The following is a 57671-nucleotide window of genomic DNA, read 5'->3' as shown; positions in this document are numbered from 1 at the left end:
TCGAAGGCAAGGCGCTGACCGCACCGCAAAAGAAGGATCTGCTGAACCGGCTGGCGCGGATCGAGGGCCAGCTGCGCGGCGTGCAAAAACTGATCGCGCTGGCCGATACACCATCGGACTGCGACGCGGTGGCGCAGCAGATGGCCGCAGCGCGCAAGGCGCTCGACCGCTCGTTCGTGCAGTTGCTGACCGCGTCGATCGTGACCCAGACAAGCGGCGCGGCCGACCTGCCCGAAGCGCGCGAACGGGCCGCGCACCTGGCGGCGATGCTCGACAAGTTCGCCTGAACGAAAAAGCGGCCCTTGTCAGGGCCGCCGGTTCACTCTTCGTCGTAGACTTTTGGCTGCGCCACGCCGCGCCAGCCCATCTTCCAGCCGATATTGAGCAGCAGCGTCAGGCTGATGTACACCAGGAAGAACAGCACGAAGAAGCGCGTCTGCAGTACGGCCAGCAAGGCTGCGCAGACGGCGACGATCACGATCATCAGCTTGCCGCTCGGGTGTTTGGAGCTGGGGAAGCGGATGGTCGAGACCATCAGCCCACCGACCACCACCATCAGGGCTGCCACCATGAACGCCTGTGCCATCTGGGTGACCGGATCGGGCCAGGCCACGACCACGGCCGACACGCAGGCCGCGCCGGCGGTGATCGGCATGCCGACGAAGTAGCGCGGGTCGGTGCGACCCTGGCTGATATTGAAGCGCGCCAGGCGCAGCGCGCCGCAGGTGACGAACACGAAGCAGGCCAGGCCGCCCATGCGCACCAGCGTCGGATGCACGTCGGTCAGTTGCGTAAAGCCGTAGCAGTACAGCAGCAGGCCCGGGGCGCAGCCGAAGTTCATCACGTCGGCGATCGAGTCGAGCTGCATGCCGAAGCTGGACTGGGTGTTGGTGGCGCGCGCCACGAAGCCGTCGAGCGCATCGAACACGCCGGCCAGCACCAGCAGGATCGCGGCCAGGCGGAAGTCCGCCGGGTCGCCCACGCGCGCATTGTCGACCGAGATCACGATACTGGCGAAGCCGCAGGCAATCGACAGCAACGTGACGGAACTCGGCAGGGCGAACTTGGCGCGTGCGAGGCGTTGTTGGTTAATAGGCTTCAATGGACGACTCGACAAGATAAATGATGGCTTATTCTACAGGCTGCAAAACAAGGTGGTTGCGCGTTGACGTCACCATCCGCCATGACGTCCAGATTTGCCCTAGAATATCGAATTAAGCCCGTATTGACAGGAGTTGTAAAATGAGCTATACGCTCCGTTGGCAGTTAATGATCCCAGCCCTGGCTGCCGTGCTGGGCCTGGCTGCCTGCGGCAGCAGCGATAGCGACAGCAGCACGTCCGGCCAGGTTACCGGCGGCACCGCCGTCAATCCGGATTCGTCCGTGGCACCGGACCCCACCGGCGTCGCGGCGCCAGCGCAGACCGGCAATATCGCCGTCGACGGGCGCAACTGGATCAACTACCGGCGCGGCCAGATCGGTGTCCCGCAGGTGCCCCAGAACCTCCAGATCAACAACGCCGCACTCGGACACTCCGAGTACCTGCGCGTCAATAACATCATGAGCCACGACCAGGTCGCCGGGCGCCAGGGCTTTACCGGCGCCGACCTGGGCGCGCGCCTGAGCGCGGCCGGCTATACCCTGAATCCCGAGCGCGGCTACGCCTATGGCGAAGTCATCTCGGGCAGCAGCAACGGTTCCGGCTTCTACATGGCCGAAGAACTGATCACGGCGATCTACCACCGCTTCGTGATCTTCGAGCCGATGTTCCGCGAGATCGGCACCGGCGCGGCCACGGCCAGCAGCGGCTACCGTTACTTCACTGCCGATTTCGCCAGTCGCGATGGCTACGGCCCCGGCATCGCGCGCGGCACGCTCGTCACCTGGCCGTTCAATGGCCAGACCCAGGTCGTGCCAAACTTCTTCAGCAACACCGAGCAGCCCGATCCGGTCCCCAACGCCAACGAAGTGGGTTATCCGATCAGCGTGCACACCAACCTCGACGCCAACATCACGGTCACCAGCTTCACCGTGCGCCCGCGCGGCGGCAGCGACCTGACCGTGCTGCGCATCGCGCCGCTGTCCGACAACAAGCCTGCTGCGGCCATCATCCCGCTCCAGCCACTGCGCGCGGCCACCGCCTACGATGTCAGCTTCGCCGGCACGGTCAACGGCGCGGCCGTCACGCGCACCTGGTCGTTTACCACCCGGTGACGGGCGCCCCGAGCGGCGACACCGCCGCCGTCATTGACCTGGCGGCAGCCCTGGACCGGGTCATGGGTGACCGTGCGATGTTCCTGCGCCTGCTGGCGCGCTTTGCCGGCGACTACCGCGACCTGATCGCGCGCCTGCAAACCGCCATCGATGCCGACGACGCCGTGCTCGCACAGCGCATCGCCCACACGCTCAAGGGTGCGGCCGGCATGATCGAGGCACTCCCGCTACGCCGCCTGGCGCTCGAGACCGAACTGGCGCTCAAGACTGACGGCGTCGCACCAATCGCGCTGATCGATGCGCTGGATTGTGCGCTGGCACGGGTGCTGGTGGAAGTGGATGCGCTGCTGGTGGCGCAGGATGCACCGGCTTTATCGGCGGTGTCGTCAACGGCGGCGTCGCTGGCCTCGCCAGCGCTGCCGGTCGATGCGCGCGACCTGGAGCAACTGCGGGCGATGCTCGACATCGGCGATGGCCGCGCGCCCGAGCTGGTGGCGCTGCTGCGGCCACGCCTGCTGGTCACGCTGGGCACCGAACGCATGGCGGTGCTTGAGACGGCAGTCAGGCGCTTCGATTTCGAGCATGCGTTGCTGGTGCTGGTGCATGCAGGCGCCGCAGCGGCGCCCGATTTCAACGCGTGAACTCGGCCTCTTCGTCGAAGGCGTCGGCGCAGGGCTTGCCGCAGAACCGCCGCACGCTGTCGAGCGGCTTTTCGCAATACCAGCATGAGCCCTTGGCGGGCAGGTTGGCACGGGTGGGCATGGCGCTCACGGCGGCGGTAACCGAGACGGGTGGCGCCTGCAGCGGCCGCCCACCGTCCGGAAAACTCTCATAAGTCGTTTCCAAGATCCACCCCCTGATACGGCAACCTGAAGTCAGAGAAAGATTACTTCAGTGGAACTCCATGCCCATGAGAAAGCGCAAGAGGGAGCCCGACTGGCGAACCATCACTGCAGTTCGTTGCATATCAGTGTGCTCCGAATGCAATGCGGGTGCAATCCCTGAACTGCCGTGCTGATGCAGTTTGACGCAACTGCAACATGCGGATCGGGTTGCGTTACTTCGCCGGTTCGAGCGTGACCAGGAGGCCCGTGCGGGTGGTCTGGATGCGCGTCGGGACGAACTGCACGCCGGCATAGCGCAAGTCGCTCTGGTCGAACGCATACACCGGCAGGTCGCGCGCGACGGTGTCGATCAGCGTGTTGGCCACGCGCGCCAGCCGGCGTTCGGCCTCCGGATTGCCAAGCTGCAGGCGATCGACGCGCGGCTCGGCCATCATGACGGCGGCACGGCCCGGATCGATATACAAGCGGCCCGAAAACGCGACGTTGCCGGCCCAGGCGCGTGCAAACGGGGGCGCGACCGACGCATCCACGGCGAGCGCAACCCGGTCCTGATCCGGCACCAGCGACAGTTGCGGGCGGGTGAGCTGGACGTCAAAAATGTCGAGCAGGCGCTCGTTGATCGGGAAGCGCTTGTCGAGGCTGATTTGCAGCTTGTGCAGCGGCAGCTCGACCTGGCGCGGACCGAGGACGCTGGCGCAGGATGAGAGCAGGCAGGCGCCGACAACTGCGGCGGTCAGGCGCAGCGCCGTGCGGCGCGCCGGATGGGAGACGATGAGCGTTATTCGCGTGTTCATACGCCCAAGCCTAGCATGCCCGGCGGTATTGGCGCGCGACGCGTCGCGACAACAGCGGTGGGCGATGCGCAAATGCGAGCCGTTGCGCTTTGGACAGCTACCGCTATTCGCACAGGCATTTCATACAAGTTGATGCGCTGGCGACGCGCAAGACCTCCCCAAGTTTTCGACGACACAATACCCACTCACAATTCATCGGAGGTGGATATGGCGAATCGTATGAGATGCGCAGCGCTGTGCGCTGTCCTGACAGTGATATGCAGCGCGGCGGCGCAGCCGCTTGGCACATTCACATGGCGCCTGTCGGGCGATCGGTTCGTGGCAAAAGTGATCGGGCAGCCAGGCGTGGATAAATGGCGCCAGCAGCCCGATGCCGCGTTCCAGCAGCGTTATGCAGAGGGCTATCAGGCAGGGGTTGTCGATGCAACGCAGGGGCGGCTGTGGTGCGCTCCACCCGGCATGAAGCCGCTGGAAATCGATGACCGTATTTGGGACGAGCTGCGCGGGCGCGCTGGCTCGATGCCGGGAAACGCAGCCGCCGAGCTGATAGCGCTGTATGTGGCTCGCTTCCCTTGCGCCGACGGGAGATGACATGCGAGTCCCATTTGGCGTACTGATGAAAAACTACCCGAGTAACCGCGTCGTCAGCCGCGACACGTTGTTCCAGCAGATCGGGTGGGATGACCTGATAAAAAATTCCGACTACGGCAATACCTGCGCGATCCGCGTCAGTTTGGCGCTGATCCGGTCGGGCATTACAATCCCCGGTGGTCGCATTCCCATCAGGACTGGGGCACTCAAGGGCAAGATGATCTAGCCGGGACAGGCATCGAATCACCTATTGGCAACTGCCTATTTTCCGATACAGAATCGCCCGAAAATCACCCCCAGCAAATCATCCGGCGTGAACTGCCCGGTAATGCTGGAGAGCTGATCCTGCGCCAGCCGAAGTTCTTCGGCAAACAGGTCCAGCGACTGGTCATCCTGCATCGCATGCTGGCGCGCCAGTTCCAGATGGTCGCTGGCCGCGCGCAGCGCGATCAGGTGCCGCTCGCGCGCCAGAAACAGCGACTCGCCCGTCTGCTGCCAGCCGGCGACGCGCAGCAGTTCGGCGCGCAGCAGGTCGATGCCGAGCTTTTCGTGCGCCGACAGATACAGGTGCACCGCGTCTGCGCTTTCGTCCTTTGATGGCGCGTGGCCCGACAGGTCGATCTTGTTCCAGATGCGCACCACCGGCACGTTGGCAGGGAAGGCGGCGACGATGGCTTCGTCGGCCGCGCTCGGGCCCAGGTTTGCGTCCAGCAGGTGCAGGATCACGTCGGCCTTGCCCACTTCGCCCCAGGTGCGCTCGATGCCGATGCGCTCGACCACGTCGATCTCGTCGCTGATCGCGCGGATGCCGGCTGTGTCGATGATGTTCAGCGGGATGCCCTCGATCTGGATCGTCTCGCTGACCTTGTCGCGCGTGGTGCCGGCAATCGGCGTGACAATCGCGACATCGGCCCCGGCCAGTGCGTTCAGGAGCGACGACTTGCCCACGTTCGGCTGCCCGACCAGCACCACATTCAACCCTTCGCGCAACAGCGCGCCTTGCGCCGCCTGGCGGAACACGTGCTCCAGCGCCGTGATGATGCCGGCGAGCTGGCCGCGCGCGTTCGATTTTTCGAGGAAGTCGATTTCTTCTTCCGGGAAGTCGAGCGTGGCTTCGACCAGCATGCGCAGATTGGTCGTCTGGTCCACCAGCGTGTGCACCACTTGCGAAAACGCACCGGACAGCGATTGCGACGCCGACTTGGCGGCCGCTTCGGTCGATGCGTCGATCAGGTCGGCCACCGCCTCGGCCTGGGCCAGGTCGAGCTTATCGTTCAAAAACGCGCGGCGCGTGAATTCGCCCGGTTCGGCCAGGCGCAGGTCCATGCTGCTGCCTGCTTCGAGCACGCGCCCCAGCAGCATTTGCAGCACGATCGGGCCGCCGTGGCCCTGCAGTTCCAGCACGTCTTCGCCGGTGTACGAATGCGGCCCGGGGAAGTACAGGGCCAGGCCTTCGTCGATGATGTCGCCGTTGGCGGCCTTGAACGGGATGTAGGTTGCATGGCGCGGCGCGAGCGTCACGCCAGGGAACAGCGCGGCGATCAGGGTGCCGAGTGCCTTGCCGGAGGCGCGCACGACGCCGATGCCGCCGCGGCCCGGGGCGGTGGCAATGGCGGCGATGGGTGAGGTATCGAGTTTCATGGGGCGATTGTAAGGGATGCGCGCGGCTGGGCCTATCGGCGGGCCGCGAAAAAAAAAGCCCGCGCACAAGGCGCGGGCTTTTCTCGACGACGTTGGCAGCTTACTTCGCGGCGGCCGTCTCGAACTTGCGCGTGATGACCCACTGCTGCGCGATCGACAGGATGTTGTTGACCACCCAGTACAGCACGAGGCCGGACGGGAAGAAGAAGAACACCACCGAGAACGCGATCGGCATGAACAGCATCATCTTGGCCTGCACCGGATCGGTCGGCTGCGGATTGAGCTTGGTCGTGATGAACATCGACACCGCGTAGATGACCGGCAGGATGTAGAACGGGTCAGGCTGCGTCAGATCCTGGATCCAGCCAATCCACGGCGCGCCGCGCATTTCGACCGACGCCTGCAGCACCCAGTACAGGGCGAAGAACACCGGCATCTGCACCAGGATCGGCAGGCAGCCGCCCAGCGGATTGATCTTCTCGGTCTTGTACAGCTCCATCGTGGCTTGCTGCATCTTGACCGGATCGCTCTTGAAGCGTTCGCGGATTGCCTGCATTTTTGGCGTGACCACACGCATCTTGGCCATGCTGCGATAACCTGCCGCCGACAGCGGGAAGAACGCCAGCTTGATCAGGATGGTCAGGGCGACGATGGTCCAGCCCCAGTTGCCCAGCATTGTGTACAGCTGCGTCATGACCCAGAAGATCGGCTTGGCGATCACGGTCAGCATGCCGTAGTCCTTCACCAGCTCCAGGCCCGGGGTGATGGTTTCCAGGGTCTGCTCGTCCTGCGGCCCCGAATACAGGCGCGAGTCGACCGACACGGTGGCGCCCGGCGCCACGGTACCCATCGACTGCACGGTGCCGATCGCATACAGGTTCGTGGCGATCTTCTTGGTGAAGATGTCGCGCGGCGCGCGATCGGCCGGGATGAAGGCCGAGACAAAGAAGTGCTGCGAAATCGCGACCCAGCCGTTATCGGCCTTCAGCGAGTGATCCGCACTGCCCTTTTCGATCTGCTCGAAGGTCAGCTTCTGGTACTTGTCGGTGCTCGTGTACAGCGTCGGACCGGTGTAGCTTGGCATGAACCACGAATCGGTGGCAGGCTTGGTGCCGTCATGCTGCAGCTGCAGGTACAGCGAAGGCTGGACCGGCGCGGTGCCGATATTGGTCACGTCGTGACGCACGCCGATCAGGTAGTCGCCCTTGCGGAACGTCAGCGTCTTGGTCAGGCGCACGCCGCCCTGCTCCGCATCCATCACGACCTGGACCTGGTTATTGGACCCCAGGGTAAGCTGCTGGTTAGGACGCACGGTGAACGCCGTGGTGTGGTTCGGCAGCACGCCGGTGGCGGTGGTGCCGATCAGGCCAGTCTGGCCCAGATACACGTTCGGACCGTTCACGCTGAACAGGACCTGGTTCTTGGTCTTGTCGAAGTGATCGCGGTACTTGAGCATCTCGAGGCGCTTGATCACGCCGCCGACCGGGTCGATGTCGACCTTGACGACGTCGGTGATCACGGTAACGACCGGGCTCGCCACGGCCGCCACTGGCGCGCCGCCAGGAACCGCAGGCGTACCTGGCGTGGCCGGCACACCGGGCACGGCATTGCTGCCCGCTTGCGGTGCAGCCGGCACATCGGATGGCTTTTGCTGGGCAACCTGCGCCGGACGCGCCGGCGAGAACATCGACTGTTTGCCGTTAGCCACCATCCAATTGTTCCAGAGAACAATCAGGGAAATGGCGAACACGATCCACAGGACAGTACGTTTATTGAATTCCATTGGAGTCTTCAGGAGTGGTGGCAACCGCAAGCGGCTGAATGGGATTCCTTGGCGCCTTTAGGGGGCACCGGGTCGAGGCCGCCGGCATGCCACGGATGGCAGCGGCCCACGCGGCGCGCGGCCAGCCATGAGCCGCGTGCGGCGCCGTGGACGCGCAACGCTTCGATCGCATAATTGGAACAACTGGGATAGAAACGGCAGCGCGGCCCGAGCATCGGCGAGATCAGCAGTTGATAACCGCGCAAAATGCCGACAAACACCGAGACGAGCAGCCTTTTCATGGCGCATCCACCGGCGCCGGGCGCCGCTGCTGCGACGCGAACAAGCGCGTCAGTTCCACCTTCAACGCGGCCTTCAGGGCCCGGTTCGTGGCCGGGCCATCCTTGCCGTTAACCGGCCGCGACAAGCGGACGATGCAATCGACAGGCGGCAGGCCGGTGGTGCGGAACAGTTCGCGCGTGATGCGCTTGATCGTGTTGCGCGTGACCGCGCGCGGCGCAAAGCGCTTGGCCGCAACGACGCCCAGCCGCGCATGCGGCAGTGCGTTCGGTCGCGTATAGAGCACGAAATGCGCCGTTTTTTGCGCTGGCCGCAAACGAAAAACGGATGAAAATTCATCCGTTTTAACGATGCGCCGAACGCGCGCGAAGTCGTGCGAACCTTCGCCTGTCATCACTGACCGCAACGTGCGGTGTGTGACTTAGACAGCCAGACGCTTGCGGCCTTTGGCGCGGCGAGCGTTCAGGACTTGACGGCCACCACGGGTAGCCATACGTGCGCGGAAGCCGTGCGTGCGCTTGCGACGGACGACGGAAGGTTGGTAAGTACGTTTCATGGTGGTCTCGCTTAAAGCAAAATAAGATGCAAAATCGGGTCTGACTTGAGTCAGATTCGGCGCCGATGACAATTTCGCAGATTAAGCTCGCGTCATGCCACAGGTCTCTCTTCGCCCGACTACCAGCCGCTGAAATTATCAGCCTGACACGGTGCACGGACGGGGAACCCTGAATTAGACTCTAATTCGCGCCTCAGTGTCAAGGTTGATGTTGTTTCGCACGCGGCCTTTATCGCCCTTCCCGGCCCGGCTACCGGCTGCCCCGACAGGCCGTTTCGGTGGAAAATATGTGTGTCGCCTGTGGATAACTTTGTCCGGTGCGGGTAAAATAGCGTGTTACGTATCAACAAGCGAAGTAATGGAAAATTTTTGGCAGACCTGTTCCGCGCAGCTAGAGCTCGAGCTCACGCCCCAGCAATATAGCGCGTGGATCAAACCGCTGGTCGCCCTCGACTACGAAGACGGCAAGCTGCGCGTGGCCGCACCGAATCGCTTCAAGCTCGACTGGGTCAAGACACAGTTTGCCACCCGCATCACGGAGTTGGCGGCCCAGTACTGGGAAGCGCCGGTCGAGGTGCAGTTTGTGCTCGACCCCAAAACGCACCCGTCGCGCAACACGGTCAGCGCCGGTGCGTCCGGTTCGACCGCAACCGTCGACTTCAACGCCCCGCGCCCGGCGCCCGGCGCTGAGCACCCGAGCCCGAACAGTGGCAACGGCCCGAGCCACAACCAGAACCTGAACATCGCCAACTCGCCCAAACGCGAGCAAAGCCGCATCAACACCGAGCTGACGTTCGACAGCTTCGTGACCGGTAAGGCCAACCAGCTGGCGCGCGCCGCTGCAATCCAGGTGGCGAACAACCCGGGCGTGTCGTACAACCCGCTGTTCTTCTACGGCGGCGTCGGCCTGGGTAAGACCCACCTGATCCATGCGATCGGCAACCAGGTGATGGCCGACCAGCCGAACGCGCGCATCCGCTACATCCACGCCGAGCAGTACGTGCGCGACGTCGTCACCGCCTATCAGCGCAAGGGCTTCGACGATTTCAAGCACTACTATCACTCGCTCGACATGCTCTTGATCGATGATATTCAATTCTTCGGCGGCAAAAGCCGCACGCAGGAAGAATTCTTCTATGCGTTCGAGGCGCTGATCGCCGCGAAGAAACAGATCATCATCACGTCGGATACCTATCCGAAAGAGATCACGGGCATGGACGACCGCCTGATCTCGCGTTTCGATTCCGGCCTGACGGTGGCAATCGAACCGCCCGAACTCGAAATGCGCGTCGCGATCCTGCTCAAGAAAGCGCAATCCGAAGACGTGACGCTGTCGGACGACGTCGCCTTCTTCGTGGCCAAGCACCTGCGCTCGAACGTGCGCGAGCTCGAAGGCGCGCTGCGCAAGATCCTGGCCTACTCGCGCTTCCACGGCAAGGACATCACGATCGACGTCGTGAAAGAAGCGCTGAAGGATCTGCTGTCGGTGCAGAACCGCCAGATCTCGGTGGAAAACATCCAGAAGACGGTGGCCGACTTCTTCAACATCAAGGTCGCGGACATGTATTCAAAGCGCCGGCCGGCCAACATCGCCCGCCCGCGCCAGATCGCCATGTACCTGGCCAAGGAACTCACGCAAAAGAGCTTGCCGGAAATCGGCGAACTGTTTGGCGGCCGCGACCACACGACCGTGTTGCACGCAGTGCGCAAGATCGCGGGCGATCGCCAGAAAAACCCCGAATGCAACCACGAGCTGCACGTGCTGGAACAGACCCTGAAAGGGTAATCCGGCAGCAGCCGGGCAGACGCCTTGTGTTTGCCGCAGGCAATGGCACAATATCGTTTTAGTAATAATTAACCAATCAAACGTACTGAGGATAAAATGCAACTGGTCAAATCCACCCGAGATACGCTTCTCCGGCCACTGCAGATCGTGAGTGGTATTGTCGAGCGTCGGCACACTATGCCGATTCTGGCCAATATCCTCATTCGCAAAGATGGCCAAAACGTGTCGTTCCTGTCGACCGACACCGAAGTACAGATCACCACGCACGCCAATATCGGCGCCGGCGACGAAGTTGCCGGCACGACGGTCGCGGCGCGCAAACTCCTCGACATCCTGCGCGCGCTGCCGGAATCGGGCGACGTCACGATGACGCTGCAAAACAAGCGCCTGGCTGTGCAGAGCGGCAAGTCGCGCTTCGCGCTGCAGACGCTCGCGGCCGAAGAGTTCCCGACCGTGTCGATCGCCGACACCTACAACGCATCGGTCACGCTGCCGCAAAAGACGCTCAAGCACCTGTTCAACATGGTGTACTTCTCGATGGCGCAGCAGGACATCCGCTATTACCTGAACGGCCTGCTGCTGGTGCTCGACGGCAGCAATATCATTGCCGTGGCGACCGACGGTCACCGCTTGGCTTTCTGCTCGGTGGAAACCGAACAGCAGTTCGAGCGCCAGGAAGTGATCATCCCGCGCAAGACCATCATCGAACTGCAGCGCCTGCTGGAAGAAAGCGATGAAACGGTCCGCCTGGACATCGCCGCCTCGCAAGTCAAACTGACCTTCGCCGACATCGAGCTGGTCTCGAAACTGGTTGAGGGCAAGTTCCCTGACTACACGCGCGTGATCCCGAAGGGCTACAAGAACGACTTCACGATCAGCCGCGATGAACTGCTGCGCTCGCTTCAGCGCGCCGCGATCATGACCAGCGACAAGTTCAAGGGCGTGCGCTGCATCATCGAGCCGGGCGTCATGAAGATCAGCTCGACCAATGCCGACCAGGAAGAAGCGGTCGAAGAACTTGAGATCGACTACGGTGGCGATTCGATCGACATCGGCTTTAACGTGACCTATCTGCTCGACGTGCTCAACAACCTGAAGTGCGACCAGGTCAACATCGCCCTGGGCGACTCGAACTCGTCGGCGCTGATCTCGATCCCCGAGGTCGGCGACTTCAAGTATGTCGTCATGCCGATGCGTATTTGATGCCTCGAACGGGCCGCCCCGGCGGCCCGGATGCAGCGTACCGCACGCTTCGCGTGCCGGTCTGAAATACTCAGTTTTAAAGAAAGTAGTCCATGTCCGAGAATACCCCAGCAGAAAATATCCCCGCCATCCCGGTGGATGATTATGGCGCCTCCTCGATCCAGATCCTGGAAGGCCTGGAAGCGGTGCGCAAGCGCCCGGGCATGTACATTGGCGACACGTCCGACGGCACCGGCCTGCACCACCTGGTGTTCGAAGTGCTGGACAACTCGATCGACGAATCGCTGGCCGGCCACTGCACCGAAATCCACGTCACGATCCACTCGGACAACTCGATCTCGATCACCGACAACGGCCGCGGCATCCCGGTCGGCCTGAAAATGGACGACAAGCACGAGCCGAAACGCTCGGCAGCCGAAATCGTCCTGACCGAACTGCACGCTGGCGGCAAGTTCGACCAGAACTCGTATAAAGTTTCCGGCGGCCTGCACGGTGTGGGCGTCTCGTGTGTGAATGCACTGTCAAAACTGCTGCGCGTGACGATCCGCCGCGACGGCAAAGTGCACCAGATGGAATTCGTGCGCGGCGTGCCGCAAAACCGCGAACTGGCAATGGTCAACGGCATCGAAGTCTCGCCCATCAAGGTCATTGGCGAAACCGACAAGCGCGGTACCGACGTGCACTTCTGGGCCGATGAGACCATCTTCAATCACATCGAGTTCCACTACGAGATCCTGTCCAAGCGGATCCGCGAACTGTCGTTCCTGAACAATGGCGTGAGCATCAAGCTGACCGACCAGCGCACCGGCAAGGAAGAAATCTACGCCTTCGAAGGCGGCACGCGCGGCTTTGTCGAGTACATCAACAAGACCAAGACCGTGCTGCACCCGACCGTCTTCCAGGCGACCGGCGAGCGCATGTCGGACCAGAACACGAACATCTCGGTCGACGTGTCGATGCAGTGGAACGACGCCTTCAACGAGCAGGTGCTGTGCTTTACGAACAACATCCCGCAGCGCGACGGCGGCAGCCACCTGACGGGCCTGCGCGCTGCCATGACGCGCGTGATCAACAAGTACATCGACGAGCACGACTTCGCCAAGAAGGCCAAGGTCGAAATCTCTGGCGACGACATGCGCGAAGGCCTGACCTGCGTGCTGTCAGTGAAAGTGCCGGAACCAAAATTCTCGTCGCAGACCAAAGATAAACTGGTGTCGTCCGAAGTGCGCGGCCCGGTCGAAGAGATCGTCGCCAAGACCCTGACCGACTTCCTGGCCGAAAAGCCGAACGATGCCAAGATCATCTGCGGCAAGATCGTCGAAGCTGCCCGCGCCCGCGAAGCCGCGCGCAAGGCACGCGACCTGACGCGCCGCAAAGGCATCATGGACGGTCTGGGCCTGTCGTCGAAACTGGCCGACTGCCAGGAACGCGACCCGGCGCTGGCCGAACTCTACATCGTCGAGGGTGACTCGGCAGGCGGCTCGGCCAAGCAGGGCCGCGACCGCAAGTTTCAGGCCATCCTGCCGCTGCGCGGCAAGGTGCTGAACGTGGAAAAGGCGCGCTTTGAAAAGATGCTGTCGTCGGAGCAGATCACGACCCTGATCGCCACGCTTGGCACCTCGATCGGCCCGGACGAATTCAACGTCGAGAAACTGCGCTACCACCGCATCATCATCATGACCGATGCGGACGTCGACGGCGCCCACATCCGCACCCTGCTGCTGACGCTGTTCTATCGCCAGATGCCGCAGCTGGTCGAGCGCGGCCACATCTACATCGCGCAACCGCCGCTGTACAAGGTCAAGGCCGGCCGCGACGAGCGTTATCTGAAGGATGACGTCGAAGAGGCAAGCTACATGATGACGTTCGCGCTGAACACCGCGTCGCTCATCCCGCGCGACGGCGCCGAGCCGATCGCAGGCGAAGCGCTGGGCGAACTGGCGCGCCAGTACAACCTGGCCAACACCATCATGATGCGCCTGACGCGCGTGATCGACCGGGCAGCACTGACCGCGATCTTCAGCGGCGGCGTGGCGCTGGACCTGACCACGATCGAGAACGCTGAAGCATCGGCGCAGGCGATGGAAGCCGCGATTGCCGATCCAGCCGTGAAGGTCAAGGTGCGCTCGGACGACCTGTCCGAGAAACACGCGCTGCGCATCGAACGCATCTACCACGGCAACGTGCAAGTGACGTCAATCGACGCCGACTTCGTGGCGGGCGCCGATTACGCGGTGCTGGCCAACTCGGCAGCGACGTTCCAGGGCCTGATGGGCGAAGGCGCGATCGTGCGCCGCGGCGAAGGCGAGCGCATGAAGGAATTCGCCGTACGCGACTTCCACGCAGCGATGCTGTGGCTGCGCGAAGAAGCCGAACGCGGCGTGTCGAAGCAGCGTTATAAAGGGCTGGGCGAGATGAACCCGTCGCAGCTGTGGGAAACCACGATGGATCCGACCGTGCGTCGTCTGCTGAAGGTGCAGATCGATGATGCGATCGCGGCGGATCAGATCTTTACGACGTTGATGGGGGATGACGTGGAGCCGCGGCGGAACTTTATTGAGGCGAATGCACTGCGGGCAGGCAATATCGACGTTTGATGCTGCAGAACGACCCAATGTATGAAACCTGCGTCAAGTAAGCAAAAAAAGTTAACTAACGAAGTTAGCTAAAATTCAACAATTTGCGGCCTTCGGCAAAGGATTTAAAAATATTGTTTGTACGGGTCAATCCTACATTGTCCGTTGATACTGGCAAAAAAATGAAAAGCTAACCCAATTAGGTTAGCTTTTTTTTTGCAGGCATTTACCATCATTCTTTTTTGCTCACTCGGTTAAGCCGGCGAATCAACAGAAAGCGATACCAATATCCAAAAATTTCTCAACTGAAATTTTTGATAGTAGGATAAACTTAGATAAATTGAGTGGGCGTTTATCTTATAAAACACCGCGACTGGACTATCAAGACCAGGCATATTTCGCCCCGCAAACGAAACAATGCGAGGCGGAGATTTATGGTTAAAAAGGGATAAGAAATGACAGATGGCAGCCTGCAAGGCAAAGCGGCCCTCGGAGTGACGCCAGCCAGCGTTTGGGTACGCTTTTTGCGCAGCTATGGTCCAACGCCGCAAAATCTGACGATGTTCGACGAATATGTGTCAGGCGCGCTCCGTAGAGCCAATGTCCAGCCGATTCGCTTGTCGACGCCGCTTCTGGAAGACATGATCAAACACATTGAGTCCAAAGCGCCTGGCTCAATGCTGATTGCCGGCACCGCGGGTGATGGTAAGACTTACCACTGTCGAGCTCTATGGACGCGTCTGGGTGGTGATCCCGATGCATGGGCCGCCAAAGGAAATGTCAAAGAACTGCGGCTAGCCGATGGCCGCCTTGCCGTTTTCATCAAAGACCTTTCCGAATTCAACGGTCACGATAGCGACCATCCACTCCAGCGCCTTGAAAATTCGGTGCTCGGCGGCGATGACTCCGAGATCGTGATCCTTGCGGCTAACCATGGTCAAGTGCTCGATCGTCTGCGCGACCTTGGCAAACGTCATGACGGCAGACATCCACTCCGCACGCCGTTGCAAGAGTGCTTTCTGCAAGCCGGTCCGGCCCCGGATCGACTGGCGGTGTTCGACCTGAGCCGCACGACCACCCGCAAGACCTTGGAAGAGGTCGCTAAGGAAGTCGCAGGGCACCCGCAGTGGGACAACTGCTCCCACTGCTTTCTGAATACCAGCGGGAAGGTCTGCCCGATCGACGAGAACCGCCGCCGGTTGTTCGGCGAGGCCGATGGCGGGCAGCTCGCCGGCCGTTTAGGCGATCTAGTTGAGATTGCGCGCCTAAACGGCTTGCATTTACCGGTGCGTGATCTGCTCGCCCTTTGCTCGAACATTATCCTTGGGTATTCTGACGCTAAGGGCGCGAAGGAGAACCTCATGACCTGCGCCGACGTGGCAAAGATCCAAGAGGCGGGCAACGTCAGCAAGGCTAGCATCTACGCCAACGCCTTCGGCGCCAATTTGCCCAAACGCAGGGCTGCTGACCGCCCCGTCTTTAAAGCTATGGCAGGCTTCGGGGTCGGCGAAGAGACCACCAACGGGGCCGATGGCCTGCTGGTCTACGGCAAGGACGATTCAAGACTGCAAGCCGACTTCGCGCGCCTGGTTGCCAGTGATCCCATCTACGGAGCCACGGCAAATTACCTGGCGGCCCAAAACGACTACCTGGAAGGCCATGAGGGAGCCCGACTGGATACTGGTGCGGACGAGTTCCTGAAGATGCTTGAGGACCAGCGCCGCAGGCTTTACTTCACGCTACCCAAAGATGAGCCCGGCTACTCGCACTGGGCCATGACAGTCTTCCGATACGCAGGCGACTACCTTGAACTCATCGATACGCTGGAGAAGAAGACCACCCAGATCAGCGAAGGCGTTCGCGGCCGAATCGCGAGGGGACTGAATCGCGTTTTGACAGGGCTTCTCTTGGAGAACGCCGACCGGATCTTCATTGCGAGCTCAGGCGGATTCACACAAAGTCGCGTTAGCGTACTTTGCGACTACGACACCTCAGCACGCCGGCAAGCCGGCATGGGAATGGCCATCAGACTTAATGCGACGACAGGACGTCCCTTTTTGGAGATATTGCTCGCCCCAGGGGCTGCAAACGGAGTGATCTTCGATCTCACACCCATTCGCTACGAGTTCCTTGCTCGCGTCGCGGAAGGTGCACTTCCGGCAAGCTTCTCCAACGAATGCCTTGAAGACCTTCTGGCCTTTAAAGCCAAGCTCCTGCGCAAGGCAGAGACAGTCCGCAAGGGCGCTGTCGCCGACGACGACGAGGTCGGAGGGGATGACTCTGCCATGACTCTTAACTTCATCGACATCGAACCTGGCGGACGTGGCATGACTCGCCCTGTGACTGTAAGGGTTTCGGGATGAGCGAAATCATTAAGCGCCCTAAGATCGAGCGAGTGGACTTCTGCATCGACGAGAACATTTGGGGACATCGACTCTACGACGAGCAACTGCCGCATTTGACGGTTCTTGAATTTCTTGGCGTGTTGGGCTCTAACCTAGATAAGCCGTTGCGGCCGCACGAGGGTCTTGGAGGCGCTGTCAGGTTCAAGCCGCAGCGCCAAATGCGACTGCGTGGACTGCTATTCAACAACCCCTACGTCGAGTCCATCGCGGGGAGCAAGCTCTCCGACGAGGAAAAATGGCGCCAATGGCTCGACAAGTTCGAGCAAGAGAAGACTGGCAATGAAGACGGGGCCAGCGATGTTGCCTACCTGCGTCAATCTTTCAGTAGCTTCAGCGATTTCGCAAAGGCGATCGAGCTGCTCCGTTCATCTTCATTCGAGTCCCGTAGCAACAAGCGCTGGAGCTCGAAGTTTGTCTTCCCCTTTGGGCCTGACGCACTTTACGAAGATCTAGAGATCGATTCAAAGGGCAACATGAGCAATGATCGGCGATTTTTCGCCCGATCAGGAGAATTGCTATATCTGATGCTCACCCGTGCAAAGCGCGGTGCCGAACTCGGTGACTTGTTGACCAATCGAATGTTTGACCGCTCGGCACCGATGAATAGGCTGGCCCGAGCTCTCCAAGGCGCGCCCCAATTTCCCGACAATCCTCGCATGTCTGGTTATCTACCGGAGGCGTCCAGTCCTCGCTTCGACCAAATCTGCGAAGACTGGTTGGCGATTCTATCGAGAGACATGCCGGTCTATGACGCGCTTGAGCATCTAATCACCCTTACCGGCCTCAACATGCTGCTCTACTTCCTTGAGCGAGCCAAAAAAACCGCCGGCAACGACGAGCCTGTCGAGTTTGTCTGTGAGATCGTTTCCAAGGACGGGCGAAAAGTCCGAGCTCTTTCCGGCGATAGCTATTTGGTTAATCAAGGACTTCCCGAAAAGGCGATTCGAGCTCACGTTCAATCGATCCGAAGCGAACAGGCCTGGATCGATGCGGACGCCAATGAGTTCCCCGATGCCGAGCGCGTAAAACTTCTGTACGAAGCCTTCCAGTGGCCGCCCGTGGGTGGTGAGGAGGAAGACGACTACTGCGGTCGAAGCCCTGACGAGTTGGTCTCTAAGCTCGTTGAGCTAGCCTTGCCCCGGCATGGCCAACATGTGGGCAAGATCCATGCATCATGGTCGCGCGCAATCGGCCTAAGCTCTCGTCGGCTTTCGCGGCGGCATCGGTATGCGCCAAATGACCGCTTACTTAAATCCATTGTTATCGCTATTGTCGGCGTCCGAATGCAACTCGACGAATTTTTGATCGAAGCTCAGCGCCGCTATGGCCTGGTAATAGGCGATGCCGAGGGTGCTCGCCTAGTGGAAGCTAAGTCCATCGACCAAGGAGAACTTAGTGAGAACCGGGACAAACTGGAAGCACGGCTTGTTGCCCTGGGTTTAGTACGTCGACTCTCAGACTCGTGCTCATTTGTTGAAAACCCGTTCTTCTCTGAAGTGGAGTCTGCATGCTGACCGACCGCATTATCGGGCGCGTCGGCGCCGAAATCTTAGCCAAGCGCCTCGCCAACCCAGCCCAAGCGGGCGACTCCGTCGCGCTCTTTCGGCTAGACAAGCTCTCGGCTAGCCAGATCGCCGCCGTGGCCCGCTCGGTCATGGGCAAGTCGGAGCTAATCGCACGGATGGATCTGATGATCCCCGAGGCCTTGGTGGAGGGTCAGGGCCTACCGCCAGAGATTTTGATCCAACAAAACGCGGGTTACGTGCGCAACAACGCAGAGACCGAGAAGGAGGCAATTCTCACCGCCAGCGGCAGTGAGCAGAATCTTTCGGATACGCTCACGCACGTCACACCCATCGGCGCCAAGGAAATGAGGTTCGATCCGCAACCCTGGGTTACTGCCACATTGCACACTGGCGGACTCTCGCTGGTTGCTGACGACAGGGAGATATTCCAGGCTGCGCTCGGCGGTCTGTTGAACGCATCCGAGCTATCTCTAGTGCAGCTTGGTGACTTATGCGCTGAGATCGTCGAAGCTATCTCCATCAGAGGCCTACCTATTCGCGATGCAGTCGGGTATGCCTTGCCAAGAGCCGGGCTTCCCAGGGATAGCGGGTATTTTTCCAATGCGAAGACCTTCGGGACTACGCGCGGGCCTTGGCAAAAGGCATTTGCCAAGCTCATCGCACAACGAGCGCCGCTGCTTAAAAAACTCCGCCAAAACGGCCATCCACTGGATCCTGACGAATTGCTTGAGCGCATTGAGGCCAACGCCGTGGAAATTGCTGAAGGTGCACGCCAGGCCTTAGAAGCCTTTGCGTCGGCTCCGGTGGGGGACCAAGAAGCTGCCGCCTCTCTAGCTCAGTTCGAGTGGGAATCCGAGGGAGTTTACCTCGCATTCGACAAGCCTAAGGAAAAACAGCAAGGCTTGGCGGAAACGACTCTGCGCTTCTTCGACCATGATTGTGACGAAGACAATGCGTTGGAGCCTAAGGACCGCAAGCTCCTGGAGGACTTGAAGTCGCGTGAGCGGCGGGCTGATTTCACGCCCGAGGATGAAGAATTCTTCGCGACCCATCGCCGGTTCTTAGAGCTCGATTCCAAGTTATTGTCGAGGTGGGAGAAGGCGCTGTTCGGAAAGCCGATCGAGTGCAACGATTTCTTTGATGGATTCGTTCGAGTGGTTAACAACCTACACGCTGGACTTGAAGACTCCAAAGGCGAACGCATTCTTCGCTTCACCGTAAACAAAGGGCGGACCGAATGGCGCGAACGGTTCAACCACGACGCGGGCAGCTTCTTCTCCGCGATGTATCGCGGCATCCGAGACCTGATGGGTGCCAAAGTGCAGTGGAAGGTCACCCGTATGACAACCGCAGACCTTCCGGACCCACTTTTTGATTTCGAGCGCTACATCGGAAAGGAGCGCGAGATTGCCACGAGCCGTAGCAAAAAGCTCAAGGTAAATTCGTCGCTCGCACGCTTCGCGCTGCAGATCAAGTTCGATGTCGAACTTTTGCAGATCGAGGGTGATGCAGAGACTCGAATTAACAAGACGCAACTGCTTTGGAGCTTCAGGCCTGCCGCCATCGGTCTGTCCATGGTCGCAGACATGCGCCGCCTATTGGAAAAGGGAGCGGTCGGCTGTACTGAGGTTCCGCGTCGGCTAGTAAGCAAAAAAGGCGGGGTTCAAAACCTGTCGCTTCTTGACACAGGTAGCCTAGAGGCTACTTATTCCACAGACGCCGGCTCCCTTGTCCCTGCCGCCAACAAGCTCCGCAGTTTCCGCCAGGAAATCAAAAGCCGGATCAAAGAGCTGGCTGACGACGGCCGCTTAACGCCCCCTCAACGCGAAGAGGTCAGAACGGCGTGGGATAAGTTCGAAGAGGACTATGTCAAGGCCATGGGGGACTTTGTCAACACAGGCCTTCATGGAGAAGCGGTGATGCGCCAGGCGGAATCTTTTGCCATGCTATTGGATACGTTGATGGCCCATGCGCGCGGTGACCTTTGCCGGTCGCGTTTAGTGTCTGAGGTTTTATCAGTGGGTACGACTCGCGTGGCTGGAGACACCCTCGCGCTGATCATCCCGCCATGGCACCCAGAGCGCATGAAGGCGCTAGCCGTGAAGTCTCGGCGAGTGGCAGGCTTCGCCACTCATTTGCTGTCGAGCGAAAGCATTTTTTATGGGGATCGCGAGATCTTCATGCGCGAGTTTTCTGATGAAATCGCCCATCCCTTCTACCCAGAGATAGCAGTCCTAAACAAGGGTGGATCTCCCAAGCTGGTCAGCGAGAGCAGTACGGTCAACGGCTATAGCCTTTTGGAGGCCCCGATTCGGGGTACCGAAGATGCCATGACTGACGTGGATCCGGCCGCTGCGGCTAAGCAGGTGCGGGAACTGTTGGAGCGTTACGTCGGCCTGCAGCCGCATGAGGCCGCAAACCTCAGTGTTGTGCTTTACAATGCCGACGCGGCCGAGCTGCCGCTGTCGACAGTGCGCGAGCTCTCCTCTATTCATGAGGACGGCAAGTTCCAGTGTAGCGTCTCCGTTCGCCATGCCGACCAGGCGAAACTTCGTAGCGTCTATGGAGAATTGGTAAATAAGACCGGTGATGATCCTGACCTGCCAGTGGTCAGCGAGACTAGCGACAACTTCATCTCAAAACTGCGCATTGCGGTCATCCCAATCTCTTCGACTCCAAGTGAGAGTGCACAGGGTTTCAAAGCCTTCGACGTGGCTTTCCTGCATGACGTAGTCGCCCGCTCAGCAAAAGAGGAATGGCTGCCAGTCCCTTGGACAAATGACCGACCGAGCCTAGAGCACGCACCTTCGCGTTGTTCCTACCGCAGCGTTTCAGGCGAGGATGAACTCAAGTCCACAACGTTTTTGACCTGTCCTTGGCAAACGGCCTCAGGATGGTCCTACGTCACGGCTGTGTCCGCAGTCTGCAATCAGAAGGACGCGATGCCTAATATGCGATCGTTGCCAGCGCGCCGCATTTCCCTGCAAAGCCAAGATCTGGCCGCTTTAATCAACGACGCGCATGACTTGGCCGAATGGGTCGCCACCTACGACGAGCTGCTGGATAAGCGCCAGCTTCAGCACAACAACATCACGGTGGTCAGGTATCGCCGTGGATCCACCAACGGCCGCAATATGATCGTGAGCTCGACCTCACAGCTCAGGCTGCTTAGCGTACTTGTTCGGCGTCGTCTTGATGAACTGAAACTCCAGCTCACCCTGGATGAGGTCAATGAAGTGGCTGAGAAAGCCAAACGTGATGCGCTGGCAGTCTCCGGCGACATCGTTTTACGGGCGGCCAAGCGCGGCGTTTCGGCGGGTGAAATGATCGGTCTGGTCCTTAGCCGCTATCTACTCGTCGAGGAGTTTAAGGTCCTTGCTGGCAGCGGGCAGGTCTTGACGGCCTACTTCCTTCTCGACGACTACGCAAGCTGGCTTTCCCAACCTGAGAGTCGCATCGCGGACATTTTGGCACTCAATGTCGAGGAGAAAGAAGATGGAATCCGCATAGTCATCGCGATCGTCGAATCGAAGTATGTGAGCGCAGATGGAATTGCCGCGGCTCGGCGAAGCTCAAAGGATCAGCTTTTGACTACACTGGGTCTTTTTCGCGAAGCCCTCTTTGGAGATCCTGGTCGGCTCGACCGAGATATATGGCTGGCACGCTTGGCAGACATGCTCATCGATGCAGACATTCCTCCGGGAATGACAGGTCTGATGGAGCGCGCTCGTTCTAAGCTTCGAGAAGGGGATGTCGAGATTTCCCTTCGCGGCTATTCGCAGGTCTATGTTCACACCTCGGACGCTGGCTCGGTGTCTGCCTCCGAGCAAGAGCTTCTCCTGGATGAGAGTGGGGTCAAGGCTTGGCAAGAGGTTTTTGATCGCGCTGATCTCAAGAAACTGGTTGAAGCATACGCTAGAGGAACAGGCAGCATCAACGCCCGCGCGGCTCTAGGTGCGCACGAAACCTGGTCCGACCATAGCTTCAAGAAGCCAGCTCCTCGCGTGCCTTGGCTCGCGGCTATGGGCCAGCTCGCCAATGGCGGAAATGAGATTGTGGGGAAAATCGCGGAGAGCGAAGGAATCCAAGCCGTAGACGATGTCCTCTCTCAAGCGCCAGAATCGTCAGCTCCTGTGCAAAGCTCGGCCCAAGCCAACACCGCGTCGCCAGCTTCAGCCTGGATTCCGACGCCAGCAGCGGATAGCCTCGGGGTGGCACTTGCCGAGCTTGTCGCGTCCAAATTCGCCGGCGGCTCGCAAGCCGATGCTGAGCGAGAAGAATGGGCGCAGGACACAACTAAGAAGCTCAAGGCCGCACTTAACAGCTATGGGCTGCAGGCCGCAATCCTCGGAACGCGGCTGACCCCCAATGGCTGCCTTGTTCGCATGGCAGGCTCAGACCGGCTACGTGTCGAGGAAATCGAGAGTAAGCGTACGCAGCTTTTAACCACACATGCAATCAATCTCGTAACAGTTCAGCCAAAGCCTGGCGAGATCGTGGTGACGGTCGCTGGCGCTAAGCGGCAAGCCGTGTCGCTCTGGGAACTGTGGTCACGCCGCGAGCTAAACCGCAATATCGCAGGGATCAACACATCCTTTCTCTTGGGTTTGCAGGAAATTAACGGCGCACTGCTGTATCTGAACCTCGGCGCGGAATTCGGCGGCCTCTCATCACACGAGCCGCATTCGCTGGTCGCCGGCGCCACGGGCAGCGGCAAGTCGGTGCTGATCCAGGCGCTGCTTCTAGACATCGCAGCAACCAACTCTAAGGATCTGGCACAGATCATCTTGATCGACCCCAAGATGGGAGTCGACTATGCCCCGTTAGCCGACTTGCCACACATGCGGGATGAGATCGTCACTACTAAGGAGAAGGCAAGCGAAGTGCTCGCAGCACTTGTACAGGAGATGGAGGACCGCTATAGAGCATTCGCTAAGGCGCGTGCACGTGATCTGCCGACCTATAACTCCAAGGTCTCGGCAGCGGAACGTTTGCCCATGGTTTTCTTGATCCACGACGAATTCGCAGACTGGATGCTTGACGACAAATACAAGGGCGCGGTGGGGACAGCAGTGCAGCGTCTAGGTGTGAAGGCCCGTGCGGCAGGCATCCACTTGATCTTCGCGGCCCAGCGCCCCGACAAAGACGTAATGCCGATGCAGCTTCGAGAGAACTTGGGCAACCGTCTGATCTTGAAGGTCTCTAGCGAGGCGACTTCCAAAATCGCGCTGGATCGGCCTGGCGCCGAGCTGCTACTTGGCCGAGGACATCTAGCCGCCAAATTAAACGGCGAGCAGGGCCTAGTCTTCGCGCAAGCCTCCTTCCTGTCCGACCAGGACATCGAAGCGGCCGTGGCCGCCATTCGAGCAGATAACTCAAACCAGTAATTCGGAGATCTTTATGGCGCAGCCATTCAAACACGATGCGGCCAGCCTGCTCGACTTTTTTTCACAGAGCGGGCGCGGCTTCTATATCCCCTACTACCAGCGCAACTACTCGTGGGACGAAGAGAACGCTACGAAGCTAATCGAGGACATTTTCTCCAGTATCAAGCGCACACTTACCAAGCCAGAGAACAGCATCTTCCTTGGCACGGTCATCCTGCATGACGAGAAGAACGTGCAGACTGGCGTACACGCGGACACGCCAAATCTCTTGACCAAGGTCGCAAATGTGGTTGATGGTCAGCAGCGAATTACCTCCATCGCGATGCTGGCCTGTGTGATAGCGGAACAGATCTCCCAGACAGTGCCGAAGCTCAACGCCTTGGCGGGCTCAGCGGCTGAGTTCAATACGTTGGCGACCGAGTTGACCGATGAGCTGCCCAACATCCGAAAGTTCTTCTCGGTTGAGATCACAAAGACCGGCGCTCAGCCCGCGCTGAAGCCCAAGATCATCCGGGCAGGAGATGTGTCGGCGAACCCTGTGTCCGATCAGTGGACGCTAAGCGGCCCTATCGACAACTTCTATCGTTCCAATACGTCGAGCTTTTTGTCGAAGTTCATCGCCGGCATTTCTATCGATGCAATCCCGACCGACGAGCGAGTGGGATCAGTATTAAGGGCGTTCCAGGAAAAGATCAGCGAAGAGGTTCAGGCGGCCGACGTGGCCCTTGCCATCGGCTTGTTGTCGGCAAACGGCGTTGTCGATGGAAGCCTGTTCAGTTTCATGGCCTATCCACCCACCTGGCCGAATATTGGCGCCCTGGACCCGGACGAGCAATCCGTATATTACGGCGGGATGCTGCTGCTAGCAGTATGTGCCTTTTTGAAGAATTCGTGCCACCTCGTGGTCATCGAATGCTTAGATTTGGGCCTGGCTTTCGACATGTTCCAGTCGCTGAACGCCACAGGCACGCCTCTAACCGCTTTCGAGGTATTCAAGCCGCAGGTAGTGAAAGCATGGGGCGTTGGCTACTCAACGGCAATCAAGCCGCAGGTCGACCGCATCGAGAGAGTGTTTGAGACTGAGAGCAATTCATCGGACAAGGAGGAGCTGACGGACAAAGTAATCGTGTCCTCAGCGTTGGTATTCAATGGGATGGAGCGCAGTCGAAGGTTTAGCGAGGAACGCGACTGGCTGACAGACACGCTCGAGGGTTCGTTGACCGCTGGCGCACCGACCCAGAAGTCAATCGACTTTGTCACCACGATCGCAGACCAGGCCGAGTATTTCCTGACCTTCGTTAAGCCTCGGAGGTCGCCGAAAAATTCGAACAAGTTCGGCCTCTGCGAAAGATTAATGCTTTTGGGGCTGTCACAGCAGCAAGCTGACCGCGCCGGACTGTGCGTCTTCTATCTCAAAGACGCAGGCCATCAATTCGCGCATGCTGTGCTGAGCGTGTTCTATTCTAAGCTGCTCCGCTCGCAATCGAGCGCAGCGAACCAAGTTACCGCGGCGGCCGACTTCGTCGCTGTATGCGAGGCGACTGCGGCTTTCTTTACGCTTTACATGGGCGCGCAGCAGGCGCGTTTTCCTGACTCAGACTATCGAGCGCTTTTCCAGGCAACCACCGGGAATATCTCTTTTGCCAATGGGGCGGCCAACCAATCCGTGTCTTTCGTCAAGGCGGCATTCCGCCAGGCTCTGGAGAACCAGAAGATCTACAACGCTTCCAACGCGGTCTTGGCTCGGCAAATCTGGGCGGACCTTGCCAAAGAAAATGCCTGGTATTCACGCAAGGCAGTTTGCCGATTCGCCCTGCTTATTGCGGCCAATGACGCCGCGCCGGATCTTACTGCTGGCAAAGAAGGCTTTTTCACCGACGGCATGGCTAACTCGGCCGATCTTCTGAACTGCCGCGTATGGCACATGACGAGCTACGAGGTGATCGAACATGTCGCCACACGCGATCAGCCATCGACGATTAAGTTCCCGGCTCACTTCGACGGCACTATCTACCCAGGAAATTATTCGATCGTCGATAAGCTCGGCAACCTGACCCTGCTCTCCACAGCGGTGAACTCTTCAATCTACTCAGAATGGCCAGATAAGGTTTTCTACTACTGGAACCTGACCATGCCCGGGTCAACAGCGGCTGGCCCAAGTGGAACCGCTCTAGCCGCTACGCTGGGCATCGGCAGTGTTCCGCCCTCACTTTCAACATTGGTCGCCGCATCGAGCTATCAGTCGCATTTGGCGCCACTTGCATTCCGTGGGCAAGGAGGTCAACGCTGGGATGAGGCGTTCATCGCACAGCGATCCGAACACCTGTGCCAACGGGTCTTCGACAGGCTCGACGCCTGGCTGCGATAGCTATTTTGGATCAAGCGCGTTCCAGCCAGCTTAATGGCAAGCCGCGCTTGATCCGGGGCGGAGTGATGACTTAATTGACTTCTTCATCATCATCGTCGTAGCAGTAATGGTCTTGGTGAAATGAGAAATCACTATGCTGATGCAGATTTAAGATGTATTCAAGAGTACATCTCTCCTTGAAGCGGTCAAATTCTTTGCCCCAACCCATCATAGAGGTATAGTCCTCGGATTCAAAGCCAGGGCTAAACCAACGGAAGATAAACTGCGTGTATAGTGCCGCCACTCGGCAAGCATGCCTGAGCATAAGGATCAATTCTTCACTGTCCTCGTAGCCTCCATAGTCTGCAGGTGGCCCCAAGGGAAATGTTCCGTGCGCCACATGGTTTCGAAGGATGCGTACAAGTTGAAGCGCGAACGTAGGGAGTGTTTCTTCGCCAGCCTTTATCCCGCTTACTGTTGCTTTGTGCTTAGCCTGAGGTAACCTGACTTTTTCGGACACTTCCATTTGATAAAATTGTCAGAGGGAGTGAGAGCATGAAATTAACCACATACACACCGGAATTCCGAGCAGAAGCGGTCAAGCTGGTCCTTGCCCAGGGCCTTACACTGGAGGAGGCAGCGAAGCGAATTAGCATCCCCAAAGGGACTTTGGCGAACTGGGTTAGCGCAGCCAAGAAAGGCAGCGACCCGACGGCGGCGCCAGGCAGTCGCAGCGTGTCGGAGCTGGAAGCCGAAGTAGCTAAGCTGCGCAGAGAACTGGCCGTCGAGCGCATGGAAAAGGAAGTGCTAAAAAAGGCCACCGCGTACTTTGCAAGGGAGTCGCTGCCCGGTACGCGTTCATGAAATCGGTGCGACTCGATTACCCGCTTGGCTTGTTGTGCCGTGTCTTCGACGTTTCGCGTAGTGGATTCTATGCAGCGCTGGACCGTCCGCCATCGCAACGCGCGCAAGACGACGAGCGATTGAAGATCGCGATCAAGGCAGTACATGTGCAGACCCGGGAGACCTAAGGGCCACTGCGCCTGCTTCCAGAACTGGTCTCTCAAGGCTTTGATACGGCAGGCTTCGGCAAGAACTCGGTCTGCGCTGCAAACAAAAGCGCAAGTTCAAGGCGACGACGAATTCGCGCCATGGTTTTCCTGTCGCCGACAATCTGTTGAACCAGACCTTCGTGCCGACGCGGCCGAACGAAGTCTGGGTCACCGACATCACCTACGTGATGACGGACGAAGGATGGCTCTATCTCGCTGGCGTGAAGGACGTTTTTACCTGCGAGCTGGTGGGATATGCAATGGGATCGCGCATGACGCAGGATCTGACGGCGCAGGCCTTGTGGCGCGCTGTGCGCAGAAAGCGTCCGGCTCCTGGCTTGATTCACCACTCTGACCGCGGGACGCAATACTGCGCTGACGATTACCGGAAACTGGTCGCGCAGTTCGGCATGCAAGCTTCCATGTCGCGCAAAGGGAACTGCTACGACAACGCTCCCATGGAGAGCTTCTGGGGTAGCTTGAAGAATGAGATGATTCATCATCAACGCTACGCCACAAGGGCTAACGCGGAAGCAGCGATCAAGGAGTACATCGAGATTTTCTATAACCGCCAACGGCGACATTCGCGCCTTGGCTACGTATCGCCAGCGCTATTCGCCAAAAATTTCAGCAAAGCGAAGATGGCTGCTTGAAACGGATGTGTCCACTATTGACAATACACCTCAGCCTTATATCGATTGAATAGGCTGATGAAGTTGCCGCAGTGGTGTTCAAATTCTTGTGGGGCGGCCTGCCCCCCCATTCGTTCAAAAACGTCGTCGAGAAGCACGACGGCACGCATGTTACTGGCCCGCTTGATATCCTTCTTGGCCACGCCCTTGGCGGCAGCTAACGGAGCGTAGAGGTGATCGACGAAGCGAAAAGCCTCTTCGAGGCCATTGCAGACGAACATGAAGCGCGTGAGCGCGGTAGCATGATTTGTATAGTGTTCCGAATGCGCGTCGATGTTGTCAGCCACTGTGCCGCAGTAGAGGCTTGCTTCGGAGGATTCGAACTTCCAGGTATTGATTTCGACCTTTTCGAGTTGAGCGGCTAATTTGAACCAATCTCCAATAGTTTCGGTTCGGATGGTCGCGATGCCATGCTCACTTTCGTAGGTCGAGGTGTTCCCAAGGTAGCTCGCGGCGAGGCTTGCCTCGATTAAATGCTCGGACATTCTCCGAGTCTGGGAGCAAATTGGACAGGGGTGAGGAGAGATTGTTTTCGGATAATCTTTGCTCATTTACCCATCGCTTTCTAGGCTACTTGTGGCACACGATGCAAGAGCCATTCCCCTCATCGACCCCATAGATGTCATCGATATCGTCCGGACAAGCCTTTACAGGCCGCAGCGGATTAATGGGAATTGCCTTGCGCATGCGGTTACGACGAATCTCATATTCGGCCTGAATCGCAGCTACGCGCTCAGGCTGTTCCATATCGCTGAGCGACTCGCCCTTTGACCAGGTGAAAGGCGAGCCATGATCTAAGGCATCCTTTTCGAGAGCTTTGGCAGCCTCATAGGACTCGGGATGCTGCTCGCGCAGTCTTACCCACTCAATCTTCTGTTGAAAGAAACAGAAAGTACATCCGCTACGCGATCTCCACTCATAATACTTTGGATATCCGACACCAGAGTTTTCAAGTATATCGATTACGCCGACCTTGTCGATGCCATCCTCTCGGAAGGGCAACTTGACGAAAAGATTATCGGCTTTGGCCGAGTAGCCCTCGCGGTATTCTTCATCGGCGCGGATAGCAACATAGGACGTAACCTTATCGCCTGCCGCAAGCATGGGCCTCACCCAGCTTTCGAAGGGAGCTAGCTTCAGCTGCCGTGTGCACCAACGCGTGTTGGGGCTGGGCAGGAAGTGATTGTATTGGCGCAGCCAGAAGGTGAAGTCTCGGTCAGGGTTGAGCCTTAGAATAGGTTTGCCAAGCCGGCCTTCGAGCTTCCCGAGGAATTCGTAGACCTCTGGGAGCTCTTCGCCAGTGTCTGTGAAAAAGTATTCGATCTCAAGTTCGGGATGATGCTCGCGCATGTACACAGCCAGCGCCGCGCTATCCTTGCCGCCAGAAATCCCTAAAACGTGCCTCTCAGCCATTGGCCTCCTCCGTGTCAATTGAAGCCAACATCATCCCGACCTTAGCCAAGATTGCTAGCAATACGTCCGTCTCCAGCCCTTCTCTATACAGCATCGAGACGACCTCGTCGGCCTTTGAGTCCACCGTTTGGCGATGACGGTCCGATATCGTGAACGAGCGTGAGATCATCTTGGTGTCCGAGCCAGCGCCAATAACTACAGCAATAGCCTCGCTGTGAGCCTGCCGGCCTTGCACTGCCGCAAAGGCCTCAGCCTCGCGGAAACGTCGCGCGAATTTGGCGAGCTCCAAGATCGCCGCGTCGATATGGCGATCCACCCAGTCGCGCGGAGGCCTCTCAGCCGCCATGCTCAGTAGACTTTCGAGCGAGGTCCGCGAGCCATCGAAGTTGGCAAGACGTGTAGCGAAACCATCCATTTGTAGGTCGCCCGAAATGCCGGAGACCGAGCGGGCGCGCGCTCGAAGTGCATCGAGGTCGTCGCTGCTCGCGTCGAGCGCGGAAAGCATCTTGGCTTCGACTTCGGCGAGCATCTTACCGTAGGCACCGGCGAGCTCTTGCAATGGCGCGCGCAGTGCCTGCACGTAGGACTTGCCGTCGGCAACGCCCAAGAGCGAGATTAGGTCGACGAACAGGACCTTGTGCGGATCGTTGGCTTTAAGGAGCATATCGCGCATGTCTCTGGCTACCTGCCCTAGCCGCGAGGTACGTCGGGCCCATTCGGGCAAATTGAATACCATCGCCACCAAGCCGCGCGCTGCCTCAAGCGGGTCTGCCGCGCCAGCGCTTTCGCCAATCTCAGCCAATAGCTCGGAGATCCCTTCGAGGATATGGTTTTTGTCTTCGTCGATGGCTACCCAACGCAGCGAGAAGCGGCTGGGGTCTTGCAGGCACTCATCAATGTCAAAATCGGTGAGTCGCGGCATGAACATTCCGTCCTTATAGACGGCGATGTTCGTTTTATGGGCGAGCAGGAAGGCTGTGAGAATTACAGGATGAATACCCCGCTTCATGCCGAAAGGCGGCGCACTCCACAACGCATAAATTTCATGCGCGCCTACGCGAGCATTGGCATCGGAGAAGAGGACGCGGGTAGCATCCCATAGCGGCGCGAAGCCCTTAGCAAAACCATCACTAGGCGGCATACAACGCCATGCGCCGGAAGCGTCTTGGCGATGAAGCTCCGTGCTCTTGAGCAGCGTTTCATAGAGACCGCGCTCGGCTGGAAATCCCTCGAAGCCCAAGGCCTCTTGACCTTCGGCATTGATCATCGCGTGCAACAGTTCACGGCGGGCCTTCACGCTGTTGCTCGACACACTGTCGCGGTTGACCAGTTCGCTCCATACCGGAGGCGAATGCTTGAATAGGTCGTCGGCCAGCATGGATGCCTCGGGGGAGAGCTTCTCTCCTGGCTCTACGATCTGATGCGCGCCCTTATGCCACTTTGCCCTCGACACCGCGGCTTGTAATTGATCCTCAAGATCGGCCCGCGTTGCCGCCAACCGCGCGTAGACCTCGCGCCGGGCGACGGCGTCACCAGAAAGCTCATGCCGCTCCTTGACTTGTTCTAACGCCACCAGCTCAGCAGATAGCTCCGCGATGCGGACATGGTTGGTGGGGATGCCTACCATCACTGGCCATGGACGAAGCTTTGAGCAGTCCGCCGCTCGAAGGCTTGCTTCGCGCTGGCTCATACCCTTAGTCGGGAGAGCAAGAATAAACGCCCCGAATTCGCCCTTCTTAGGTTGAAAGTTAGCGGCGACTTTCTCGGCCTGGTCGCTGCTGCAAAGCGAGAGCTCCATCCAGCGCATTGCTCCTGTCTCGTGATAGTGGCGTTTGGCCACTACTGGATGCAGGCCCATAAGCTGTGCAAGCCAGGCGTAGTCGATACCAGGCGAAGTAGCCATGGCTTGGGCAATCGCTGCATCAATGTCGAAGTCGCTGCCCTCAAACACCGACCAAGCGCCGGTGTAGCTCTTGAATAGCACGACCTTGAGCGAGCTGAGCTTTTCCAGCGCAGCGTCGAGTTCATCGCGGGATTTGTCGTAGAAAAGTGCGCCGATTACGGCGGAGTCGGCAACAAGGCCGGAGCCACTGCGGAACAAATCAATAACTGCGATGTTCTTGATCAGTGACACAAGCAACGCGTCGCCCGTTTTAGCCTCGGCCCGCTCGACCGCTTCGACGGCTTGCGACCAGCGATGCCCGTCAGGAGAAGCAAGGATCGCCGGCTCCAAGTTTGATCGCAGGTAGTCCCAGTAGTCACTAGGACGATACCAGGTCGCATCGCTTTTGAGAGTCGAGTTCAAATAGGACCGGAAGCCATACGGTTCTACTGAGGATAGGAAGCCGAACGTGCTACGCTCGTTTTGTCCAAACTGTCGCTTAGAAATCGGGCCCAGCAGTGCTGCCATGGCCGGGTGCAGTGGCCAGCAGGCTTCCAGTGCCTGCGCAAAGTCCTTTCCCACTGCGGGCCGGCGCGAACGGATCGCCTCAGAAATGGTCATGGACGCGTCGCGCATCCAGTGCGGGATTTCCTTGGCCTCGATCGCTCGGCCAATCAGCTCGACAACTTCATCGCTCGCGGCTACGAAAGGAAGGTCGACGTAGCGGCCTTGGATCTTTGCCCAGTCGTCACGGGTATCGATGCCCAAGCGGGCCGAATATTGTGCGAAGGACTGATGCAGCACACCAACGACAACTAGACATCCTTCTGAACGAGCGGCCGCCTCGGCAAGCTCTTGGAAAAAGTAAACATCATCACCGGAACCCAAGGCCGAAGCCTCCAAGAATTTCCCCATCTCGTCGATGATGACTAGCACGCCGTCATGCGGTCGATTTTTGGCTTCTTCAAGCAACTCGGCGATCAACGACTGGGCGTTCGGCCTACTGCGGCCATCAACGGTCTTACCCTGCGCGCGGCGTAGCGCGGCATGAATCTCTGTCACGACGCTACTACGCCGGCCAACCGTCGGGACGAGCAACCAGCCATTGCGAACCGGGAATGCCTTGTCAAAAGACGGCTTTGAGTCGAGATGCAAAGCGTCACGTGCTTTCGCTCGAAGATCCTTATTTGAATGCAAGACGCTCGCCAACGCGACTGCCAACGAGCTCTTACCTCCGCCAAACGGGCCCGTCCAAGTGAAGCATCGTTGATTGGTACTAGAGAGCTGCGTACACATGCCATCGACTACGGAAGCCGCAGTCGCGTGGCAGATGTAACCAGCGAGTGCGTCGGCGCGGCCGATGTCGGCGTCGACACGGATAGAACGCTGGTATTGGCGTGAAATCTGGACACTATCCGAAAGCGCCTCATGCTTAGTGTCAGTCATAGGCGCGCCTGATCATGTTTTTTACGTCTTCCTTAGACAAGTCTTTGCGATGAATTTGGCGCAGGCCCGCCGAATCGGTCCATTCAACCTTGCGTCCGGTGAAGTCTGAGAGAGTAATTAATCGTTGGGCGATCGACTCCTCATCGAGCTTGAAGACCCGTCCTGGCGAGCCCTCTGCGTAAGCGACGGTTTCAAAGGCGAGCGAACTTTGTCCCTCGGCCTCCCGATTCCAGAAGTCGATTAAGGCATAAGCGAAGATGCCGTTATGCAACGACGCCTTCGGCCCGCGTCGAAAAGCGTATTGCCCCTTATGAACCTCCTGCAACAGCCCTAACTCGCCCAAAAGCGGCTCTGCAAAGTCCTCAGGGGAGCCTCCCGCAACACGCGGCGCGTAACTGCGAAGGCACGTCTCCAAATCTCGCGAGATCGTGGAGGCAGACAGCCTATGCTTAGGATCAAGTTCACGAGCGTAGATGGCTAGAGGTTCTTCTAGTTCTTGGCGGGTGAAGGTTGGAGCAGTCACATGGTTGAACAACCAATGCCAAGTAGTCGAGCGAATGCAGCGGCCTGCGAGCTGCCAATGCGCAAGCCAAGCCGTTGATGGACTCTCAGCATAGGGATCGAGCCCACCGTCACTTAGAATCTCGTTAGCAAGACCTCGAATGCGGAAACCGTCGACGTCCTCATACATCACGCCGCAAGCCAGAGCCCAATGGCGAATTGATGCCACCATGTTCTTGCCTACACCAAAGTCCGCAATGGACTTCTCTTGAGAAAATGTCGATTTGCGGATCAACCCGCCGTCAGTGGCTTGATCGAATAGCTTCTTAAGCCACATTTGACGCAGAGGAAACGTTTCATGGCCTGAGAAGTGGGCAGATCTACCTCGGCTAAGTTTAGATATAGCATTCATTGTTACAGTTTAACCCGAACTGGTGGAATCCACCAGTTAGACCCCTAGGATTTTACTGTAAAAATCCACAGTGTTTTATATCTGCCAACATACCTTCTCATCAGCTCGCCAACGGAGACAATGTTTTTTTGCGAAGCATCCACTTATTCAGAACTTATTCAAAACTACGCTAACAAAAGCTAAAGATGTAAATTGCATTTTTGCAACTTCCACATCCTGCGTCGAGCCAGGCTTTGTCGACAAAGCCGATCATTTCAGTATGATTTTTATAACTGCATTCCCCGACGTCACATACAGCAGCCCTTTACCGTCCGTAACAATGCCGCGAACATCGCCCAGACTCCCGGGCAAATCCCCAACACGCAACGTCGTCGCCCGCGTCGTCCCGGCCACCGTCGTCACCACCCCAGCCGGCGTAATCTTGCGCACGAGGTTATTTACCGCATCAGCAGCATACAGATTGCCCTGCGGATCCACCGTCAACGCTACGACCTGTTCGAAACGCGCTGCATTGCCGGTACCGTTCACCGCACCGCGTGCATTCTGCGCACCAGCAATCGTGAACAGATTGTCCGACCCAAAATTGGCCGTCGGATTCCAGCGACTGATCTCGCGCTCGAGATCGAACAGGTACACGACGTTGCTGCTGTCCACCGCCACCCCGCGCGGTGCCAGTGTGCGCGTTCCGAACAGGTCGCCAACCGTGTTCTGCCCTTCCAGAATCCCCGTCCCGCCCGTGCCGATGGCAAACCGACGCGTGCCGTAGTTGTTAGTGACGTAGAGATTGTTGTTGGCATCGACGGCGATCGCGCCCGGTGTAACGTCAGGCCGACTCGTCGTCGCGACGTTGCTGCCAACCGGGATCGTGGTCACCGTCGCGACCTGGCCACCCGTTGTGATGCTGCGGATATTCACATCATCCGCGACATACACCGTCCCGCCGCTCCCCACTGTCAATGCGACCGGATTGACGAAGCGCGCATTGGCGGCAGCACCGTTAACAAGCCGGCTCTGCCCGGCACCGCCCGCCAGCGTGGTCACCACACCGTCCGGCGTGATCTTGCGGATGACGTAGTTGCCGCGATCTGCCACGTACACATTGCCGCTGCTGTCGATCGCCAGCCCGTAAGGATTATTGAAGCGCGCCGCCGTACCGGTGCCGTCCATCGTCCCGTCGGCAGTGGGGTCGCCCGCGAACACCGACAGCGCCACTGTCTGCACGGGTGGTGGAGTGTCATCGTTCTTGTCATTGTCCTTCGGGATGCCGTCACCACAACCGGCCAGCAGCGCCATCAAACCAAGTGCGCCAAACAGATTTAGGCGCGAACGGGACATATCGGTAACAGGGCGGCGCATCGGCAAAACCTCCAGAAAGTATCGCCGTCGATGCTATCACGTGCCATCGTGCAAGCAGGTATTCTGGTCCATGGCGCCGGCATAAACTGCATCCCTAAAACCCCAGAACCCACTCACCCCGCAGCAGATAACTCGCCCGAATTCCCGTACTTTCTTTTCCACACACGCCAATTGTCCGCTTGACATACGGCGCCGAGTTCCTTAAAGTCGAAATTATGTCTTTCACCCTGCATCTGTCAAACACTCTCCCAGCCGCTGGCGCGCTATCGCTAGCTGCACTGCTACTACGCGCCTGATCGTTCGGCCGTACGTCCGGCACACGCCGGTCCCAACTGCAGCAGGAAGTCGCCCAGATGTCTACCACGCCAATTTTCGCTTCATCGTTTTTCCTCACCGGGTCCATCCTGGCGGCGAGCGCTTGCGTCCCATCCGAAGCGCTGAACCTACCGACCGGTTGCCGGGCCTCGCGTTTCGTGGCCCGCCCGGCAGCCTCCGCCACCCTCAGGCGCATCCGCGCCGCCCAGTGACCAAACCAATCAGGAGCACCCGATCATGCTGACCAATCCCGCCGCAAAGTACCGTCCCTTCCCTGCCATCGACCTGGCAGACCGCCAGTGGCCAAGCCGCACCATCACCACGCCGCCAATCTGGATGAGCACCGACCTGCGCGACGGTAACCAGGCATTGATCGAGCCGATGAGCCCAGAGAAAAAGCTGCGTTTCTTCAAGATGCTGGTCAAGATCGGCATCAAGGAGATCGAGGTGGGCTTCCCGTCCGCCTCGCAGACCGACTTCGATTTCGTGCGCATGCTGGTCGACGACAAGCACATCCCGGACGACGTCACGATCATCGTGCTGACCCAGTCGCGCGATGAGCTGATTCGGCGCACTGTCGAATCGGCCGTCGGCGCCAAGCGCGCGATCGTCCACGTCTACAACTCGGTCGCGCCGGTGTTTCGCCGTGTGGTCTTCAATATGGAGCGCGACGAGATCGTGCAGATCGCCGTCAAGGGCACGCAGCTGATCAAGGACCTGACGTCCCAGTATCCGCAGACCCAGTGGGGTCTGGAGTATTCGCCAGAATCGTTCTCGACGACCGAGCTGGATTTCTCGAAGCAGATCACCGATGCAGTCAGCGCCGTCTGGCAGCCGACGCCGGCCAACAAGATGATCGTCAACCTGCCGTCGACCGTCGAAGCAGCCACGCCGAACGTCTACGCCGACCAGATCGAGTGGATGTGCCGCAACCTGAACAACCGCGAATCGCTCGTCATCAGCGTCCACCCGCACAACGACCGCGGCACCGCCGTTGCCGCCGCCGAACTGGCCGTAATGGCCGGTGCGGACCGCGTCGAGGGCTGCCTGTTCGGCAATGGCGAGCGCACCGGTAACGTCGACCTGGTCACGCTGGCGATGAACTTGTACACGCAGGGCGTGCATCCGGGCCTGGACTTCTCGGATATCGATGCGGTGCGCCAGCTGGTGGAAGACTGCAACCAGCTGCCGGTGCACCCGCGCCATCCGTATGCGGGCGACCTGGTCTTCACGGCGTTCTCGGGTTCGCACCAGGATGCGATCAAGAAGGGTTTTGCCAAGCAGCAGGCCGACGCGATCTGGGAAGTGCCTTACCTGCCGATCGATCCGGCCGATCTGGGTCGCAGCTACGATGCGGTCATCCGCGTCAACAGCCAGTCCGGCAAGGGCGGCATGGCGTATTTGCTCGAGCAGGAATACGGCCTGCAACTGCCGCGCCGTCTGCAGATCGAGTTCTCGCGCGTCGTGCAGCGCCAGGCCGACGAGAGCGGCCGCGAAATCAACCCGGCCGATTTGCACGCGCTGTTCGCGCGCGAGTACCTGGACCAGCAAGAGCCATATCACTACCTCGCGCACCGCATGACCGAAGACAGCGCGCATGACGTGCAGCTCGAAGTCGACGTGGCGCGCCACCATGCGCCGCAGGTGTTCTCGGGCCGTGGCAACGGGCCAATCGATGCGTTCGTCACGGCGCTGGGTCTCGAGATTCGCCTGATGGATTACCACGAGCATGCGATCGGCTCGGGCGCCGATGCCCGTGCGGCGTGCTACGTCGAGCTGCGGGTGGGCGATGGCCCGACGTTGTTCGGTGTCGGCATCGACAGCAATATCGTGACGGCGTCGTTCAAGTCGGTGCTGTCGGCGGTGAACCGCCATGTGGTGAGCGCCGAGCCGAATTCGGACGCTCTGGCGGCATAACAACATCGCGTGGACGGGGCCACCCCGTCCACATCACCGCCCGCTCTTCCGATCCACGATCTGCAACGACGCGCGCTCGCTCATCACCAGCACGAGTTTCAACCGCGCGCGCGTCATCCCCACGAACAGCTTGCGCAGCACCTGCTCGTCGAGCGCCGCGAAATCGATCTCGGTAAAAATCAGCGCCGGCGCCGACTGCCCCTTGAAGCGATACACCGATTCGGCCAGCAGCCCGCCTTCGCGAAACACCGGCGTGCCGAACAAGTCATACGTCCCCGTGAATGAGCGCAGCGAGTGCGCATCGCTCAAGCGATCGAGCTGCAAAATCGCCGACTTTTCGCGGCCGCGAAACGCGCAGATCGCGATGTCCTGGCGCCCGAAGCCGGCCGCCAGGCACGATGTCACGGCGCGCCGCGTCTGCGCCAGCATCGCTTCGACATCGCCTTCGGGATAGGTCAGCTTCTCGATATCGGCACCCATGAACGGGCTGCCCGCCTCCACCGGCTGGTGCGATGCGCCGATGGCCGTGAGCATGTCGACGATCTGGCGCGGGCTGCGGTAGTTGGTGTGCGAGTGCAGCGTCACCCAGCCCGGCAGCGGCACCATCCCGCGACCGTACAGGTTCTGGTCGGGGTCTTCCATCCAGATCGCGCGCCCGCCCTCTTTCAGCATGCGCAGCACGATGTCGCGCCACGCCACCGAAAAATCCTGGCCCTCGTCGACGATGACGACGTCGAACTGCCAGGTCTCGGGCAAGGTGGCGTCGGCCATCGACGCTTCGATCTTGTCCCAGACGTCGGTCGCCGCGTAATCGGGCGTGATGTCCTGCGCGCGCAGCCAGGCGTCCGACAGCATGTGGAAGGTCGCCACCCGCCCACCGGCCGGCACCAGCCGTTCGATGTGGTCGGCCAGCGGCCGGTTAAAGCACACGTACAGCGGGCGCAGGCCCGCGTCGATGGCGGCGCTGTATTCGGCCAGCGCCAGCTGCGTCTTGCCGCTGCCGGCGGTGCCGATCACGTGCAGCCGGAATGGCGAGAAGTCGAGCCGCCGCGCCCACGTGGCCAGGCCGCCCGAGAGTTTCGTGACCATCGCCTCCGCATTGCCGATCATGGCGCTCGGATCGGGCCGCAAGTTGAGCGAGTCGCCCAGGAAGCGCGTGACCTTGTCGAAGTCGTCGGTGCGCTCGGTGATGGGCAGCGCCTCGCGGATCACACGCGCCAGCCTGGGTTTGTTCGACGCGTCGATGATGTGGTCGGCATCGATGCCGGCCAGCGGCTGGTCGCGCACGATGTAGTCGGGGCAGTACAGCAGGTAGTCGATCGACAGCGTGCCCTGGAAACGCTTGGCCAGGCCCTCGATGGTGGCCAGGATCTGCGTGCGGACCTTGCGCGGCTTGCCCTGGTAGCTTTTGACCAGGCCTTCCGGCGTCTCGTTCAAAAAGCCGGCGACCTGCTCGATGACCAGGATGCGGCCGTTCGGCGCGAGCACGATGAAGTCGACGTCACCATACACAGAGTAACCCTGCTCGACGTTCGTCCAGTGCACGCCGTGGTAGATCACGTAGGGCGTGTCGGCCAGGCGCTGCTCCAGGTAAGCGAGCGTCTCGATTTCGCGGGCGGCGGCGCCCGTGACGGACAGCTCGCGCCAGCCGCTTGGTTGGATATGGGCCATGATGTCCGCTAACGTTAATAAGATAGAAACTATTGTAAGACTGTTTGCATGATCGTCACACACCGTTGTCCATAGCACGCACTGGCCGCATCGAAAGCCACCGAATGGTTGCCTGAGTGAAAAATCTATTGTGGCCGCACGGCAATCCAGTGCACACTTTCGTTCATCCCGTTTGATGCAGGTTTCTTTGTGTATTTCACTTCCGCGTTCTCGCCCATCCTGCGCACGGCGCTGGTCCTGTTCGGTCTGCTGCTCGCCGCCAGCGCCGCCCAGGCCGGCACGACGTACCGCTTCGGCGGCGCGACGATACCGGGCTGCTCGCTGTCGGGCAAGGTCTACACCTGCCCTAGCAGTGCGGGAATCGCCTGGGACGACAAGATCATCATCGACACCGGCTACACCGTCAGCGTGCGGTCCGATTTCACGTTCGGCTTCAACCAGGGCCTGACGATGTCGGGCACCGCCCGCCTGACCAGTACGGGCAATCTGAGCATCGCTGATCTTCCGCCCAGCAACCTGAATGTGACCGGTGGTTCCTTCAGTTCTGCCAAGACGTTCACTGCAGGCAATCAGGTGCAGACCTTCAAGGCCGACATCAGCGCGGCGTCGCTGGTGCTGGGTAGCGGGTCGACCTTGCAGATCACCGGTACGCTGGTCTCCACCGGCGCGGTCACCATCGGGTCGAACACGACGATCACCGGCCCCGTCACCGGCACCACCATCACGATTGGCACGCCGGTAAAGATCACGGGCGACGTCACGGCGTCCACGAGCCTGGTGCTGGGTTCGGGCGGCACGATCGACGGCAATGTCGACACTGGCCAATTGACGCTGCAGGCCGCGGACGCGCTCATCACCGGCAACGCAGCGGTCGACTTTGCGACGCTGATGTGGAACGGTCGCGTGGCCAAGAAGATCATCTGCAAAAAAGGCACGCGCGCCGGCGAGTGCGACTGCGTGGACAACCAGAGCGGCAATCCCGTCAACAGCGCGAGAGGGCCGACCTGCGAGGCGGCCAAGCCGGCGGCGAGCACCTTGCAATACCTGTTGATCACGCACGACGGCAGCGCCGGTACCTGCACCAGCGAACGCGTGACCGTGACCGCCTGCGCCAACGCGGGCTGCAACGCGCCGCACTTTAGCGGGGGCGCCAGCGCCACGCTGCAACCGGGCGACGCCCCCGTCGCCATCGGTTCGACCGGCACCACGACGGCCACTGTGACGAGCATCGCGACCGGCCCCACCAAGCTCGCGCTGACCGGTACCTCGGCCCCGGTGCAGTGCTACAACAGCGCGACCAGAACGTCGAGCTGCGACATGAACTTCACCGGCGACGTCAACTTCGAGATCACGGTGCCTGACCATAAAGCCGGCAACGACATCGTTGCAACAATTCAGGCCCGCAAACCGAATGCGGCTGCCACCGAATGCGTCCCTGCACTCAACAGCGTGGATAAGAACGTCGAGTACAGCTGCAACTACGTGCTGCCGACCTCGGGCACGCTCAAGATGAGCCTGAACACCCAGTCGTTCTCCTGCAATGCGGCCGACACCACAACGCTGTTGACCAGCTTCGACCAGAACGGCATCGGCAAACTGACACTGGCCTATCCCGACGCCGGCAAGGTCGCGCTCAACGCAAAGCTCGACAAGATCACGGGCAAGAAAGAGTTCATCGTGGCGCCGGACCATTTCAAGTTTGAGTACCCCACATCGCTACGCGCCGGCGCAGACTTCAACGTCAAACTCGTGGCCGAGAATTCCAAGTTCGGCATCACGCCGAATTTCCATGCGGCCGGCCTGAACGCCGACACGGTGCTGGGAAAGAACGCGACGCTAACGACGCTCGGCCCCGATTGCATCGGCGGCGGCTTGCCCGGCATCCTGCCGCCGGTGTCGGTCGAATTCACGCAAGGCACGGCAACGGCCACGATGAATTTCAACGAGGCGGGCTACCTCGACCTGGTCGCCGCCCGAAATGATTTTCTTGGCAGCGCCATCGACACCAGCAGCACGACCGGCGGTCTGGTCAACGGCGCGTGCACGGCGAAGGTCGGCCCGTTCGTGCCCTGGGCCTTCCAGGTCGAGTTGAACGACGCGGCGCGCAAGGAAGCCAATTTTTACTATGCGGGCGAGCCGATCATGCTCAGGCTCACGGCCATCAACCGCAAGGGCGAGCCAACGAAAAATTATCCGAAGGGGTTCGGCGCCGGTCAGACCATCAAATTCAGCGCGCTGCAGGAGAACGGCACGGCCTTCACCACCGCCCCCGGCACCCTGGGCGGCACGTATGCAGCCAATGGCTTTTCGTCCGGCGTGACGCCGTTGACGGACGGCCCCATCCCGCAGCCCGCGTATGCCTTCACGAACGCCCAGCAGGCGCCACTGCAGATCCGCCTGCGCGCCGACAATGGCCAAACCGATACCACGCTGTTCATCACGTCCGCCACCGCGCCCGTAGGGACAGGCCTGCCCGGGACGGAACAGGCGCGCCCGTGGATCCGCACCGGTCGCATGCGCATCGGGAGCCGCTTCGGCCGCACCGGTACGAGCCCGATCGAGATGCCGGTGACGGTGGAGTACTGGAGCGGCCGGAGCTGGGTGCTGAACGATCAGGACGGCTTTACGGTGATTCCAGCGGCTGCCTTTGCGCAAACAGCATCGACGGGTACCACGCCGCCTGCCATCCAACAGCCGGTCAAACTCACGAGAGGTGCAGGCGTGCTGCCACTCACAAGCAGCCAGCCCGGGTCGATCGAGGTTGCCATCAACCTCGGCAAAACGACGGTTGATACGTCGTGCCTGGGGACCAAGCCGGCAAGCAAAGGCGCTGGTCTGGCCTGGATGCGCGCGCTCGTCACCTGTGATAAGCAAGCGGCAAGACAGGGAGATCCGTCCGCGCGCGCCACCTTCGGCATCTTCCCGGCCGAAAGCCGCCGCATCATCCACGTGCGCGAGGTGTTCAATTGAGGCGCCAGGGCGGCTTCACGATGGTCGAGCTGATCATGGTGATGGTGATGGTCGGCGTGCTGGCCGCGATCGGCATTCCCAAGCTGATGGGCGGGAACACCACCGGTGCGCTGGTCTTCGGCGATCAGGTGGCCAGTGCGCTGCGCCATGCGCAAACGTCGGCGGTGTCGCATCGGCGCGTCGTATGCCTGGCAACCACCGCGCGCACGCTGGTCATGCGCATCCGTACCGCACCTGCGGCCGCCACCGCCCCCTGTACGACCGCGTTCGGCCCGCTGTTGCAACGCGCCGACAACGACACCTATGACAGCAGCGATGCAACGGTCACCACGACCGGCGCCCCTGCCAACCTGTACTTCCAGCCCGATGGCACGATCACCGGCACGCCCGCCGGCGCGCCGCTTGGCCAAGTCACCATCGCCATCGAACTCGCTGGCAAGACCCAGCGCAGGATCGTATTCGAAGGGAGCACCGGCTATGTCGAATAAGCGCCGCATGGCCGGCGTCACGCTGGTCGAACTGGTGGTGGCCATGGTCATCGTCGGTGTCGCGCTGGCGGGACTGGTGACCGTGTATAACCGCGCCAGCATCACCAGCACCGATCCCCTGATCACGCAGCAAATGCTGGCGATCGGCGAGACCATGATGGAAGAGGTGATGCTCAAGCCCTACGCCGGCAATGAGGTACGTGAGCCGTTGCGTGCGCAGTTCGACGAACTCGATGATTACACCAAGTACGCGAAACAGGCCGTGACCGACGTCGACGGCAATGCCATTGCCGGCCTCGACCGCTACCGGGTCGAGGTGACGGTGGGCCCTGCGCCGCAAACGCTGCCCGGCGTGAAGACGGCGGATGTGAAGAGCATCGTCGTCACCGTCTGGAACGGCAACCAGAACCTGGTCCTGACCGGGTGGAGAACCAAGCCACTATGAAACACATTTCTCCAAGGGCCGAACGCGGGTTCTCGCTTGTCGAGCTGATCGTCGTCATCGTCCTGATCGGGATCGTCGGCGGGATTTTCGCCATGCAGGTGCTGCCGGCGATCCGCGCCTATCTGGTGGTGGGCCAGCGCGCGGCGTTGACGGGCCAGGCCGATACGGCGCTGCGCCGGATCGTGGCCGACGTGCGCCGCGCCGTGCCCAACTCGCTGCGGGTCGCTGGCAATCAATGCCTTGAGCTGGTGCCGAGCAGCGATGGCGGGCGTTATCGCAGCGACCAGGATTACAGCACGGCTACCCCTGCAGGCGCATTTCTCGATGACGGCCCTGGCCTGAAGACCGTGTTTGACGTGTTGACACAGCCGGTCAGACTGCCCACTAGTGGCGATAGGATCGTGATCGGCAACCAGAATCCAAACGATGTACATGGCGGCGACAATGTCGGCACTGTGAATAGCGCTGCCGTATCGACCACGCCTGGCATCGCTGCTTACAGCATCGCGCTCGCCCCCCCGGGGCTGCGCGCCCCGGACGGCTACACGGGCGCCCGCTTCATGGTCGTGCCGCGCAACGAGCAGACGGTTGCCTATGTCTGCAATATCAACGCAGGCACGCTGCGCCGCATTACCTATCCGTCCCTGTCGCCGGCGCCGCGCTGCGCTGCGGGAGGCAGCACGGCGCTGGTCGCCAGCGGCGTCACGGCCTGCAACTTCGTCTTTACCGCCAATCAGGGCGCCACGCAGCAAAGTGGTTTCGTCCAGCTCCAGCTGACCTTGACCGGCAAGGGCGAATCCGTGCCGCTCACGCTCGGCGCGCACGTGGACAACACGCCATGAAGCGTTTTCACACCAACGCGCACAGGCAAGCCGGTTTCGCCTATATCGCGGCGATCGTGCTGCTGGTGGTGGTGGCCGGGATGGCAGCCGGGCTGCTGCGCCTGACCGGTACCCAGCAAAGCACGGTGAACCAGGCGCTGCTCGGCGCCAAGGCCGGCTTGGCCGCGCGCGCCGGCATCGAATGGGGTTTCGTAAGCTGCCTGTCCACGTCGGGCACGACCGATCTGGGCCAGTTCAAGACCGACACCGGATTCAACGTCAGCGTGAACTGCCAGTTCACGAACTACCAGGAAGGCGAACGTGCATCCGGCCAGACGAGCATCTCGCAAACCAAGCGCATCGTGCAGATCACCGCTATCGCCTGCAACGGCAGCACCGCGCGCTGTCCCGATGCTGGCAGCGTCGCCAGCGCCGACTACGTGGAACGCGCGCGCACGGCCACCGTGTGCATGGTCGTCGAGCCGGGCGGTACATTCAGCTCCTGCGAAACCTGATCCCGCGTGGCGCCGGAGGATCGTGCAATCTTCCCGGACCATCGCACGCCCCGCCGGTGGTCTAATGGCACGTTGCCCACCACCCCGAGAAATTGACCATGCAAGCAATCCGCGACCTCGCCACCCAGATTGCGCAGCACGTTCCCGGCGACGGCATGCACGAAAGCCAGGTCCCCGGCATGTGGCTGATCGGCAGCGGCCAGACCACCGAACCGCTGCGTGTCGTGCATACGCCGGCGGTGTGCATCATCGCGCAGGGCGCCAAGCTGGTGTCGCTGGGTGACACTGACTATCGTTACGACACGGCCAAGTTCCTGGTGGTGTCGGTCGACCTGCCGGTGACCGGTTGCGTGACGCTGGCGACCGAGGCCGAACCCTATCTGTGCCTGCGGATCGACCTCGACGCGCAGTTGCTCGCCGCGCTCGACCTGGAACTGCCGGCGCGACCGGCTGCGCGCGGCACGCCGCCGGCGCGCGGGCTGTTCCTGAGCGAGACCACGCCTGCACTGCTCGAGGTCGCCAACCGCCTGGTGCGCCTGCTCGATGCGCCACACGACATCGCAGTGCTGGCGCCGCTGCTGCTGAAGGAATTCCACTATCGCCTGCTCACCGGCGAGCATGCCGATACCGTGCGCTACTGCGCGCGCGGCGACGGCCGCATGGCGCAGGTGACGCGGGCGATCTGCTGGATCAAGAATCACTACAACCGGCCACTGAGCGTGGAGCGTCTGGCCGGCGAAGTGGGCATGAGCTCATCGACGCTGCACGAGCACTTCAAGACCGTGACGTCGATGAGTCCGCTGCAGTACCAGAAGCAGCTGCGCCTGCAAGAGGCGCGGCGCCTGATGCTGGCCGGATCGACCGACGCCGCAAGCGCGGGCCATGCAGTCGGCTACGAGAGCAGCTCGCAGTTTTCGCGCGAGTACGCACGCTTTTTCGGCCTGTCGCCGGGGCGCGATGCGACGCGGCTGCGCCAGTCGCTGCTGGCGGGCGGCGTGCAGGCGATGCGCTGACGGCGAGGTGCCGGCGCTGCGGTCTCTATAATCGTCGCATGACTCCTATTCCATTGACCCGCGCATGAGCTATCGCCTGGCGATCTTCGACTTCGACGGCACGCTGGCCGACTCGTGGCCCTTTTTCATGAGCGTGTTCAACGAGATCGCCGACCAACACGGTTTCCGGCGCGTCGATGCGGCGCAGGCCGAGCAGCTGCGTCACTACGGTCCGCGCGACATCATGCGCCATGTCGGCATGCCGGCCTGGAAGCTGCCGATCGCATCGCGCTCGTTCATCGACCGCATGCGCGGCGCCACCGGCCGCATCGCGCTGTTCGACGGCATCGCCCACACGCTGCGCGAGCTCGACCGCAACGGCGTGCGGCTGGCGGTGGTGTCGTCCAATGCCGAAGACAATGTGCGCGACGTACTGGGGCCGGAACTGGCAAGCCTGATGGGGCAGTACGAATGCGGCATGTCGATCTTCGGCAAGGCGGCGCGCATCCGCAAGGTCGTGCGCCGTGCCACGGTGCCGGCGATCCAGGCACTGTATGTCGGCGACCAGACCACCGATGGCGACGCCGCGCGCCGGGCCGGGATTGCGTTCGGGGCGGTCGGCTGGGGCTATGCGTCGATTGAAGCGCTGCGCCGGGTGGCGCCGGAGCGCGAGTTTGGGACGCCGGCGGATCTGCTGTCGCTTGCAGCGTAGGTGTGCCCGCCACGCAATTGCCCACGCGCATAGGCCAGTTGCTATACTCGGCAGCAACTGCATCAATGAACAACGGACTTGCCCATGCGCCTTCCACTCATCTTCCTGGCTCCGCTGCTGCTGAGCGGCTGCTTCATCGAGACGTCGACGTACGTGATCGACCTGAATACCGATCATGCGATCACGCTGAAGGTGGAGAAGGACAATTTCTGGACGAAGGAAGCCACGCTGCGCGTCGTCATGTCGCGCCTGCCGGATTGCCAGCGCCAGTACGAGCTGGGCTCGGTGTGGCTGGCCGACCTGCAGGTTGAACTGTTCGGCAACGGCAACAACGTCTACACGCTGCGCGCGGATGACCAGGCATGGCAGATCGACACCACCACGTGCAGTGAGCTGAAGGCGCCCGATGCGGATGCGGTCACCGGCCTGCCGCTGGGCATCTTCACGCTGGACAGCGACAACAAGCTCAACTTCGAAAAGCCGGAAGCCGCCAGCGAATAATGCTCAGTAGCGCTGGATCAGCGTGCGCAATCGGGCAAGCTCGATGTCACGACCTGATTTTTCGAGCACGCTTTCGAGCAGCGACTGGCCGTTCTCGCGTTGCATGGTCCACTGCGTGAAATACTCGTGCACCGTGCGCCAGGGCGGAAAATCAGGCGGCATGGCGCGCCAGGTGGCGCCGGTGTGCAAAAAATACAACACTGCGCAAAACACGTCGTACAAATCGTGCTTGCGCGGTCGCGTCTTGCGGCGCGCCGCTTCAAGCATGGCGCGCACGCCCTCGAAGTGTTCGCGGGGGATATCGCTGGGGTAGACAGTTCGGTCCATGGGTGACCTCCAAAACAGCTTGGAGGCCCGGATCTGGAACAGGTTCCCTTGCTGTATTTACAGTCTACCCAAATTAATTGAACCTTACTAGTCTCGCGCCATTGCCAGGAACTCGGTGCGCAGCGCCAGGTTTGGTTGCAGCTCGCCCAGCAGGGTCGACGTGATGGTTTCTTCGCCGATGGCGCGGATGCCACGGCTTTCCATGCACAGGTGACGGCACTTGATGACCACGCCGACCGCTTTGGGTTCCAGCACTTCCATCAGCGCATTGGCAATCTGCATTGTCATGCGTTCCTGCACCTGCAGGCGCTTGGAAAAGATATCGACCAGGCGGGTCAGCTTCGACAGGCCGACGATTTTGCCGTTCGGCAGGTAGCCGACAGTGGCCTTGCCGAAGAACGGCGCCAGGTGGTGCTCGCAATGGCTGTAGACGGGAATGCCACGCACGACGATCAGCTCGTTGTATTCTTCGGCACCATCTTCGAATACCTTGAGCACTTCCACCGGGCTCTGCTCGTAGCCCGACGTCCAGTGCTTCCAGGCCTTGGTCACGCGCGCAGGCGTTTCGATCAGGCCGGGACGGTCTGGATTTTCGCCCAGCGTTATCAGCAGACGACGCCAGTCGTGTTCGGTAAAAGCTTCTTTGTCAGACATGGTGCACCCTAAAATAATGATTGCCGCCAGTATATAGAAAACGTCTGTACCCGGTCGGAGCTGCCCTATTCTTGCGTTAGATCATCCCCTGCATCCGACATATCTCATAACGTTGAGCACAGTCATCATTCGGGGAGAGCGTCATGTTCGGCAGCACGGTCATGGAAGTCGTCATCGGCATGGCATTCTGCTACGGCTCCCTGGCGCTGACGGTCACCACCTTGCAGGAGGCATTGTCGGCTGCGTTCGGCCTGCGCGCCGGCATGCTGCGCGACTGCATCCAGCGCATGCTGCGCGACCCGCAGTTCACCGGCACGGCGCGGGCGGTCTACGCGCACCTTTTGATCGGCACGCATGGCGACCTCACCGACCCGCATGCCCCGCGCCAACCCGCTCCATCCTACATCGAACCGGCCAACTTCGCGCTTGCCCTGATCGACGCCATCCGCGGGGGCAGCGCAGCGCTCGACAATGCCATCGCCGCCGTGCCCGATCCGCAATTGCGGCGCACGCTAAGCACGCTGTACGTGCAAAGCGGCGGCGACGTGCAGCGCTTCCAGGCGGCGCTGGGTGGCTGGTTCGACAGCACGATGGCACGCCTGTCGGGCGCCTACAAGCGGCGCCAGCTGCTGGTCTCGTTCCTGCTGGCGCTGCTGCTGGCCATCCTGCTCAATATCGACAGCATCCACCTGTTCCAGACGCTGTGGCGGCATCCGGCCCTGGCCGCCGGCATCGGCGCCGTACCTGCCGCGCTCGATGCGAACCTAGTGAACGAGCTGGCGACGCTGCCGATTGGCTGGGGCAGCTTTCCGCCGGTGCTGGACGCCGCATTTGCGCTGCAGGTCGCCGGCTGGCTGATCACTGCCAGCACGACGCTGTTCGGCGCGCCGTTCTGGTTCGACATCCTGCAGAACACGATCAACCTGCGCAGCACCGGCGCCAAGCCGGCCCCGGTGCTGGTCGGGCACGCCATGGCGCACCACGCCGGTCCGGCAGTGCCCGTGGCGCCGGAATCCGACCTTGCAATCGGTGCCGCCCCTGCCCGCGTGCCGGTGGCGCCGTAGCGCCGCGCCAGGCGTCAGGTGCCGGGCGGCCGGTGCGCGTCGATCAGCACGCTCGAGATCGACATCTGCGGCACCCGTTCCGGCCACTCGTCATCCGGGCCGAACCAGCGCGCCTCGGCGATTTCGGCCGTGTCCACGCGGATCTCGCCGTCGAGATAATCGGCTGTGAAGGCCAGCATCAGCGAATGCGGGAACGGCCACGACTGGCTGGCGAAATAGCGCGGGTTGTGCACGCGCAGCCCGACTTCTTCGAACACTTCGCGCGTGATGCATTCTTCGATCGACTCGCCCGCTTCCAGAAAGCCTGCCAGTGGCACGAAGCGCTGCGTTGCATGCAGCACGTGCTTGGCCAGCAGCACATGGTCGCCCTTGCGAATCAACACCATCATGGCCGGCGAAATGCGCGGATAGGCCATGTGGCCGCACTGGGTACACTTGAAGCAGCGCTCGCCGGTGGCCAGCACCGTGCCGCTGCCGCACACGCCGCAGAAGCGGTGGGTGCGCGCCCATTCCGCGACCTGGGCGGCGCGGCCGGCCAGGCCCACCAGGGACTCGTCCATCACGCCAAACAGCGCGCGCAAGCCACGCCAGACATAGCCGGCCGGTAGTGCTGGTTCGGCATCGAGCCAGCCGGTCTGGCAATACCGGCCATCGAGCAGGCCGAGCGGCTGAAGATATTCGCGCAGGACGCCGATCTGTTCGAGGACGGCGGCATCGGGCAGCGCTGGCCCGTCTTCACGCACCAGCAATTGTCCCTTGTGAAACAGGAAGTTCAATGGGGCGGCATCGGGGTGCGGCGCAAACAGTGGGGTGAAGGAAGCAGGCGTATGCAGCATGGTGAATGGACGGTCAATGAGATCGTCAAATGATACCGCCTTTCATCATTCGGGATTCGGTGCGACTGCCCGCCTTTCCCCCTCCGGACAGCCCTACGCGCCACCATGAAGCGGCGTTGCCCGTACAAGAAGGCGCCTCGTCGTGAACCAGTCTTGAACCGATGGCGTCCGTCGAGATTGGGGTCGAAGATGTGTCGTCAGATCATGTTGCAGATTCTCACGCTTGGTACCGTCTCTTGGGCACTTGGCTATTCTCTAAGTCATTAATTTCTTAGAGAAAATCGACGTGAGACCAGTATCTGGAAAGCGTTGTTTTCTGGACGAAAACCAACCAATTTCCAGACAGAAACATCGCTTTTCGTCCAGAATAGGTAGCTATCTACCTAATTCGTACTGTCATGGACAAACTGTCATCGCTGGTCGGTCGCCATTCATTCAATGCCCGTCTTTTCTACAATGGCGCGTTTTGCGATACCAATCAATTCACCGAAAACGGTGTCTCTGGCCAGCTGCACGTGGTGCGCGAAGGACCAGTCGATTTCATCCATGAAGATGGCGAGGTCATCACGGTAACCGAACCGTCGCTGCTGTTTTATCCGCGCGGCACCAGCCACCGTATGCAGGTGCATCCCGGTCACACTGCCAACCTGCTGTGCGCTCATATCCAGTTTCAGGACGAGATGAGCAATCCGCTGTCTCGCGTGCTGCCCAATTGCCTCGTCATGCTGCTGAGCGAAATTGCCGGACTGCGCTCGACGCTCGACCTGCTGTTCAGCGAAGCCAGCCAGGCCGAGCCGGGCCGCGACGTGATCCTGGATCGCCTGTGCGATGTCTTGCTGATTCAGGTGATCCGGCGCGAATTCGACAGCGGGCGCTTGTCGCTGGGCCTGCTGGCCGGCCTGTCGGATCGCCAGTTGTCGCTGGCACTGACCGCCATCCATGAGCGCCCGCACGAGCCATGGAGCCTGCAATCGCTGGCCAAGGTGGCCTGCATGTCACGCGCCGCGTTCACCGAACGCTTCCGCGACGTGATGGGCATGCCGCCGGGCGAATACCTGACGCGCTGGCGCATGGGCGTCGGCAGCCGCCTGCTACGCCAGGGCATGCCGGTCAAGCAGGTCAGCAGCCGCGCCGGCTATACCAGCCCGTCCACGTTCACGCGCGCCTTCACGACCATGATGGGCGCGTCCCCGCGCGAGTGGCTCAAGCAAGCAACGGTGTGAGTCAGAAACGACAATGCAGACGGGCCTTGCGGCGACGTCTGCATTGATGTTTGCAGCTCAGGCAGGCGGCCATTCAGGGCCGCACATCCATCACTTCAGCATGCGGGTACGGCACGCCACCATCGCGATGACAATCGACAGGGCGCCGATATAGGCAATGGCTGCCTGCATGCCAATAAAGTGGGCAACGGCGCCGATGGCTGGCGGCCCCATCAGGCTGCCGCTGTAAGCCATGCTGGCCACTGCGGCCAGGGCCGCCGGGCCTTGCGCGCCGGCCGCGCTGAACACGAACGGAAACACCAGCGCCAGGCCGACACCCGCGACAGCAAAACCGATCAGCGCCACATAGGCGTTCGGGGCCAGCACCGCGAAGAACAGGCCGGCGGCCGCAACCATGGCGCCGGTGCTCACCAGGCGCTTGGCGCCATGGCGCTCTTTCAGTTTGTCGCCGAACATGCGCGAGATCAGCATCATCACCGAGAAGGCTGACAGCGACAGCGGCGCAAGGCCATCCGATGCACCAAAGTGTTCTTTGAGGAACATGCCGCTCCAGTCAGCGATGCTGCCTTCGGCCATCGAACCGAAGAAGCCCAGCAGGCCCAGCAGCACGAGCGGACCGCGTGGCAGGGCAAACGATTTCTTTTCGACCTGGACGCCGACTTCATCCACTTCCAGCGCGCTATAGGCCATCCACAACACCACGGCCAGCGGACCGGCCAGCATCAGGAAGTGGGTGGCTGGTGCAATCTTGAGGCTGGCCATCAGGCTGCCCAGCGTGGCGCCGACCAGGCCGCCGGCGCAGCACAGGCCGTGCAGACGCGACATTTCCGACTTGCCACTGAGTTTTTCGCGGCGCGCTGCGGCCGAATTCATTGCCACATCGAAGATGCTGGCGGTCACGCCCAGCATCAGCACCGACATCATCAGGCGTGGCACGGTCGGCGCCATGCCGATCGACACCAGCACGCTCAGCAGCGCCAGGCCAGCGAGCAGGATCGTCTTGCGGGCGCCGAAGCGGCCCATCATGAACGATGACACCGGATACGACAGCACGGCGCCCACCCCACCACAGACCAGCACCATCGACAATGCAGCATGCGACACATTGACGCCGGCGGCCAGCGCGGGGATACGGCCAGCCCACGACCCCATGATCAGGCCGAACAGTGCGAAGACGAGTGGCAGGGAATATTGCTGGGCGTGAGCAAGGACAAACGACGAACGGCGCGACGCGGAAACAGGGGTGTGCATGAAAGCGGTAAATTGTTAAATTATTGAGGTGTCAAAGGATTGCCAAATTGCTCTTCAGAGGCCAGCCGCGCGTGAAATATTTACTTCAGGCATCTGATGGAGCGCAATTCTAAACACCTTTTTTCGCTATGGTTTTCTGAACGAAAAAATATGTGTAACCGTTGTATTGCGTTCACACATAAATCACAAAATATTAACTCCCGCATATCGCCACGTAGCGATTACTCATCAATAGGCGTACGAAAATCCTTTAAATCAACGAAAATATAACGATTTATTGCGTCTGTTGCACTGCCGAGCTGATTACTATTCGCAAACGGCCATTTGCTGCAGCGCACTAAAATAGAGCAGATTCGGATGCCGACAAGGTAGCCCGACTACCTGACAAGGGAAGAAGATTTCGTAGAAAAAATTTCGCTCAGGAAATTAATGTGGCGAGACCAGACCATCAACCGAAGCCCGCCTCAATTGTTAAATTTTGACTGAAAAACGGCACCGGTTTTTAGTGCAGCCACACGAAAAAGGGCTGCCCTGAGGCAGCCCTTTTGGTCATCGGCACGATCCTGATTCACCACAGTTGGCACAGCCGGGGTCAGGTCTGACATTCAGACACGACCTCAGCCTTAACCACTTCCACTAGTGCCTGGCCCAGCATGAGCATGGCCCGGTGCCAGCTAGTTCCGACTATCCGACTGTCGAGATCGTGTCCAAATGTCAGACCTGACCCTCGCTTTTGATCGGCACGGTCCTGGTTTCTCAGGCAGCGTGTCTTAGACCAGTTGCAGCGTCACGTCGATGTTGCCGCGGGTCGCGTTCGAATACGGGCACACGATGTGCGCGCGGTCGATCAGCGTTTGCGCTTCATCGGCCGGCACGCCTGGCAGGCTGATCTTGAGCAGGACTTCGATGCCGAAACCGGTCGGGATCGGGCCGATGCCGACCGTGCCTTCCACCGCGACGTCCGGCGAAATCCTCAGCTTGTCGCGGTTGGCGACGAATTTCATCGCGCCCAGGAAGCAGGCCGAATAACCGGCAGCGAAGAGCTGCTCAGGGTTCGTGCCAGCCAGACCGTTGCCGCCGAGTTCTTTCGGGGTGGTCAGCTTCACATCCAGTGCGCTGTCCGACGACACGGCGCGGCCTTCGCGGCCACCCGTTGCGGTGGCGTTGGCGCGGTAGAGAACGTTTTCGATTGCCATGGTAAGACTCCTTGAAAGGGTGACGGATGTCCGCCGGTATATTTAGCACTATTAAATAGCGCGCTATTTGAATGATTTGCCACCTTGGCCCGCCGACCCGCTTACCCCTTGTGGGACACGTTCGGCGCTGCCATGAACAGCATGTTACATAGCTCGCTACTTAATCGCAAGCTATTTTTATTGCAGGCATTGCGCGGGCATGCCGACAACACTGCGACTACACCAACCGCACCGACTCCCGCACTACCAGACTCAGGCCAGGCACATCGGCTGCCGGTTGCTGATGCCCCAGCATGGCCAGCATGCGCCGCCCGATGCCGGTCCCGACTTCATACAGCGGCTGGCGCACGGTGGTCAGTGGCGGCGTCGTGTACATCGAGCTCTCCAGATCGTCGAACCCGACCAGCGAGATGTCTTCGGGCACCCGGATATTGCGGCGATACAGCGCAAGGCGCGCGCCATAGGCCGTCAAGTCGTTGGCCGCAAAGATTGCGCTGAAGCGGACATTGGCCACCAGCAGACTGTTGAGCGCCAGCAGGCCGCTGGACTCGCTGAAGTCCCCCGTCACGACCAGCCTCGCGTCGCCCGCGATGCCGTGCTTGGCCAGCGTGTCGTTGTAGCCCGCCAGGCGCTCGCGCGCATCGCGGTGATCGGGCGGGCCGGCGATATGGGCAATGCGACGGTGACCCTGGCTGATCAGGTATTCCACGGCTTCGCAAGCGCCGCCGTAGTTATCGAGGCAAAACGCCTGCGTGCGCTCGCCCTGCACCTCGCGTCCGAACGCCACGATCGGCACGCGGCGCGAAAAGTCGAGGATTTGCTTGTCGCTCATATTGCCGGTCAGGATCGCCACGCCATCGACGCGGCGCCCGATCAACAGCTCGACCCGCTCGGCTTCTTCATCGGCATGCCAGTGGCCACTCATGATCAAGAGCGCATAGCCGGATGCCTTGACGGCATCTTCGATGCCCACCATGGCGCGGTTGAAGTAACCGCTCTCGAGCGACTGGGTCAGCACGCCGATGGTGTTGGTGCTGCCCATCTTGAGGCTTTGCGCGAGGCGGTTGGGCTTGTAGTTGAGCTCATCGATGACGCGTTCGATCGTGCGCCGCTTGTCGTCCGACACCTTGGCGGTGCCGTTCAGGAAACGCGAAACGGTGGCCGGCGAGACGCCTGCCCTGCTGGCGACCTGGTACAGCGTGGTGATACCGCTATCGATGTTTTTCATGAAGCGTTCTGGACAGGTCCGGGGCATTTTGTTGCTTGAAGTATATCACGCAGCTTTCACCTAAAACGGCGGCTGAACCATGCTTATGAAACGCTTTCATAAACAATCCGTCGTTGACCTGCAACAAACCCAATACTCCCTATCATAAATAGCAATTGACATTTTTTTACCGGTGAAATTACTATGAAACCGTTTTCAAGATTGATGAAACCGATTTCTTATCAATCCTTACGTTAGCACGCAGCATCCATAAAACTATATCGGAGACAAGCATGACAACCATGACGCCCCAACTGGCAGGGGTCCGGACGCCCTCGTCCGCCCCTATCCGCCTGGCCATCCTGACGTTGCTCGCCAGCATCGGCACGGCCCACGCACAATCGGCTGCCGATCCGGCCTCGCCTGCCGCCGCTACCCCGGCAGCCGTGGTCGACAACGGCCGCATCGCCGAAGTGGTCGTGACCGCCACCAAGCGCTCGACCTCGCTGCAACGCACCCCGATCGCGGTCACCGCGCTGACCGCCGCCACGCTGGCCGACAACCATGTGCAGACGCTGCTCGACGTGGTTGCGCTGGTCCCGGGCTTCCAGGCCACGGCCCAGGGTGACCATGGCGTGACCACGATGACGCTGCGTGGCATCGGCAACGACAGCGCCAAGACCGAATACGCCGATCCTGAAGTCGCGTCGTTCGTCGACAACGTCTATTCGCCGCGCGCCGAGGGCGCCACCGCCCTGCTGTTCGACGTCGAAGGCATCGAAGTACTGCGCGGCCCGCAAGGCACGCTGTGGGGCCGCAACTCCACCGTCGGCGCCGTCAATATCCAGACCGTCAAGCCAGAACTGAACAGCCGCTCGGGCTACGTTGAAGGCGGCATCGGCGACTACAACCGCATTGGCACGCGCGGCGCGGTCAATGTGCCGCTGTCCGAAACCGCGGCCCTGCGCTTTGCCGTCGTGCACGAGCGTCATGATGGCTACGTCGATTACCAGCAATTTCCGAACCCGTCGGTCGCGCAGCAGCGCGCCGCCTACCTGGCCGCCGGCGGCGCCGCTGCCGGCTTCCGCCCGATCAATCCGAACAACTACGTCTCTGGCGGCGACAAGTACAGCGCCCAGGACCAGACTGCAGCGCGCCTGTCGCTGCTGTGGCAACTTGCACCGAACCTGCGCTGGAACATCGCCTACGAAAAATTCATCGACCGCGGCACCCCAAGCGCCAACCTGATGCAGACGCCGCGGCCGGGCCAGGACCACTGGTCGACCCTGTCGGACTCGTCGCCATGGGTCAACCGTGACAGCGACAATGTGCGCAGCCGCCTGAGCTGGGACATCAGCCCCGACCTCGCGCTGCAATACGTGGCCGGCTGGTCCAAGTACAGCGGCGACATGCGCTTTGACCAGGATGGCGGCACGATCGTTCCGACCTCGATCATCTCGGGCGGCAAGTTCCAGGAACACACCACGGTCGACTCCAACTACCGCAGCTACAGCCACGAAGTGCTGCTGCAATCGGTCGGCGCACGCGTCATCGACTGGCAGGTCGGCGCCTACTACGGCAAGGAAAAGAACAATATCCGCTTCGACATCGGCGGCATGAACGGCACCGAAGACGGCACCGTGGCATGGCAGGGTTCGTTCATCCAGCCGGACCAGACCGTGGAAAACTCGGCCGTCTTCGGCCAGGCCACCTGGAACATCACTGACGCCTGGCACCTGACCGGCGGCGTGCGCTATACCCACGACAAGCGCGTCCACATTGGCGGTCGCGGCTACACCTGGGCGTACGACGCCAGCGCGCCACAACTGCCGCTCAATCCGCAGATCGATCCGCGCGATCCGGTCAACGGCTACCAGTCCGGCGTGCCGAACGATGGCCGCTACAGCGACAACAAGGCCACCGGCCTGGTGCGCGTGAACTACGACATCGACCGCAGCAATATGGTGTACGCGAGCGTGTCGACCGGCTACAAGGCGGGCGGCGTGCAGGATCGCGGCTTGCCTTACCAGCCAGAGACGCTGACCAACTTCGAGATCGGCTCGAAGAGCACCTTCATGGATGGCGCGCTGCGCATCAACAACGCGCTGTTCTACATGGACTTCAAGGACTTCCAGTTCAACTCGCCGGTCAGCTTCGCCGACGGCAGCCGCGGCCTGGCCATCGAAAACGCCGACGGCGCCGAAGTCATGGGTCTGGAAACCGAGATCGCCGCCCGCATCGGGAAAGACGGCCGCCTGTCGATCGCGCTGGCCGTGCTCGACACCAAGCTCGGTCGCCTGGTCGCCGGCTCGAACGACTATTCGCTGCCGCCGTGCACGGTCGACACCCGCATCGAGACCTGCCTGGACGTGACTGGCAACAAGCTGCCGCACGCACCGAAGTTCTCGACCACGGTCCAGTACCAGCACACGTTCCGCCTGGCCGATGGCGCCACCCTGGTGCCGCGCATCACGGCGCGCTACGAGGATGAAGTCAGCCTGAGCGTGTTCGACCTGGGTCCGGAAGACCGCCAGAAAGCCTACGCCAGCGCCGACCTCGGCCTGCGCTACGCCAAGGACAAATGGTGGGTCGATGCCTTCGTGCGTAACGTCGGCGACAAGAAGATCAAGACCAGCGCCTTCAACGGCTTCGGCCCATGGCTGGCGCAGTACAAGCCACCACGTACGATTGGCGTGAATACCGGCTTTGATTTCTAAAAGCTGAAGCATGGCAAGCGCGCCCCGTCGGGCGCGCTGCTTTTTTTGTTTGACCTGAATCCGTCCTTCGCAGCGATCCGAGAGTTCCATGACCAACAGCCCCGACTTCGACTTCCGCAACAACTTTCCTTCCGACTTCACCTGGGGCGTGGCCACCAGTTCCTTCCAGATCGAGGGCGCCGCCGCCGTCGATGGCAAGGGGCCGTCGATCTGGGACACCTTCTGCCTGGACCAGAACAATATCAAGGACGGCAGCGACGGCGTCATCTCCTGCGACCACTATCACCGCTACCAGGAAGACGTCGGCATCATGGCCTCGATCGGCGTGGACGCCTACCGCTTCTCGTTCGCCTGGGCGCGCGTGCAGCCGGATGGCAAGGGCGCCTGGAACGAAGCGGGCTTCGATTTCTACGATCGCCTGCTGACCGAACTTGAAAGCAAAGGCATCCGCGCACACGCGACCCTGTACCACTGGGACCTGCCGCAAGGCCTGCAGGACGACGGCGGCTGGCTCAATCGCGAGACCGCCTACCGCTTCGCCGACTATGCGCGCGAAATCGCGCGCCGCTTCGGCAACCGGTTGGAGGCGATCGCCACCCATAACGAGCCGTGGTGCACGGCCAACCTGGGTTACGGCAATGCGCAGTTCGCGCCCGGCGTGGCCGATCTGAAGCAATCGATCCAGGTCTCGCACCACCTGCTGCTGTCGCACGGCCTGGCCATGAGCGCAATGCGCGCCGTTGGCAGCAGCGCGCAGCTGGGCATCGTGCTGAACCAGTGGACGGCCGATGCGGCCACCGATGCGCAGGCCGACCGCGACATGGCGCAATTCGAATACGCGCGCTCGGTGCAGTGGTTCATGGACCCGATCTTCAAGGGCCGCTACCCGGAACTGGCGCTGCGCGGCCATGGCGAAAACGCCCCCGTCGTCGCCGACGGCGACCTGGCCATCATCCACCAGAAGATCGACTTCCTCGGCTCGAACTATTACTTCCGCTCGTGGTGCAGCGCCAGCACACCGCCCGTACCGGCGCCGGCGCGCCACGGCGTGACCGACATGGGCTGGGAAATCTTCCCCGACGGCCTGTCCGAACTGCTGCTCAAACTGAAAGCCGAGTATCCCGACCTGCCGCCGGTGTACATTACCGAAAACGGCATGGCC

The 57671-nt window shown here is 60.6% G+C and carries 45 protein-coding genes and 2 pseudogenes (2 of these 47 cut by a window edge); 26 read left to right on the top strand and 21 right to left on the bottom strand.

The features are described 5' to 3' along the window. Positions 1 to 287, top strand: the 3' portion of a protein-coding gene (locus RCH14_RS10215; protein ID WP_343026007.1) for a metal-sensing transcriptional repressor. Its footprint begins 25 nt before the window's first position; the window shows 287 of its 312 coding nt (coding positions 26-312); its start codon lies beyond the left edge, outside the window; the stop codon is at positions 285 to 287. A gap of 32 nt (positions 288 to 319) precedes the next feature. Here RCH14_RS10215 and pssA read toward each other — a convergent pair whose 3' ends face one another. Next, entirely contained in the window at positions 320 to 1102 is a 783-nt protein-coding gene (gene pssA / locus RCH14_RS10210) for a CDP-diacylglycerol--serine O-phosphatidyltransferase (protein WP_343026006.1), read from the bottom strand. A gap of 140 nt (positions 1103 to 1242) precedes the next feature. On the opposite strand from pssA, the gene RCH14_RS10205 reads away from it, so the two are divergent. Together RCH14_RS10205 and RCH14_RS10200 are read left to right on the top strand one after the other, a co-directional pair. Then, positions 1243 to 2214: a CAP domain-containing protein gene (locus RCH14_RS10205; RefSeq protein ID WP_343026005.1), complete on the top strand. Its 972-nt coding sequence runs from the start codon at positions 1243 to 1245 to the stop codon at positions 2212 to 2214. After that, a complete protein-coding gene (locus RCH14_RS10200; protein ID WP_343026004.1) occupies positions 2211 to 2855 on the top strand; it encodes an Hpt domain-containing protein in 645 nt (214 codons plus the stop codon). The genes RCH14_RS10205 and RCH14_RS10200 overlap by 4 nt, the downstream gene beginning before the upstream one ends. Here RCH14_RS10200 and RCH14_RS10195 read toward each other — a convergent pair. Next, positions 2845 to 3060 (bottom strand): hypothetical protein, encoded by a 216-nt coding sequence (locus RCH14_RS10195; RefSeq protein WP_343026003.1) that lies wholly within the window; start codon positions 3058 to 3060, stop codon positions 2845 to 2847. The two genes, RCH14_RS10200 and RCH14_RS10195, sit on opposite strands and share 11 nt — an antisense overlap. A 211-nt stretch (positions 3061 to 3271) precedes the next feature. Then, positions 3272 to 3853: a DUF1439 domain-containing protein gene (locus RCH14_RS10190; protein ID WP_343026002.1), complete on the bottom strand. Its 582-nt coding sequence runs from the start codon at positions 3851 to 3853 to the stop codon at positions 3272 to 3274. A gap of 318 nt (positions 3854 to 4171) precedes the next feature. Here RCH14_RS10190 and RCH14_RS10185 point away from each other — a divergent pair, with 318 nt between their 5' ends. Together RCH14_RS10185 and RCH14_RS10180 are read left to right on the top strand one after the other, a co-directional pair. Then, positions 4172 to 4444, top strand: a complete 273-nt coding sequence (locus tag RCH14_RS10185) for a Rap1a/Tai family immunity protein (RefSeq protein ID WP_343026001.1) — start codon at positions 4172 to 4174, stop codon at positions 4442 to 4444. Between the two features lies 1 nt (position 4445). Then, positions 4446 to 4670, top strand: coding sequence for a hypothetical protein (locus tag RCH14_RS10180; RefSeq protein WP_343026000.1), 225 nt, complete (start codon positions 4446 to 4448; stop codon positions 4668 to 4670). Between the two features lie 35 nt (positions 4671 to 4705). On the opposite strand, the gene mnmE is transcribed toward RCH14_RS10180, so the two are convergent. From mnmE to rpmH, 5 genes are all read right to left on the bottom strand, one after another. Beyond that, positions 4706 to 6085, bottom strand: coding sequence for a tRNA uridine-5-carboxymethylaminomethyl(34) synthesis GTPase MnmE (mnmE, locus tag RCH14_RS10175; RefSeq protein ID WP_343025999.1), 1380 nt, complete (start codon positions 6083 to 6085; stop codon positions 4706 to 4708). A gap of 100 nt (positions 6086 to 6185) precedes the next feature. Then, positions 6186 to 7868, bottom strand: a complete 1683-nt coding sequence (gene yidC, locus RCH14_RS10170) for a membrane protein insertase YidC (protein WP_343025998.1) — start codon at positions 7866 to 7868, stop codon at positions 6186 to 6188. Between the two features lie 8 nt (positions 7869 to 7876). Beyond that, on the bottom strand, positions 7877 to 8149 hold the full coding sequence (yidD, locus tag RCH14_RS10165) for a membrane protein insertion efficiency factor YidD (protein ID WP_343025997.1): 273 nt from the start codon (positions 8147 to 8149) through the stop codon (positions 7877 to 7879). Then, positions 8146 to 8541, bottom strand: a complete 396-nt coding sequence (gene rnpA / locus RCH14_RS10160; RefSeq protein WP_343025996.1) for a ribonuclease P protein component — start codon at positions 8539 to 8541, stop codon at positions 8146 to 8148. Before rnpA ends, yidD begins: the two co-directional genes overlap by 4 nt. Positions 8542 to 8568: 27 nt before the next feature. Beyond that, positions 8569 to 8703, bottom strand: coding sequence for a 50S ribosomal protein L34 (gene rpmH / locus RCH14_RS10155; protein ID WP_040378179.1), 135 nt, complete (start codon positions 8701 to 8703; stop codon positions 8569 to 8571). A 358-nt stretch (positions 8704 to 9061) separates the two neighbouring features. Between rpmH and dnaA the strand changes: the two genes are divergently transcribed. From dnaA to RCH14_RS10120, 7 genes are all read left to right on the top strand, one after another. Continuing rightward, positions 9062 to 10489: a chromosomal replication initiator protein DnaA gene (gene dnaA, locus RCH14_RS10150; RefSeq protein WP_183555234.1), complete on the top strand. Its 1428-nt coding sequence runs from the start codon at positions 9062 to 9064 to the stop codon at positions 10487 to 10489. A gap of 96 nt (positions 10490 to 10585) precedes the next feature. Further along, complete coding sequence (dnaN, locus tag RCH14_RS10145) at positions 10586 to 11692, top strand: DNA polymerase III subunit beta (RefSeq protein WP_183555233.1); 1107 nt, start codon at positions 10586 to 10588, stop codon at positions 11690 to 11692. A 92-nt stretch (positions 11693 to 11784) separates the two neighbouring features. Then, complete coding sequence (gyrB, locus tag RCH14_RS10140) at positions 11785 to 14289, top strand: DNA topoisomerase (ATP-hydrolyzing) subunit B (RefSeq protein ID WP_343025995.1); 2505 nt, start codon at positions 11785 to 11787, stop codon at positions 14287 to 14289. Between the two features lie 434 nt (positions 14290 to 14723). Beyond that, the gene (locus RCH14_RS10135; RefSeq protein ID WP_343025994.1) at positions 14724 to 16631 is read left to right on the top strand and encodes a hypothetical protein; all 1908 of its coding nucleotides are present in this window, start codon (positions 14724 to 14726) and stop codon (positions 16629 to 16631) included. After that, positions 16628 to 18187, top strand: a complete 1560-nt coding sequence (locus RCH14_RS10130) for a hypothetical protein (protein ID WP_343025993.1) — start codon at positions 16628 to 16630, stop codon at positions 18185 to 18187. The genes RCH14_RS10135 and RCH14_RS10130 overlap by 4 nt, the downstream gene beginning before the upstream one ends. Beyond that, positions 18181 to 23586, top strand: coding sequence for an FtsK/SpoIIIE domain-containing protein (locus RCH14_RS10125; protein ID WP_343025992.1), 5406 nt, complete (start codon positions 18181 to 18183; stop codon positions 23584 to 23586). The genes RCH14_RS10130 and RCH14_RS10125 overlap by 7 nt, the downstream gene beginning before the upstream one ends. A 13-nt stretch (positions 23587 to 23599) precedes the next feature. Continuing rightward, positions 23600 to 25954 carry a DUF262 domain-containing protein gene (locus tag RCH14_RS10120; protein WP_343025991.1) on the top strand — a complete coding sequence of 785 codons (2355 nt, stop codon included), beginning with the start codon at positions 23600 to 23602 and terminating at the stop codon, positions 25952 to 25954. Positions 25955 to 26024: 70 nt separating this feature from the next. On the opposite strand, the gene RCH14_RS10115 is transcribed toward RCH14_RS10120, so the two are convergent. After that, positions 26025 to 26459 (bottom strand): hypothetical protein, encoded by a 435-nt coding sequence (locus RCH14_RS10115; RefSeq protein WP_343025990.1) that lies wholly within the window; start codon positions 26457 to 26459, stop codon positions 26025 to 26027. Positions 26460 to 26488: 29 nt separating this feature from the next. On the opposite strand from RCH14_RS10115, the pseudogene RCH14_RS10110 reads away from it, so the two are divergent. Then, positions 26489 to 27638 (top strand): annotated as a pseudogene (locus tag RCH14_RS10110) (IS3 family transposase). Positions 27639 to 27652: 14 nt separating this feature from the next. Here the strand turns inward: RCH14_RS10110 and RCH14_RS10105 are convergent. The 5 genes from RCH14_RS10105 to RCH14_RS10085 all read right to left on the bottom strand — a co-directional run bounded on the left by RCH14_RS10105 (position 27653) and on the right by RCH14_RS10085 (position 34687). After that, positions 27653 to 28162 carry a hypothetical protein gene (locus tag RCH14_RS10105; RefSeq protein WP_343025989.1) on the bottom strand — a complete coding sequence of 170 codons (510 nt, stop codon included), beginning with the start codon at positions 28160 to 28162 and terminating at the stop codon, positions 27653 to 27655. A gap of 85 nt (positions 28163 to 28247) precedes the next feature. Then, positions 28248 to 29090 (bottom strand): phosphoadenosine phosphosulfate reductase family protein, encoded by an 843-nt coding sequence (locus RCH14_RS10100; protein ID WP_343025988.1) that lies wholly within the window; start codon positions 29088 to 29090, stop codon positions 28248 to 28250. Next, a complete protein-coding gene (locus tag RCH14_RS10095) occupies positions 29083 to 32418 on the bottom strand; it encodes an ATP-binding protein (RefSeq protein ID WP_343025987.1) in 3336 nt (1111 codons plus the stop codon). Before RCH14_RS10095 ends, RCH14_RS10100 begins: the two co-directional genes overlap by 8 nt. Next, positions 32411 to 33256, bottom strand: a complete 846-nt coding sequence (locus RCH14_RS10090) for a DUF4007 family protein (RefSeq protein WP_343025986.1) — start codon at positions 33254 to 33256, stop codon at positions 32411 to 32413. The genes RCH14_RS10095 and RCH14_RS10090 overlap by 8 nt, the downstream gene beginning before the upstream one ends. 324 nt (positions 33257 to 33580) lie before the next feature. Then, entirely contained in the window at positions 33581 to 34687 is a 1107-nt protein-coding gene (locus tag RCH14_RS10085) for a hypothetical protein (protein WP_343025985.1), read from the bottom strand. A 549-nt stretch (positions 34688 to 35236) separates the two neighbouring features. On the opposite strand from RCH14_RS10085, the gene leuA reads away from it, so the two are divergent. Next, positions 35237 to 36919 carry a 2-isopropylmalate synthase gene (gene leuA / locus RCH14_RS10080; RefSeq protein ID WP_343026032.1) on the top strand — a complete coding sequence of 561 codons (1683 nt, stop codon included), beginning with the start codon at positions 35237 to 35239 and terminating at the stop codon, positions 36917 to 36919. 33 nt (positions 36920 to 36952) lie between these two features. On the opposite strand, the gene RCH14_RS10075 is transcribed toward leuA, so the two are convergent. Further along, entirely contained in the window at positions 36953 to 38590 is a 1638-nt protein-coding gene (locus RCH14_RS10075; RefSeq protein WP_343025984.1) for an ATP-binding domain-containing protein, read from the bottom strand. A 189-nt stretch (positions 38591 to 38779) separates the two neighbouring features. On the opposite strand from RCH14_RS10075, the gene RCH14_RS10070 reads away from it, so the two are divergent. The 8 genes from RCH14_RS10070 (at position 38780) to RCH14_RS10035 (ending at position 46034) form a co-directional block, all read left to right on the top strand. Next, entirely contained in the window at positions 38780 to 41560 is a 2781-nt protein-coding gene (locus RCH14_RS10070; RefSeq protein ID WP_343025983.1) for a polymer-forming cytoskeletal protein, read from the top strand. After that, on the top strand, positions 41557 to 42048 hold the full coding sequence (locus RCH14_RS10065) for a GspH/FimT family pseudopilin (RefSeq protein WP_343025982.1): 492 nt from the start codon (positions 41557 to 41559) through the stop codon (positions 42046 to 42048). Before RCH14_RS10070 ends, RCH14_RS10065 begins: the two co-directional genes overlap by 4 nt. Beyond that, positions 42038 to 42493 (top strand): prepilin-type N-terminal cleavage/methylation domain-containing protein, encoded by a 456-nt coding sequence (locus RCH14_RS10060; RefSeq protein ID WP_343025981.1) that lies wholly within the window; start codon positions 42038 to 42040, stop codon positions 42491 to 42493. Before RCH14_RS10065 ends, RCH14_RS10060 begins: the two co-directional genes overlap by 11 nt. Beyond that, positions 42490 to 43335 (top strand): prepilin-type N-terminal cleavage/methylation domain-containing protein, encoded by an 846-nt coding sequence (locus tag RCH14_RS10055; protein WP_343025980.1) that lies wholly within the window; start codon positions 42490 to 42492, stop codon positions 43333 to 43335. Before RCH14_RS10060 ends, RCH14_RS10055 begins: the two co-directional genes overlap by 4 nt. Continuing rightward, positions 43332 to 43829 (top strand): MSHA biogenesis protein MshP, encoded by a 498-nt coding sequence (locus RCH14_RS10050; protein ID WP_343025979.1) that lies wholly within the window; start codon positions 43332 to 43334, stop codon positions 43827 to 43829. Before RCH14_RS10055 ends, RCH14_RS10050 begins: the two co-directional genes overlap by 4 nt. Positions 43830 to 43927: 98 nt before the next feature. Then, on the top strand, positions 43928 to 44842 hold the full coding sequence (locus RCH14_RS10045; protein ID WP_343025978.1) for an AraC family transcriptional regulator: 915 nt from the start codon (positions 43928 to 43930) through the stop codon (positions 44840 to 44842). Between the two features lie 64 nt (positions 44843 to 44906). Then, positions 44907 to 45533: an HAD hydrolase-like protein gene (locus RCH14_RS10040; protein WP_343025977.1), complete on the top strand. Its 627-nt coding sequence runs from the start codon at positions 44907 to 44909 to the stop codon at positions 45531 to 45533. A gap of 84 nt (positions 45534 to 45617) precedes the next feature. Further along, positions 45618 to 46034: a hypothetical protein gene (locus tag RCH14_RS10035; RefSeq protein WP_343025976.1), complete on the top strand. Its 417-nt coding sequence runs from the start codon at positions 45618 to 45620 to the stop codon at positions 46032 to 46034. A 51-nt stretch (positions 46035 to 46085) separates the two neighbouring features. Here RCH14_RS10035 and RCH14_RS10030 read toward each other — a convergent pair. Then, positions 46086 to 46361: pseudogene (locus RCH14_RS10030) on the bottom strand (transposase); the annotation flags it as partial. An 87-nt stretch (positions 46362 to 46448) separates the two neighbouring features. After that, positions 46449 to 47015, bottom strand: coding sequence for a GTP cyclohydrolase I FolE (folE, locus tag RCH14_RS10025; protein WP_343025975.1), 567 nt, complete (start codon positions 47013 to 47015; stop codon positions 46449 to 46451). Between the two features lie 143 nt (positions 47016 to 47158). Between folE and RCH14_RS10020 the strand changes: the two genes are divergently transcribed. Continuing rightward, positions 47159 to 48079: a hypothetical protein gene (locus tag RCH14_RS10020; protein ID WP_343025974.1), complete on the top strand. Its 921-nt coding sequence runs from the start codon at positions 47159 to 47161 to the stop codon at positions 48077 to 48079. 14 nt (positions 48080 to 48093) lie between these two features. On the opposite strand, the gene nudC is transcribed toward RCH14_RS10020, so the two are convergent. Beyond that, the gene (gene nudC / locus RCH14_RS10015) at positions 48094 to 48915 is read right to left on the bottom strand and encodes an NAD(+) diphosphatase (RefSeq protein WP_343025973.1); all 822 of its coding nucleotides are present in this window, start codon (positions 48913 to 48915) and stop codon (positions 48094 to 48096) included. A 398-nt stretch (positions 48916 to 49313) separates the two neighbouring features. On the opposite strand from nudC, the gene RCH14_RS10010 reads away from it, so the two are divergent. Beyond that, on the top strand, positions 49314 to 50138 hold the full coding sequence (locus RCH14_RS10010) for an AraC family transcriptional regulator (RefSeq protein WP_343025972.1): 825 nt from the start codon (positions 49314 to 49316) through the stop codon (positions 50136 to 50138). 90 nt (positions 50139 to 50228) lie between these two features. On the opposite strand, the gene RCH14_RS10005 is transcribed toward RCH14_RS10010, so the two are convergent. From RCH14_RS10005 to RCH14_RS09995, 3 genes are all read right to left on the bottom strand, one after another. Next, a complete protein-coding gene (locus tag RCH14_RS10005; RefSeq protein ID WP_343025971.1) occupies positions 50229 to 51389 on the bottom strand; it encodes an MFS transporter in 1161 nt (386 codons plus the stop codon). A gap of 770 nt (positions 51390 to 52159) precedes the next feature. After that, positions 52160 to 52585 carry an organic hydroperoxide resistance protein gene (locus RCH14_RS10000; RefSeq protein WP_343025970.1) on the bottom strand — a complete coding sequence of 142 codons (426 nt, stop codon included), beginning with the start codon at positions 52583 to 52585 and terminating at the stop codon, positions 52160 to 52162. A gap of 217 nt (positions 52586 to 52802) precedes the next feature. Continuing rightward, on the bottom strand, positions 52803 to 53813 hold the full coding sequence (locus tag RCH14_RS09995; protein ID WP_343025969.1) for a LacI family DNA-binding transcriptional regulator: 1011 nt from the start codon (positions 53811 to 53813) through the stop codon (positions 52803 to 52805). Between the two features lie 272 nt (positions 53814 to 54085). Here RCH14_RS09995 and RCH14_RS09990 point away from each other — a divergent pair, with 272 nt between their 5' ends. Both RCH14_RS09990 and RCH14_RS09985 read left to right on the top strand, forming a co-directional pair. Then, positions 54086 to 56509, top strand: a complete 2424-nt coding sequence (locus tag RCH14_RS09990) for a TonB-dependent receptor domain-containing protein (protein WP_343025968.1) — start codon at positions 54086 to 54088, stop codon at positions 56507 to 56509. Between the two features lie 88 nt (positions 56510 to 56597). Further along, positions 56598 to 57671 carry the 5' portion of a GH1 family beta-glucosidase gene (locus RCH14_RS09985; RefSeq protein WP_343025967.1) on the top strand. It continues 270 nt past the right edge of the window, so only the first 1074 of its 1344 coding nucleotides appear in the window; the start codon lies at positions 56598 to 56600; its stop codon lies beyond the right edge, outside the window.

The organism is Massilia sp. MP_M2, from assembly GCF_039123635.1.
GTDB lineage: Bacteria > Pseudomonadota > Gammaproteobacteria > Burkholderiales > Burkholderiaceae_D > Telluria.
The sequence above is the reverse complement of the archived record's forward strand: the minus strand, read 5'-3'. Positions and strand labels throughout refer to the sequence as shown.

Coding starts and splice junctions, on each gene's coding strand:
- RCH14_RS10040 (WP_343025977.1), top strand. CDS start 44,907: ATGAGCTATCGCCTGGCGATCTTCGACTTCGACGGCACGCTGGCCGAC.
- rnpA (WP_343025996.1), bottom strand. CDS start 8,541: ATGACAGGCGAAGGTTCGCACGACTTCGCGCGCGTTCGGCGCATCGTT.
- RCH14_RS10115 (WP_343025990.1), bottom strand. CDS start 26,459: ATGGAAGTGTCCGAAAAAGTCAGGTTACCTCAGGCTAAGCACAAAGCA.
- RCH14_RS10050 (WP_343025979.1), top strand. CDS start 43,332: ATGAAGCGTTTTCACACCAACGCGCACAGGCAAGCCGGTTTCGCCTAT.
- RCH14_RS10095 (WP_343025987.1), bottom strand. CDS start 32,418: ATGACTGACACTAAGCATGAGGCGCTTTCGGATAGTGTCCAGATTTCA.
- RCH14_RS10085 (WP_343025985.1), bottom strand. CDS start 34,687: ATGCGCCGCCCTGTTACCGATATGTCCCGTTCGCGCCTAAATCTGTTT.
- RCH14_RS10020 (WP_343025974.1), top strand. CDS start 47,159: ATGTTCGGCAGCACGGTCATGGAAGTCGTCATCGGCATGGCATTCTGC.
- yidC (WP_343025998.1), bottom strand. CDS start 7,868: ATGGAATTCAATAAACGTACTGTCCTGTGGATCGTGTTCGCCATTTCC.
- RCH14_RS10130 (WP_343025993.1), top strand. CDS start 16,628: ATGAGCGAAATCATTAAGCGCCCTAAGATCGAGCGAGTGGACTTCTGC.
- RCH14_RS10045 (WP_343025978.1), top strand. CDS start 43,928: ATGCAAGCAATCCGCGACCTCGCCACCCAGATTGCGCAGCACGTTCCC.
- RCH14_RS10075 (WP_343025984.1), bottom strand. CDS start 38,590: ATGGCCCATATCCAACCAAGCGGCTGGCGCGAGCTGTCCGTCACGGGC.
- dnaA (WP_183555234.1), top strand. CDS start 9,062: ATGGAAAATTTTTGGCAGACCTGTTCCGCGCAGCTAGAGCTCGAGCTC.
- RCH14_RS10000 (WP_343025970.1), bottom strand. CDS start 52,585: ATGGCAATCGAAAACGTTCTCTACCGCGCCAACGCCACCGCAACGGGT.
- RCH14_RS10010 (WP_343025972.1), top strand. CDS start 49,314: ATGGACAAACTGTCATCGCTGGTCGGTCGCCATTCATTCAATGCCCGT.
- rpmH (WP_040378179.1), bottom strand. CDS start 8,703: ATGAAACGTACTTACCAACCTTCCGTCGTCCGTCGCAAGCGCACGCAC.
- mnmE (WP_343025999.1), bottom strand. CDS start 6,085: ATGAAACTCGATACCTCACCCATCGCCGCCATTGCCACCGCCCCGGGC.
- RCH14_RS10090 (WP_343025986.1), bottom strand. CDS start 33,256: ATGTGGCTTAAGAAGCTATTCGATCAAGCCACTGACGGCGGGTTGATC.
- RCH14_RS10205 (WP_343026005.1), top strand. CDS start 1,243: ATGAGCTATACGCTCCGTTGGCAGTTAATGATCCCAGCCCTGGCTGCC.
- RCH14_RS10035 (WP_343025976.1), top strand. CDS start 45,618: ATGCGCCTTCCACTCATCTTCCTGGCTCCGCTGCTGCTGAGCGGCTGC.
- gyrB (WP_343025995.1), top strand. CDS start 11,785: ATGTCCGAGAATACCCCAGCAGAAAATATCCCCGCCATCCCGGTGGAT.
- RCH14_RS10180 (WP_343026000.1), top strand. CDS start 4,446: ATGCGAGTCCCATTTGGCGTACTGATGAAAAACTACCCGAGTAACCGC.
- RCH14_RS10125 (WP_343025992.1), top strand. CDS start 18,181: ATGCTGACCGACCGCATTATCGGGCGCGTCGGCGCCGAAATCTTAGCC.
- dnaN (WP_183555233.1), top strand. CDS start 10,586: ATGCAACTGGTCAAATCCACCCGAGATACGCTTCTCCGGCCACTGCAG.
- folE (WP_343025975.1), bottom strand. CDS start 47,015: ATGTCTGACAAAGAAGCTTTTACCGAACACGACTGGCGTCGTCTGCTG.
- RCH14_RS09995 (WP_343025969.1), bottom strand. CDS start 53,813: ATGAAAAACATCGATAGCGGTATCACCACGCTGTACCAGGTCGCCAGC.
- RCH14_RS10100 (WP_343025988.1), bottom strand. CDS start 29,090: ATGGCTGAGAGGCACGTTTTAGGGATTTCTGGCGGCAAGGATAGCGCG.
- RCH14_RS10135 (WP_343025994.1), top strand. CDS start 14,724: ATGACAGATGGCAGCCTGCAAGGCAAAGCGGCCCTCGGAGTGACGCCA.
- RCH14_RS10055 (WP_343025980.1), top strand. CDS start 42,490: ATGAAACACATTTCTCCAAGGGCCGAACGCGGGTTCTCGCTTGTCGAG.
- RCH14_RS10120 (WP_343025991.1), top strand. CDS start 23,600: ATGGCGCAGCCATTCAAACACGATGCGGCCAGCCTGCTCGACTTTTTT.
- RCH14_RS10190 (WP_343026002.1), bottom strand. CDS start 3,853: ATGAACACGCGAATAACGCTCATCGTCTCCCATCCGGCGCGCCGCACG.
- RCH14_RS10005 (WP_343025971.1), bottom strand. CDS start 51,389: ATGCACACCCCTGTTTCCGCGTCGCGCCGTTCGTCGTTTGTCCTTGCT.
- yidD (WP_343025997.1), bottom strand. CDS start 8,149: ATGAAAAGGCTGCTCGTCTCGGTGTTTGTCGGCATTTTGCGCGGTTAT.
- RCH14_RS10060 (WP_343025981.1), top strand. CDS start 42,038: ATGTCGAATAAGCGCCGCATGGCCGGCGTCACGCTGGTCGAACTGGTG.
- RCH14_RS10105 (WP_343025989.1), bottom strand. CDS start 28,162: ATGTCCGAGCATTTAATCGAGGCAAGCCTCGCCGCGAGCTACCTTGGG.
- RCH14_RS09990 (WP_343025968.1), top strand. CDS start 54,086: ATGACAACCATGACGCCCCAACTGGCAGGGGTCCGGACGCCCTCGTCC.
- nudC (WP_343025973.1), bottom strand. CDS start 48,915: ATGCTGCATACGCCTGCTTCCTTCACCCCACTGTTTGCGCCGCACCCC.